General features: G+C 64.6%; 48 protein-coding genes and 1 tRNA gene. 28 read left to right on the forward strand and 21 right to left on the reverse strand.

Features of this window, described 5'->3' with window-relative positions; translation table 11 throughout:
* Nucleotides 1-114: 114 nt before the first annotated feature.
* From QMX96_RS18055 to QMX96_RS18065, 3 genes are read right to left on the reverse strand one after another with little or no spacing between them, the layout of a single operon-like run.
* The gene (locus QMX96_RS18055; protein WP_043864354.1) at nucleotides 115-735 is read right to left on the reverse strand and encodes an SOS response-associated peptidase; all 621 of its coding nucleotides are present in this window, start codon (nucleotides 733-735) and stop codon (nucleotides 115-117) included.
* A gap of 9 nt (nucleotides 736-744) precedes the next feature.
* On the reverse strand, nucleotides 745-1,005 hold the full coding sequence (locus tag QMX96_RS18060; protein ID WP_043864353.1) for a DUF2007 domain-containing protein: 261 nt from the start codon (nucleotides 1,003-1,005) through the stop codon (nucleotides 745-747).
* The gene (locus tag QMX96_RS18065; protein ID WP_054916232.1) at nucleotides 1,005-1,187 is read right to left on the reverse strand and encodes a CPXCG motif-containing cysteine-rich protein; all 183 of its coding nucleotides are present in this window, start codon (nucleotides 1,185-1,187) and stop codon (nucleotides 1,005-1,007) included. Before QMX96_RS18065 ends, QMX96_RS18060 begins: the two co-directional genes overlap by 1 nt.
* Before the next feature lie 123 nt (nucleotides 1,188-1,310).
* Here QMX96_RS18065 and QMX96_RS18070 point away from each other — a divergent pair, with 123 nt between their 5' ends.
* Nucleotides 1,311-2,474 carry a 1-acyl-sn-glycerol-3-phosphate acyltransferase gene (locus QMX96_RS18070; protein WP_043864351.1) on the forward strand — a complete coding sequence of 388 codons (1,164 nt, stop codon included), beginning with the start codon at nucleotides 1,311-1,313 and terminating at the stop codon, nucleotides 2,472-2,474.
* Between the two features lie 107 nt (nucleotides 2,475-2,581).
* Here the strand turns inward: QMX96_RS18070 and QMX96_RS18075 are convergent, their stop codons facing one another.
* A complete protein-coding gene (locus QMX96_RS18075; protein ID WP_054916233.1) occupies nucleotides 2,582-2,842 on the reverse strand; it encodes a hypothetical protein in 261 nt (86 codons plus the stop codon).
* A 163-nt stretch (nucleotides 2,843-3,005) separates the two neighbouring features.
* Between QMX96_RS18075 and QMX96_RS18080 the strand changes: the two genes are divergently transcribed.
* Nucleotides 3,006-3,212: a hypothetical protein gene (locus QMX96_RS18080; protein WP_043864349.1), complete on the forward strand. Its 207-nt coding sequence runs from the start codon at nucleotides 3,006-3,008 to the stop codon at nucleotides 3,210-3,212.
* Between the two features lie 72 nt (nucleotides 3,213-3,284).
* On the opposite strand, the gene QMX96_RS18085 is transcribed toward QMX96_RS18080, so the two are convergent.
* Nucleotides 3,285-3,869 carry a YajG family lipoprotein gene (locus QMX96_RS18085; RefSeq protein ID WP_043864348.1) on the reverse strand — a complete coding sequence of 195 codons (585 nt, stop codon included), beginning with the start codon at nucleotides 3,867-3,869 and terminating at the stop codon, nucleotides 3,285-3,287.
* A 791-nt stretch (nucleotides 3,870-4,660) separates the two neighbouring features.
* Between QMX96_RS18085 and mqo the strand changes: the two genes are divergently transcribed.
* Nucleotides 4,661-6,166, forward strand: a complete 1,506-nt coding sequence (gene mqo, locus QMX96_RS18090; RefSeq protein ID WP_043864347.1) for a malate dehydrogenase (quinone) — start codon at nucleotides 4,661-4,663, stop codon at nucleotides 6,164-6,166.
* Nucleotides 6,167-6,220: 54 nt separating this feature from the next.
* On the opposite strand, the gene QMX96_RS18095 is transcribed toward mqo, so the two are convergent.
* The 3 genes from QMX96_RS18095 to QMX96_RS18105 form a co-directional block, all read right to left on the reverse strand.
* Nucleotides 6,221-6,508, reverse strand: coding sequence for a PA4642 family protein (locus QMX96_RS18095; protein ID WP_282362165.1), 288 nt, complete (start codon nucleotides 6,506-6,508; stop codon nucleotides 6,221-6,223).
* A 71-nt stretch (nucleotides 6,509-6,579) separates the two neighbouring features.
* Nucleotides 6,580-7,047 (reverse strand): hypothetical protein, encoded by a 468-nt coding sequence (locus tag QMX96_RS18100; RefSeq protein WP_054916235.1) that lies wholly within the window; start codon nucleotides 7,045-7,047, stop codon nucleotides 6,580-6,582.
* A gap of 153 nt (nucleotides 7,048-7,200) precedes the next feature.
* A complete protein-coding gene (locus QMX96_RS18105) occupies nucleotides 7,201-7,758 on the reverse strand; it encodes a hypoxanthine-guanine phosphoribosyltransferase (RefSeq protein ID WP_043864344.1) in 558 nt (185 codons plus the stop codon).
* Between the two features lie 165 nt (nucleotides 7,759-7,923).
* On the opposite strand from QMX96_RS18105, the gene upp reads away from it, so the two are divergent.
* Nucleotides 7,924-8,562 carry a uracil phosphoribosyltransferase gene (gene upp, locus QMX96_RS18110; protein WP_054916236.1) on the forward strand — a complete coding sequence of 213 codons (639 nt, stop codon included), beginning with the start codon at nucleotides 7,924-7,926 and terminating at the stop codon, nucleotides 8,560-8,562.
* Nucleotides 8,563-8,564: 2 nt separating this feature from the next.
* Nucleotides 8,565-9,839, forward strand: a complete 1,275-nt coding sequence (locus QMX96_RS18115; protein WP_043864342.1) for a uracil-xanthine permease family protein — start codon at nucleotides 8,565-8,567, stop codon at nucleotides 9,837-9,839.
* 87 nt (nucleotides 9,840-9,926) lie between these two features.
* Here the strand turns inward: QMX96_RS18115 and hemH are convergent, their stop codons facing one another.
* Both hemH and QMX96_RS18125 read right to left on the reverse strand, forming a co-directional pair.
* Nucleotides 9,927-10,943 carry a ferrochelatase gene (hemH, locus tag QMX96_RS18120; RefSeq protein WP_043864341.1) on the reverse strand — a complete coding sequence of 339 codons (1,017 nt, stop codon included), beginning with the start codon at nucleotides 10,941-10,943 and terminating at the stop codon, nucleotides 9,927-9,929.
* 12 nt (nucleotides 10,944-10,955) lie between these two features.
* Nucleotides 10,956-11,858 (reverse strand): TIGR01777 family oxidoreductase, encoded by a 903-nt coding sequence (locus QMX96_RS18125; RefSeq protein WP_116052806.1) that lies wholly within the window; start codon nucleotides 11,856-11,858, stop codon nucleotides 10,956-10,958.
* A gap of 185 nt (nucleotides 11,859-12,043) precedes the next feature.
* On the opposite strand from QMX96_RS18125, the gene QMX96_RS18130 reads away from it, so the two are divergent.
* From QMX96_RS18130 to QMX96_RS18150, 5 genes are all read left to right on the forward strand, one after another.
* Nucleotides 12,044-13,030: an NAD(P)/FAD-dependent oxidoreductase gene (locus tag QMX96_RS18130; RefSeq protein ID WP_043864339.1), complete on the forward strand. Its 987-nt coding sequence runs from the start codon at nucleotides 12,044-12,046 to the stop codon at nucleotides 13,028-13,030.
* Between the two features lie 112 nt (nucleotides 13,031-13,142).
* Nucleotides 13,143-14,099 carry a DUF523 and DUF1722 domain-containing protein gene (locus QMX96_RS18135; RefSeq protein ID WP_282362166.1) on the forward strand — a complete coding sequence of 319 codons (957 nt, stop codon included), beginning with the start codon at nucleotides 13,143-13,145 and terminating at the stop codon, nucleotides 14,097-14,099.
* On the forward strand, nucleotides 14,089-14,979 hold the full coding sequence (locus QMX96_RS18140) for a MerR family transcriptional regulator (RefSeq protein ID WP_282362167.1): 891 nt from the start codon (nucleotides 14,089-14,091) through the stop codon (nucleotides 14,977-14,979). Before QMX96_RS18135 ends, QMX96_RS18140 begins: the two co-directional genes overlap by 11 nt.
* A gap of 28 nt (nucleotides 14,980-15,007) precedes the next feature.
* Nucleotides 15,008-16,435, forward strand: a complete 1,428-nt coding sequence (gene phrB / locus QMX96_RS18145) for a deoxyribodipyrimidine photo-lyase (protein ID WP_282362168.1) — start codon at nucleotides 15,008-15,010, stop codon at nucleotides 16,433-16,435.
* Nucleotides 16,436-16,445: 10 nt separating this feature from the next.
* Nucleotides 16,446-17,147: an SDR family NAD(P)-dependent oxidoreductase gene (locus QMX96_RS18150; protein WP_282362170.1), complete on the forward strand. Its 702-nt coding sequence runs from the start codon at nucleotides 16,446-16,448 to the stop codon at nucleotides 17,145-17,147.
* Between the two features lie 57 nt (nucleotides 17,148-17,204).
* Here the strand turns inward: QMX96_RS18150 and QMX96_RS18155 are convergent, their stop codons facing one another.
* The 6 genes from QMX96_RS18155 to hemA form a co-directional block, all read right to left on the reverse strand.
* A complete protein-coding gene (locus QMX96_RS18155; RefSeq protein WP_043864335.1) occupies nucleotides 17,205-17,723 on the reverse strand; it encodes an acyloxyacyl hydrolase in 519 nt (172 codons plus the stop codon).
* A 114-nt stretch (nucleotides 17,724-17,837) separates the two neighbouring features.
* Entirely contained in the window at nucleotides 17,838-18,629 is a 792-nt protein-coding gene (gene murI / locus QMX96_RS18160) for a glutamate racemase (RefSeq protein WP_043864474.1), read from the reverse strand.
* A complete protein-coding gene (locus tag QMX96_RS18165; RefSeq protein WP_078481516.1) occupies nucleotides 18,622-19,377 on the reverse strand; it encodes a molybdopterin-synthase adenylyltransferase MoeB in 756 nt (251 codons plus the stop codon). The genes murI and QMX96_RS18165 overlap by 8 nt, the downstream gene beginning before the upstream one ends.
* The gene (prmC, locus tag QMX96_RS18170; RefSeq protein ID WP_275730432.1) at nucleotides 19,371-20,201 is read right to left on the reverse strand and encodes a peptide chain release factor N(5)-glutamine methyltransferase; all 831 of its coding nucleotides are present in this window, start codon (nucleotides 20,199-20,201) and stop codon (nucleotides 19,371-19,373) included. Before prmC ends, QMX96_RS18165 begins: the two co-directional genes overlap by 7 nt.
* Nucleotides 20,202-21,284, reverse strand: a complete 1,083-nt coding sequence (gene prfA, locus QMX96_RS18175; RefSeq protein WP_054916244.1) for a peptide chain release factor 1 — start codon at nucleotides 21,282-21,284, stop codon at nucleotides 20,202-20,204.
* A complete protein-coding gene (gene hemA, locus QMX96_RS18180; protein ID WP_043864331.1) occupies nucleotides 21,281-22,558 on the reverse strand; it encodes a glutamyl-tRNA reductase in 1,278 nt (425 codons plus the stop codon). The genes prfA and hemA overlap by 4 nt, the downstream gene beginning before the upstream one ends.
* A 177-nt stretch (nucleotides 22,559-22,735) precedes the next feature.
* On the opposite strand from hemA, the gene QMX96_RS18185 reads away from it, so the two are divergent.
* From QMX96_RS18185 to QMX96_RS18225, 9 genes are all read left to right on the forward strand, one after another.
* Complete coding sequence (locus QMX96_RS18185) at nucleotides 22,736-24,466, forward strand: tetratricopeptide repeat protein (protein ID WP_054916245.1); 1,731 nt, start codon at nucleotides 22,736-22,738, stop codon at nucleotides 24,464-24,466.
* A gap of 4 nt (nucleotides 24,467-24,470) precedes the next feature.
* Entirely contained in the window at nucleotides 24,471-25,088 is a 618-nt protein-coding gene (gene lolB / locus QMX96_RS18190; RefSeq protein ID WP_043864329.1) for a lipoprotein insertase outer membrane protein LolB, read from the forward strand.
* Nucleotides 25,088-25,936, forward strand: a complete 849-nt coding sequence (ispE, locus tag QMX96_RS18195) for a 4-(cytidine 5'-diphospho)-2-C-methyl-D-erythritol kinase (protein WP_282362187.1) — start codon at nucleotides 25,088-25,090, stop codon at nucleotides 25,934-25,936. The genes lolB and ispE overlap by 1 nt, the downstream gene beginning before the upstream one ends.
* Before the next feature lie 34 nt (nucleotides 25,937-25,970).
* Nucleotides 25,971-26,045, forward strand: a tRNA-Gln gene (locus QMX96_RS18200).
* A 47-nt stretch (nucleotides 26,046-26,092) separates the two neighbouring features.
* On the forward strand, nucleotides 26,093-27,034 hold the full coding sequence (locus QMX96_RS18205; RefSeq protein ID WP_010225730.1) for a ribose-phosphate pyrophosphokinase: 942 nt from the start codon (nucleotides 26,093-26,095) through the stop codon (nucleotides 27,032-27,034).
* Between the two features lie 138 nt (nucleotides 27,035-27,172).
* Nucleotides 27,173-27,769 carry a 50S ribosomal protein L25/general stress protein Ctc gene (locus QMX96_RS18210; RefSeq protein WP_043864327.1) on the forward strand — a complete coding sequence of 199 codons (597 nt, stop codon included), beginning with the start codon at nucleotides 27,173-27,175 and terminating at the stop codon, nucleotides 27,767-27,769.
* Nucleotides 27,770-27,844: 75 nt separating this feature from the next.
* Nucleotides 27,845-28,429: an aminoacyl-tRNA hydrolase gene (gene pth, locus QMX96_RS18215; protein WP_043864326.1), complete on the forward strand. Its 585-nt coding sequence runs from the start codon at nucleotides 27,845-27,847 to the stop codon at nucleotides 28,427-28,429.
* A 21-nt stretch (nucleotides 28,430-28,450) separates the two neighbouring features.
* A complete protein-coding gene (gene ychF / locus QMX96_RS18220) occupies nucleotides 28,451-29,551 on the forward strand; it encodes a redox-regulated ATPase YchF (protein WP_054916246.1) in 1,101 nt (366 codons plus the stop codon).
* Nucleotides 29,552-29,730: 179 nt separating this feature from the next.
* A complete protein-coding gene (locus QMX96_RS18225; protein ID WP_116052796.1) occupies nucleotides 29,731-31,935 on the forward strand; it encodes an OsmC domain/YcaO domain-containing protein in 2,205 nt (734 codons plus the stop codon).
* A gap of 99 nt (nucleotides 31,936-32,034) precedes the next feature.
* Here the strand turns inward: QMX96_RS18225 and metE are convergent, their stop codons facing one another.
* Nucleotides 32,035-34,323: a 5-methyltetrahydropteroyltriglutamate--homocysteine S-methyltransferase gene (gene metE, locus QMX96_RS18230; RefSeq protein WP_282362177.1), complete on the reverse strand. Its 2,289-nt coding sequence runs from the start codon at nucleotides 34,321-34,323 to the stop codon at nucleotides 32,035-32,037.
* Between the two features lie 208 nt (nucleotides 34,324-34,531).
* Here metE and QMX96_RS18235 point away from each other — a divergent pair, with 208 nt between their 5' ends.
* The 5 genes from QMX96_RS18235 (at nucleotide 34,532) to QMX96_RS18255 (ending at nucleotide 41,144) form a co-directional block, all read left to right on the forward strand.
* Nucleotides 34,532-35,908: a cystathionine beta-synthase gene (locus QMX96_RS18235; protein ID WP_043864322.1), complete on the forward strand. Its 1,377-nt coding sequence runs from the start codon at nucleotides 34,532-34,534 to the stop codon at nucleotides 35,906-35,908.
* Nucleotides 35,905-37,071: a PLP-dependent aspartate aminotransferase family protein gene (locus QMX96_RS18240; protein WP_104572250.1), complete on the forward strand. Its 1,167-nt coding sequence runs from the start codon at nucleotides 35,905-35,907 to the stop codon at nucleotides 37,069-37,071. Before QMX96_RS18235 ends, QMX96_RS18240 begins: the two co-directional genes overlap by 4 nt.
* A gap of 101 nt (nucleotides 37,072-37,172) precedes the next feature.
* Entirely contained in the window at nucleotides 37,173-37,703 is a 531-nt protein-coding gene (locus QMX96_RS18245) for a sigma-70 family RNA polymerase sigma factor (protein WP_282362178.1), read from the forward strand.
* Entirely contained in the window at nucleotides 37,700-38,668 is a 969-nt protein-coding gene (locus tag QMX96_RS18250; RefSeq protein ID WP_282362179.1) for a FecR domain-containing protein, read from the forward strand. Before QMX96_RS18245 ends, QMX96_RS18250 begins: the two co-directional genes overlap by 4 nt.
* A gap of 85 nt (nucleotides 38,669-38,753) precedes the next feature.
* Nucleotides 38,754-41,144, forward strand: coding sequence for a TonB-dependent receptor (locus QMX96_RS18255; protein WP_282362180.1), 2,391 nt, complete (start codon nucleotides 38,754-38,756; stop codon nucleotides 41,142-41,144).
* 7 nt (nucleotides 41,145-41,151) lie between these two features.
* Here QMX96_RS18255 and QMX96_RS18260 read toward each other — a convergent pair whose 3' ends face one another.
* Complete coding sequence (locus QMX96_RS18260) at nucleotides 41,152-42,507, reverse strand: amidase (RefSeq protein WP_282362181.1); 1,356 nt, start codon at nucleotides 42,505-42,507, stop codon at nucleotides 41,152-41,154.
* Between the two features lie 13 nt (nucleotides 42,508-42,520).
* Nucleotides 42,521-43,852, reverse strand: a complete 1,332-nt coding sequence (locus QMX96_RS18265) for an MFS transporter (RefSeq protein ID WP_043864317.1) — start codon at nucleotides 43,850-43,852, stop codon at nucleotides 42,521-42,523.
* A gap of 247 nt (nucleotides 43,853-44,099) precedes the next feature.
* Here QMX96_RS18265 and QMX96_RS18270 point away from each other — a divergent pair, with 247 nt between their 5' ends.
* From QMX96_RS18270 to QMX96_RS18285, 4 genes are all read left to right on the forward strand, one after another.
* Nucleotides 44,100-45,098, forward strand: a complete 999-nt coding sequence (locus tag QMX96_RS18270) for a LacI family DNA-binding transcriptional regulator (RefSeq protein WP_229589130.1) — start codon at nucleotides 44,100-44,102, stop codon at nucleotides 45,096-45,098.
* Between the two features lie 110 nt (nucleotides 45,099-45,208).
* Nucleotides 45,209-45,724: a sigma-70 family RNA polymerase sigma factor gene (locus tag QMX96_RS18275; protein ID WP_043864315.1), complete on the forward strand. Its 516-nt coding sequence runs from the start codon at nucleotides 45,209-45,211 to the stop codon at nucleotides 45,722-45,724.
* Nucleotides 45,711-46,667, forward strand: coding sequence for a FecR domain-containing protein (locus tag QMX96_RS18280; RefSeq protein WP_282362183.1), 957 nt, complete (start codon nucleotides 45,711-45,713; stop codon nucleotides 46,665-46,667). The genes QMX96_RS18275 and QMX96_RS18280 overlap by 14 nt, the downstream gene beginning before the upstream one ends.
* 91 nt (nucleotides 46,668-46,758) lie before the next feature.
* A complete protein-coding gene (locus tag QMX96_RS18285) occupies nucleotides 46,759-49,215 on the forward strand; it encodes a TonB-dependent receptor (protein WP_282362184.1) in 2,457 nt (818 codons plus the stop codon).
* 9 nt (nucleotides 49,216-49,224) lie between these two features.
* On the opposite strand, the gene QMX96_RS18290 is transcribed toward QMX96_RS18285, so the two are convergent.
* Together QMX96_RS18290 and QMX96_RS18295 are read right to left on the reverse strand one after the other, a co-directional pair.
* Complete coding sequence (locus QMX96_RS18290) at nucleotides 49,225-50,382, reverse strand: MFS transporter (protein WP_282362185.1); 1,158 nt, start codon at nucleotides 50,380-50,382, stop codon at nucleotides 49,225-49,227.
* A gap of 300 nt (nucleotides 50,383-50,682) precedes the next feature.
* On the reverse strand, nucleotides 50,683-51,903 hold the full coding sequence (locus QMX96_RS18295) for an MFS transporter (protein WP_254997987.1): 1,221 nt from the start codon (nucleotides 51,901-51,903) through the stop codon (nucleotides 50,683-50,685).
* Nucleotides 51,904-52,103: the final 200 nt, after the last annotated feature.

Genomic DNA, 52,103 nt, shown 5'->3' on the forward strand with positions numbered 1-52,103 from the left:
GGCGGTTGATCATTCAGTTTCGCGTGTGAGCGCGAAGCTTCGCCGGCAAGGCCGGCTCCTACAGGGGCATGCAGTGCCTGTAGGAGCCAGCCTTGCCGGCGAAGGGCTCACCACTTACGCCGGGGTCAGGCACTCCGGCGCATTCAACTTCGGATCATTCACCAGGTTCGCCAGCACCCGCTCGCGCAAGGCGGCCTGCGGGCCAGCGAGCAATTCCTGCAACTTCACCAGCGGCGTCTGCGGGTCCAGCCACGCGGCCTGCCCTGCCGCATCCAGAATCAGCGGCCGGCGCTGGTTGACTGCGGCCTGGGTCACCACCGCCGTGCTCAGCCACACCTGGTCCTGCACCGGGTAGGCCTCCCACACGCCGGCAAAGAACAGCGAAGACCCCTCGCCCGGCGTCAGCCAGTAAGGCCGCTTGCGCGCGGTGCCGCGCCACTCGTAGAAGCCGTTGGCCGGCAGCAGGCAACGACGCAGGCGAAACGCTTCGCGAAACATCGGTTGCTCGGCCAGGGTCTCGGCGCGCGCCTGGGCCGGGGTGCGCGACAGGTCGGTCAGCCACGCCGGGGTCAGCCCCCAGCGCGCCCGCGCCAGCTCCAGCTGGCCTTCGCGCTGACGCTGGATCAGCACCGAGGCGCCGGGCGAGATGTTCCATTGCGCCTGCTGGTCAGGCGGGAACCCGGGCAGCGCGGCAAACGCCGAAGACCAGCGAAACAGGGCGTAACGTCCACACATGAGCAAAACCTAGCAAATCAGTATTCCCGGAAGGCTCTCCGGCTCGTCGCCAGGAAGCGGCTGGGCGCCATTGTACGCGGCGATCAGCTGGCGTGCGTATTCGGCCTGCGCATCGGGCACCGCCAGGCCCAGCAGCCCCTGCATCGGCAGCTCGCCCACGGCGCCCATCAGGTCGCGCCCACTCAGGTGCGCCTGGATCCCTTCGCTGCGCAGCATGCCGATCAGAAGCTCGGCCTCCAGCAGACTTTCCGGCTCGTAGATACGCTGCATCACTCGTCCTCGCGCTTGACGTCCAGCATCCACTCCTCGCCATGCACCTGCAGCACGAACACGATCGGCCGGCAACAGACCTGGCAGTCCTCGATATAGCTCTGGTCGCCACCGGACAGGTCAACGGTAGTTTCCACTTGCTCACCGCAGTAAGGACAATCATAGAAAGCAGATTCCACCATCGCAGTCTCCCAGGTGACTTGTGCGTATAATTGCCGGTCTATTTACAGGCCTTGCCGGTGTCTGAGCCGTTTTTCAGTCCGCAGCCCTACTATTACCCTAGCCGTTTCCAACAAGAGAGCATGATGGGCGAATTCGATGCCATCCGACCGTACAACGACGCCGAGGTGCCCGCCGTGCTGGCGCGCCTGCTCAGCGACCCGGCATTTCTGGATATCCTCACCCACTTTCGCTTCCCGCGCATGGCCGGGGCTTTCGGATGGCTGCTCAAGCCGCTGATCGCCCGGCGCCTGCGCAAGGAATTTGCCGGGGTCAGTTGCGTATCGACCCTGCAGGACAAGGTCGAATACTACGTCGACCACACCATCGACCGCGCCACCGACGGGGTGACCTACACCGGTGTCGAGCAGTTCAAGTCCGGCAGTGCCTACCTGTTCCTGGCCAACCACCGCGACATCGTGATGGACCCGGCCTTCGTCAACTATGCGGTGTACCACGCCGGCCTGCCGACCCCGCGCATCGCGATCGGCGACAACCTGCTGCAAAAGCCGTTCGTCAGCGACATGATGCGCCTGAACAAGAGCTTCATCGTGCACCGCTCGATCACCGGGCGGCGCGAAAAGCTGGCGGCCTATCAGCTGCTGTCGGCATACATCAACCACTCGATCCGCAACGACTGCGCCTCGATCTGGATCGCCCAGGCCGAGGGCCGCGCCAAGGATGGTGACGACCGCACCGATTCGGCGATCCTCAAGATGTTCCACATGAGCCGCAAGGACGAACCGTTCGGCGCAGTGATCCAGTCGCTGAACCTGAGCCCGGTGTCGATCAGCTATGAGTACGACCCGTGCGACCAGGCCAAGGCCCGCGAGCTGTACATCCGCGCCACCACCGGCACCTACAGCAAGGCGCCTGGCGAGGATGACGTGAGCATCGCCCAGGGCATCACCGGCTACAAAGGTCGCGTGCACATCAACTTCGCCCCGCCGGTGAGCGAGTACTTCGAAGACACCAAGCAACTGGCGGCGGAAATCGATCGGCAGATACTGGGTGGCTACCGGTTGTTCCCGGTGCATTACCTGGCGTATGCACAGTGGGCCGATGCCGACCCGCAGTTGCAGGTGCCCAGGGCCGCCGAGGTGTTCCCGGCCGATGAGCTGGCCCGAGCCCAGGCCGAGTGGCAGCGGCGCCTGGATGCCTGCCCGGTGGAACACCAGCCGTACCTGGTGCTGCAGTATGCGATGCCGGTGCGCAACCAGTACCGCGTCAAGGCGGGGTTGGCGCTCTAGAGCGCGTCGCCCGTATCGCGGGTCAAGCCCGCTCCCACAGGGATATCACTGGCTTTGAGTACAGTGCAGAACATGTGGGAGCGGGCTTGACCCGCGATGGCTTCACCTCAGATCCAGGTACTGAACCACGACAGCAGCAGCGCCATCGCCAGGCACGAAAACCCCAGGATGTAGTAGAACCGGTTCACCCGCAGGTTCATCCCCTCCACCATCACCTCATCACGCGCCAGCCCCGCCAGCGCCTGCGCGCCACGGCGCCGCGCCGCTTGCAACAGCAACCCGCCAGGGCAGGTAATCAACAAGGCCAGCACATTGATCAGCTTGGCCGGGTGGGCCGCCAGCAGCCCCCACATCACTTGCAACGACATCGCACAACCTCGATAAAAAACCAGACCTCGACACGCCGCGCATTCTACCCAAGCGCCAGCGGCTCTCTCGTACTTTGCGACCGATGACAATTAAATCCGGCCGTCACACGTTCGTCATCCCGACAAGCCACTCTATTGCCCTTCAACACTCAGGGAGCTTGTCATGCTGCACGCCGAAAACCAGGACCGCCTCTATCTGATCGCCCCCAGCGATGAACAACAGGCCTTGATCGACGGCCTGGCGTTCAACGTCCAGGACCGCCAGTGGCTGGTGTACTGCGCACTTGGCGGGCATGCCCACCATGACCTGCCGGAGGTCGACCAGGGCACCGGCATCAGCCTGCTGGACTTCTACGTCGAAGCCGCCTGAGCAGGTCACGCCCACTAAAAAGCCCGATGCCTGCAACGAGGCATCGGGCTTTTTCATTTGCCGTCAGCGGGTTTACTCGCCCAGTACCTGACCGACCGTCGGGTCCTTGAACAGGCGGGTCAGGGCGTCGCTGAGCACGTCACCCACCAGCTTGGTGTTGGTTTCCTGGTTGGGCGCCATGCCGAAGCGCTGGTCCAGCGAGGCGCCGTAGCGACCGCTGTAGCGGCGGTTGGCATTGGACACGTCGGCACGGAAGGTGGCGCCGATGGTGGCCTCGGTCACGTACAGGCCTTCCTTGGGCGACTGGTACTTCAGCTCGGCCAGGGTCACGGTCAGCTGCGGGGCGTTGTAGGCGTTCGCCGTGGGCGTGAAGCCCAGCAGACGCACCGCTGCCTCGGCCTGGGCCTGCAGCTTGGGCACGATGTCATTGCCGTTCACGGTGATGGCGCTGGTTTCCGGGTACAGCCCGCCGCGGGTACCCAGGGTTTGCGAAGGACGACCATCGACCACCTTGACCACCACCGGCTGGCCACGACCCACGGGCGCGAGCTGGGCAGTGAGTTTGGGTTGCGGGCTGAGTTGTTGCGGGCTGTGGGCACAACCGACCAGGGTCAGGCTGGTGACAGCGATCAAACCGAACAACAAACGTTGCAACATGCTCATCTCTCCAGGAATAGCAGCAAAGGTCGCCAGTATAACCACCCGGGATCACCCCAGCCATCGGGGCCAGCCACTGTCACAATCGTTTCATCATCGACCGCGTAGACTGCCCACCTGCGCCGGTGAACGCTCTGTTCAGCCGCCTGCCCCCTGCAGGCCAGCCCGCCACGGCGTGGCCGGCGAAGCAAAGCGCAACAAAAGTCGTTAATAAAGATCGTTTCTGCCCGCGACCTCGTTATAATCTCCCCCCGATTATAAGGACGTCTCCTGATCGGGCCTCGCAGCACCGCCAATGCCATTGCATCGGCATCCCCGAATCGCCCACAGAGAGCCGCCCACACAGGTCTTGCCAAGCTGGTGTGCCCGCGTTCCTTCGGCGCTCTGCTCTGCCTGAACCTGCCGGGTTTGCCATCGTGCACACCCTTTTTGAGGTTCACGACTCCAAAAGAGCGTGAAAAAACGGTTTTCACAACTTCACGAGAGTGTGGCGAGCAATGAACAGTCTGGCATGTGTAAAAGCAGCAACTGCGTCCCTGAAAGCCCCAAACAGCTGGCAACAGCACTCATCTGCGATGGGTGACTAAGGCCGGTCCATAGCGCACGATGGACACCTTGACCATAAGTCGAATTGCCGCACGGGCGGTAAAATGCGTTCATAGGCAACGCAAAGCCCGGTTGGTGGTGTCCGCGGAAGTTGAAAAACCTGCGAAGTAGCGGACATGGAAATCCCGGCCAAGCCTGGGAGCCATGCTGTCAATTTGGTGCTGAAGATTTTTGGAGACGCGTTAATGGCGCAGAACGAAGCAGTCGATGTAGTACTGGTAGGGGCCGGCATCATGAGTGCCACCCTGGCCGTACTGCTCAAGGAACTCGACCCGGCGATGAAGCTGGAAGTCGTCGAGTTGATGGATTCGGGTGCCGCGGAAAGTTCCAACCCGTGGAACAACGCCGGGACCGGCCATGCCGGGCTGTGTGAGCTGAACTACACGCCGCAGGCCGCCGACGGCAGCATCGACATCAAGAAAGCGGTGCACATCAATACCCAGTTCGAGGTATCCCGGCAGTTCTGGGCCTACCTGAGCAAAAAGGGCGCCTTCAAGAACCCGCGTGCCTTCATCAACCCGATCCCGCACCTGAGCTACGTCGAAGGTGACAAGGGCGTCGCGTTCCTGAAAAAGCGGTTTGAATCGCTCAAGCCTCACCACGCCTTCGCCGAGATGGAATACACCGAAGACAAGGCGCTGATGAACGAGTGGATGCCGCTGATGATGCCGGGCCGCCCCGCCGACCAGCACATCGCCGCCACCCGCGTGATGAAAGGCACCGACGTCAACTTCGGCGCCCTGACCAACAAGCTGCTCAAGCACCTGGCCGACACCCCCGAGTCGCAGGTCAAGTACAGCAAGAAGGTCACCGGCCTGCGCCGTAACGGCAGCGGCTGGACCGTCACCATCAAGGACGTCAACAGCGGCAGCAGCCGCGACGTCGATGCCCGCTTCGTGTTCCTCGGCGCCGGTGGCGCGGCCCTGCCGCTGCTGCAGCTGTCGGGCATCGAGGAGAGCAAGGGCTTCGGCGGTTTCCCGGTCAGCGGCCAGTGGCTGCGCTGCGACAACCCCGAGGTGGTCAAGCGCCACCAGGCCAAGGTCTACAGCCAGGCCGCCGTGGGTTCGCCGCCGATGTCGGTACCGCACCTGGATACCCGCGTCGTCGACGGCAAGACCTCGCTGCTGTTCGGCCCGTACGCCGGCTTCACCACCAAGTTCCTCAAGCACGGCTCGTTCCTCGACCTGCCGCTGTCGGTGCGCCTGGGCAATATCGGGCCGATGCTGGCCGTGGCCCGCGACAACTTCGACCTGACCAAGTACCTGGTCAGCGAGGTGATGCAGTCGATGGAACAGCGCCTGGAATCGCTGCGTCGCTTCTACCCTGAAGCCAAGGCCGAAGACTGGCGCCTGGAAGTGGCCGGGCAACGGGTGCAGATCATCAAGAAAGACCCGAAAAAAGGCGGCATCCTGCAGTTCGGTACCGAACTGGTGGCGGCCAAGGACGGCTCGCTGGCCGCCCTGCTGGGCGCCTCGCCGGGTGCTTCGGTCACCGTGTCGATCATGCTGGAACTGATCGAACGCTGCTTCCCCGAGCAGGCCAAGGGCGCCTGGGCGGCCAAGCTCAACGAGATCTTCCCGGCACGGGAGAAGGTCCTGGCGACCGACGCTGCGCTGTACCACAAGATCAGCGCACAGAACGACGAGGCCCTGGGCCTGGTCGAGAACCAGCCGACGCAAAGCTACGCGTAAGCGTGATGCATGAAAAAACGCCCCTCGGGGCGTTTTTTCATGGCTGCGATGTACTCACTTGCGGGCGCTGTCGATGATCTCGATGTACTCGGGCGCATTGCGCTGGTCGCCGACCACCTGGGCGAAAGTGTTGCCGTGCTCGTCCTTGCCGTCCACATCGTATCCGGCCTCGACGAAGAAGCCGACGAAACGTTCGAAGTCATCGATGCGCAGGCCGCGATAGGCCTTGATCAGTTTGTGGTGCGAGGGCGAGCTGGCATCGGCCGGTTCGAACTGGAGAAACGACTTGATGTAGTCGTCGCTGATCTCATCACCAATCACTTGCTTCTTGTCTTTACGCATTGCCGACTCCAACTGAACCATCACGGACATTTTTCACGGGCCGGCAGTTTACCCCCCGGCAGCGCTGTGGCTCAACGCGCGCGTAGGGTGCCGGTGTGCACATCGGCCCAGATATGACCGTTGGCATAGCTGAGGAACTGCACGTACAGGGTGTCGTTGCGCAGCAGGTCGAGAATCACCCGGTACTGGCTGGCGGGATAGTTGAGGGTCAGGGTGCGGCTCTTGGCGTCGAACGCCGGTTTGCGCAGGCTCTTGCCTTCGCCGTCGAAGCTGATCAGCACCTCGCTGATGGTGGCGCCCTTGTTCAGGGGCTTGCCCTTGAGGCGCATCAGCACCGGTGCCGTGACCGGTATCGGTTGCTGGTTGGACTGACGCTGGTTGCCGACCACCACCGAATACTGGGTCACCTGCAGCAGTTGCTGGGCTTCGGGGGTTTCCTGGCGCAGGGTAAGGTCGTCGGGCGGCAGGAACTGGCTGTGCAGCGGCGCGGCGGCCAGGGGCAGGCTGGTCAGCAGCAGGAGGGCGAGGATGGCGCGCATGGCAGGCTCCTTGGGGGCGGCCTGGCACTCTAGCATGAGAAATGTACGAGGCTGATGGCCTCTTGTGGGAGCGGGCCTGACCTGCGCTGCAGGCACCGCAAATAGCTGATACCGCATCGACCCTTTCGCGGGCCAAGTCAGCTCCCACCCGGTTTACATGCCCTTCACGGCATAGATACCCGCCGCATTGCGCCAGTAGCCCTTGTAGTCCATGCCGTAGCCGAACACATAGCGGTCAACGCAGCTCAAACCGCAGTAGTCGGCCTTCAGGTCAGGGCTGGCCTTGCGGTCGTGGTCCTTGTCCACCAGCACCGCGCTGTACACTGCCTTGGCACCGGCATGCTTGCAGAAGTCGATGATGGCGCTGAGGGTGTGCCCTTCGTCGAGGATGTCGTCGATGATCAGCACTTCGCGATCGATGAACGACACTTCGGGCTTGGCCTTCCAGAACAGGTCACCGCCGCTGGTCTGGTTGCGGTAGCGCGTGGCATGCAGGTAGGACGCCTCCAGCGGGAACTGCAAATGGGTCAGCAGCTTGCCGGAGAAGATCAGGCCACCGTTCATCACGCAGAACACCACCGGGTTGCGGTCGGCCAGGTCGGCGGTGATCTGCGCGCCCACACGGGCAATCGCCGCTTCGACTTCGGCTTCGCTGTGCAGGCAGTCTGCTTCACGCATGACTTGACGGATATGCTCGAGATCAGCGGACATGACGCTCTCCAGGGGGCTGCGGTTGAGAAAAGCGGGCAAAGGTACGCACCCTCACGCATCAGATCAAGCATTTATGGACTAACGTGCACAATGCCTATAGGACACCTGCGGCCGAATAGATTACTCTAGCGCGGTTTTTTTGCCCGCCCCCCGGAGCCTTTCCCTATGCCAACCCGTGAGATCCGCCATCCGCTGATCCGTCACAAGCTCGGCCTGATGCGCCGCGCCGATATCAGCACGAAGAATTTTCGCGAACTCGCCCAGGAAGTCGGCGCGCTCCTGACGTACGAGGCAACCAAGGATCTGCCGCTGGAAAGCTACGACATTCAAGGCTGGTGCGGCACCGTACAGGTCGAGAAGATCGCCGGCAAGAAGATCACCGTGGTGCCGATCCTGCGCGCCGGTATCGGCATGCTCGACGGCGTGCTCAGCCTGATCCCGGGCGCCAAGGTCAGCGCCGTGGGCGTTGCCCGCAACGAGGAAACCCTCGAAGCGCACACCTACCTGGAAAAACTGGTACCCGAGATCGACGAGCGCCTGGCCATGATCATCGACCCGATGCTGGCCACCGGCAGCTCCATGATCGCCACCATCGACCTGCTGAAGAAGGCCGGCTGCAAGGACATCCGCGCCATGGTGCTGGTGGCAGCGCCCGAAGGCATCGCGGCGGTCGAGGGTGCACACCCCGACGTGCACATCTACACCGCCTCGATCGATGAACGCCTGAACGAACACGGCTACATCATTCCCGGCCTGGGCGATGCAGGCGACAAGATCTTCGGCACCAAGCAGAAGGACACCTGAACATGCAGGACGAGTTCAACGACCCGCTCTGGCGCCAGGTCGTCTCCGGCGCGCAGATGCTCTTCGTGGCATTCGGCGCGCTGGTGCTGATGCCGCTGATTACCGGCCTCGACCCCAACGTTGCGCTGTTCACTGCGGGCCTGGGGACTCTGCTGTTCCAGGTGGTCACTGGCCGTCAGGTGCCGGTGTTCCTCGCCTCCAGTTTTGCCTTCATCACCCCCATCATTCTCGCCAAGGGCCAGTTCGGCCTGGCCGAGACCATGGGCGGGGTAATGGCGGCCGGGTTCGTCTACACCTTCCTGGGCCTGGCCGTGAAGATCAAGGGCACCGGCTTCATCGACCGCCTGCTGCCGCCGGTGGTGATCGGCCCGGTGATCATCTCGATCGGCCTGGCGATGGCGCCGATTGCCGCCAACATGGCCATGGGCAAGGCCGGTGACGGCGCCGAACTGCTGCCCTACAGCACCGCAATGATGATCTCGATGCCGGCGCTGCTCACCACCCTCATCGTGGCGGTGTTCGGCAAGGGCATCTTCCGCCTGGTGCCGATCATTGCCGGGGTGCTGGTGGGCTTTGGCCTGTCGTTCTACTTCGGTGTGGTCGACACCGCCAAGATCGCCGCCGCCCCCTGGCTGGCCCTGCCGCACTTCACCGCGCCGGCCTTCAACTGGCAGGCGATCCTGTTCATCGTACCGGTGGCCCTGGCCCCGGCGATCGAGCATATCGGCGGCGTGATTGCAGTGGGCAGCGTGACCGGTCGCGACTACCTGAAAAAGCCCGGCCTGCACCGTACCCTGCTGGGTGACGGCATCGCCACCACCACCGCCGGCCTGTTCGGCGGCCCGCCCAACACCACCTACGCCGAAGTGACCGGCGCGGTGATGCTGACCAAGAACTACAACCCCAAGATCATGACCTGGGCGGCCGTGTTCGCCATCAGCCTGGCCTTCGTCGGCAAGTTCGGCGCGTTGCTGCAGAGCATTCCGGTGCCGGTGATGGGCGGCATCCTGTGCCTGCTGTTCGGCTCGATTGCGGCAGTGGGCATGAACACCATGATCCGCCACAAGATCGACCTGAGCGAAGCGCGCAACCTGGTGATCGTCTCGGTGACCCTGGTGTTCGGGATTGGCGGTGTGCTGGTCGGCACCGGTACCGGCCCGGACGACTGGGGCCTGAAGGGTATCGCTTTGTGCGCCGTGGTGGCCATTGCGCTCAACCTGCTGCTGCCGGGCAATGACGGCTGGAAGAACAAGGTGCTGGATGACCATTTGCCTTGATCTGAAACGCTTCGCCGGCAAGGCCGGCTCCTACAGGGGTTCGCGCAAACCTGTAGGAGCCGGCCTTGCCGGCGAACGCTGCACTACCTAACCCGCCTGCTCACACAACTGCGTAAGCGCCTCCACCCACTGCGGGTGATCATTCAGGCACGGCACCAGCACCAGCTCTTGCCCGCCCGCCTCGACAAACTGCTCGCGCCCGCGATCGCCGATTTCTTCCAGCGTCTCGATGCAGTCGGCCACGAACGCCGGGCACATCACCAGCAGCTTCTTGACGCCTGCCTTGCCCAGCTCGTCCAGGCGCGCCTCGGTGTAGGGTTCGATCCACTTGGCCCGGCCCAGCCGCGACTGGAACGACACCGACCATTGGCCCTCGGCCAGGCCCATCTTCTGCGCGAACAACTGTGCCGAACGCAGGCACTGCGCGCGATAACACACCGCCAGCACCTCGGGCGAAGCGTTGCGGCAGCAGTCGGCATTCTGGAAACAATGCGAACCGGTAGGGTCGAGTTTCTTCAGGTGCCGCTCGGGCAAACCGTGAAAGCTCAGCAGCAGGTGATCGAAGCCCTGCTCCAGGTACGGCCTGGCACTGGCCACCAGCGCGTCGATGTACAGCGGCTGGTCATAGAACGGACGCAGCACCGGCATCTGCAATGCCAGCTTGTGCTCGGCCACCACGGCCTTGGCCTGCTCGATCACGGTGGTCACGGTGCTGTCGGCAAACTGCGGGTACAACGGCGCCAGGGTCACCTTGGTGACGCCCTGGCCGGCCAGACGCTGCAACACCGTGGACAGCGACGGCTCGCCATAGCGCATGGCGATTTCCACAGGCCCGTGGGCCCAGTGCGCGCCCATGGCCTGCTGCAGGCGCCGGGTCAGCACCACCAGCGGCGAGCCTTCCTCCCACCAGATGGAGGCATAGGCGTGGGCCGACTGCTCCGGACGCTTGATCAGGATCAGCGAGACCAGCAGGCGTCGCACCGGCCACGGCAGGTCGATCACATACGGGTCCATCAGAAACTGGTTGAGGTAACGACGCACGTCGGCGACGGAAGTGGAAGCCGGTGAACCCAGGTTGACCAGCAGCAGAGCATGATCGGTCATGCAACATCCTTTTCAGAGGCGCGCGGACAAGTCATCCAGCGCCGATTGCACATCGTTGTAACGGAACGTGAAGCCTGCCGCCAGCAAGCGCACCGGGCGCGCCCGCTGGCCACCCAGCAGCAATACCGACAGTTCGCCGAGCCCGGCGCGCAGCACCAGCGCCGGCAACGGCATGAACGCCGGGCGGTGCAGCGCGCGCCCCAGGCGTCGGGCAAATTCGCGGTTGCGCACCGGCTCCGGCGCACAGGCATTATAAGGACCGCTGGCATCCTCGCGCTGCAACAGAAAATCAATCAGGGCGATTTGGTCGTCCAGATGGACCCACGGCATCCACTGGCGACCACTGCCAATCGGCCCGCCCAGCCCGAGCTTGAACGGCAGGCGCAGGCGCGACAAAAAGCCGCCCTCGGCCGCCAGCACCAGCCCGGTACGCACCAGCACCACCCGCATGCCCAGGGCCTCGGCGCGCAGCGCGGTTTCTTCCCAGGCAATGCACAGCTGGCTGGCAAAGTCCTCCTTGACCGGCTGCGACAGCTCGGTCAGCTCGCGCTCACCACCATCGCCATACCACCCTACCGCCGACCCCGAGATCAGCACCGCAGGGCGCTGCTGCCGGCCTTGCAGCCAGGCAATCAACTGCTCGGTGAGGGTGATGCGGCTAGCCCATAGCAGCGCGCGTCGGTGCGACGTCCAGGGGCGATCGGCAATCGGCGCACCGGCCAGGTTGACCACGGCGTCCACCGGCTCGTCGCCCAGTTCGTCGAGCCGGGCAATGCCGCGCACCCCTGCCCCGCACACCTGAGCGACCTGCGCCGGACGCCGGCTCCACACCGTCAGGCGATAACCCCTGTCCAGCCAGAAGCGGCAAAGGTGTCTGCCGATCAGGCCCGTACCACCGGTCAGCAATATATGCATGGCTGTGTCCTCACATGGCGCGCGCTGGTCTATTTTTGAGTTCAAGGCACTTTTTTGACCGAACGCTCTCGGATAAACATAGGCCAACCTGCAACGTCGAGCGGAATCATCTTATACAAGCTGGAGATATTGTACAGGCTTGTCGGGCAGCGTAGGCTGTTTCCAAAAGGTTCGAAGAGGCCATCATGACTGTTCCTATCGCAATCATCGGTGCCGGCATCGCCGGCCTGTCCGCCGCCCAGGCCCTGCAGAAGGCCGGGCACACCGTGCACCTGTTCGACAAGGGCCACGGCAGTGGCGGACGCATGGCCAGCAAACGCAGCGAAGCCGGCGCCCTGGACCTGGGCGCGCAGTACTTCACGGCCCGCGACCGACGTTTCGTCGAACAGGTCCAGGCCTGGCAGGCCAAGGGCTGGGCGGCCGAATGGAAGCCGCAACTGTACAACTACCGCGAAGGTCAGCTGACCCCCTCGCCGGACGAGCAGATCCGCTGGGTGGGTGTACCGCGCATGAGCGCCATCACCCGCGGCCTGCTCAAGGATGTCACCGTCAACTTCAATTGCCGCATTGCCGAGGTGTTCCGCGGCAAACAGTACTGGCACCTGCAGGACACCGAGGGCGGCAGCCACGGGCCGTTCAGTCGCGTCATCATTGCGGTGCCGGCGCCCCAGGCCACGCAGTTGCTCAGCGCCACCACCAAGCTGGCCGGCATGGCCGCCAGCGTGCAGATGGAGCCCACCTGGGCCATTGCGCTGGGCTTCGATACGCCCCTGGACACCCCCATGCAGGGCTGCTTCGTGCAGGGCTGCGACCTCGACTGGCTGGCGCGCAACCGCAGCAAGCCCGGGCGTGACGAAAAACTCGACACCTGGGTTCTGCACGCCACGGCCAGCTGGAGCAAGCAACACATCGACCTGTCGCGCGAGGCCGTGATCGAGCACCTGCTGGGCAACTTCGCCGAACTGGTGGGCTGCGCCGTGCCGGCCCCCACCTTCACCCTGGCCCATCGCTGGTTGTATGCCCGCCCGAGCAGCAGCCATGAATGGGGCGCCCTGGCCGATGCCGACCTGGGCCTGTACGCCTGCGGCGACTGGTGCATGTCGGGGCGCGTCGAGGGCGCATGGCTCAGCGGCCAGGAAGCGGCGCGGCGCCTGCTCGAACACCTGGAATGACCCCTGCACCGGCTGAAGCTGTACAGAACATTTGACTTGTACAACGCGTTATCTATGATGAGCGAAGCTGTACATAATTTTGTTTCTGTACAAATTTCAGTCGAGAGCGACCATGGCGGCCACCAGACCAAAGATTGCCATCAGTGCATGCCTGACCGGCGAAGAGGTCCGCTACAACGGCGGGCACAAGGCCTCGCGCCTGTGCAATGAAGTGCTGGCCGAGCACTTCGACTTCATCGGCATCTGCCCCGAGGTTGCCATCGGCCTGGGCACACCTCGCCAGGCCATCCGTCTGACCGGTGACCCGGCCAACCCCAAGGCCGTGGGCAGCCGCGATGCCAGCCTGGACGTCAGCCAGGCACTGGATGCCTACGGCGCAGAAATGGCCGGGCAACTGACCGACATCTGCGGCTACATCTTCATGCAGAAATCGCCATCCTGCGGCCTGGAACGGGTCAAGGTGTACCAGGCCAACGGCTACCCGGCCACCGAAGGCGGTCGCGGCCTGTATGCCGCACGGTTCTGCGCCCAGCGCCCCGACCTGCCGGTCGAAGAGGATGGCCGGCTGTGCGATCCGGTACTGCGGGAAAACTTCATCACCCGCGTGTATGCCTACGCCGACTGGCAGCAATTGCTGGCAGGCGGGCTCAGTCGTCATGCCCTCATCGCCTTCCACTCGCGCTACAAGTACCAGTTGATGGCGCACAACCCCCAGCAGTACAAGGTGCTGGGCAAGTTGCTGGGCAGCATGCAGCGCCAGGACGACCCCACCCAGATCGGCCCACGGTATTTCAGCCAGCTGATGAGCGCCCTGAGCCGCTGCGCCAGTCGCGGCACCCACGGCAACGTGCTGATGCACCTGAGCGGCTACCTGCGCCGGTTTCTCGACCCCCGCGACAAACAGGAAATCCGCGCCCTGATCGAGCAGTACCAGGCCGGCATCGTCCCGCTGGTGGTGCCGCTGACCCTGCTCAAGCACCACCTGCGCCGCCACCCCGATCCCTACCTCATGCAGCAGGTCTATCTGCAACCGCACCCGGAAAACCTGAGCCTGCGCAATGCCATCTGAAGACGACCTGCTGCCCATTCGTGAAGTCACCCGCCTGACCGGGGTCAACCCCGTGACCCTGCGCGCGTGGGAGCGTCGCTACGGGCTGATCGTGCCGCAGCGCACCGGCAAGGGTCACCGGCTCTACAGCGCCGCACACGTGCAGCGCATCCAGCAGATTCTGCAATGGCTCAACCGCGGAATCGCGGTGGGCCAGGTCAAGCCGCTGCTCGACACCTCCCCAGCAGTGCAACCCGCACCCGGCAACGACGACTGGCACACCCTGCGCCTGCAACTGGTCGACTGCATCGCGCAACTGGCCGAACGCCGACTCGACCAGCTGTTCAACCAGGCCATGGCCCTCTACCCCGCCGCCACCCTGTGCGAGCAACTGTTGCTGCCGTTGCTGCAAGAACTCGACACCCGCTGGCACGGGCACTTTGCCGCCCGCATGGAGCAGGTGTTCTTCCATACCTGGCTGCGCAGCAAACTTGGCGTGCGGGTGTATCACAACAACCGTCAGCTGAACGCCGCGCCCGCCCTGCTGGTCAACGCCTCGGCCCTTCCATTCGACCCGCAGCTGTGGCTGTGCGCCTGGCTGCTCAGTGATGCCGGCTGCGCGGTCGAGGTATTCGACTGGACGCTGCCACCTCGAGAGCTGGCGTTTGCCGTGCAGCAGCTCAAACCCTGTGCGTTGGTGATGTGCCTGAACGCGGCGCTCGATCCGCGTGAACTGCAGCGCAGCCTCAATGCGATCGATCTGCCGACCCTGCTGCTGGGCAGCATGGCCGCGCTCTACAAGGAGCATGCCGAGGCGGCGGGCCTGCAGGCAGGCAACGTGCATCTGCCGTCCTCTGTGGTGGCGCTGCCCGCCCTGTTGCTGGGCCTGCTGGCCACCTGACGTCTCCCCCACATTCACAGGATTTCGTATGCAACTGATCTGGCTGCGCAACGACTTGCGCGTTCACGACAACACTGCGCTGGCCGCTGCCTGCTCGCGCGGGCCCACCCTGGCGGTGTGGCTGGTAAGCCCCGGGCAGTGGCTCGCCCACGACGACGCCCCGTGCAAGGTGGACTTCTGGCTGCGCAACCTGCACAGCCTGCGCCAGTCACTGGACGCCCTGAACATTCCCCTGCTGATTGTGCATGCCGACCAGTGGGCCGATGCGCCTCGGGTGCTGCTCGCGCTGTGCAGGCAACATGCGGTCAGTGCCGTGCACCTGAACGAGGAATACGGGGTACACGAACAACGTCGCGATCAGGCCGTGCAGCAGGCATTGCGCCAGGCCGACATCCAGGTGCACAGCTACCTGGACCAGTTGCTGTTCAAGCCCGGCAGCATCCTGACCCGCAGCGGCGGTTACTTCCAGGTGTTCAGCCAGTTTCGCAAGGTGTGCTACGAACGGCTTCACCTGGGGCTTCCCTCACGGGTAGCGGCGCCGGCAGCCCAGGCCCGGCTGGCCATTGCCAGCGACACCGTCCCCACCCAGGTGGCCGGCTTCGAGACGCCGCCCGACGCGTTGCGCACGCTGTGGCCGGCAGGCGAGGATGAAGCCGCACGCCGCCTGGCGCGCTTTGTCGACGAGGCCATCGAGGATTATCCGGTACAGCGCGACCTTCCTGCCGTACCTGGCACCAGCCAGCTGTCGGCCTACCTCGCCGCCGGGGTGATCTCCCCCCGCCAGTGCCTGCATGCCGCCCTGGCCTGCAACTTCGGCGAATTCGACAGCGGGAATGCCGGCGCCATCACCTGGATCAACGAACTGCTGTGGCGCGAGTTCTACAAGCACATTCTGGTGGGCTACCCGCAGGTTTCCCGCCACCGTGCCTTCAGGTCACATACCGAAGCCCTGCCCTGGCGCAACGCGCCACAGGACCTGCTGGCCTGGCAACAGGGCTGCACCGGCATCCCTATCGTGGATGCGGCCATGCGCCAGTTGCTCGCCACAGGCTGGATGCACAATCGCCTGCGCATGGTCACGGCCATGTTTCTGACCAAGAACCTGCTGATCGACTGGCGTGAAGGCGAACGCTTCTTCATGCGCCACCTGATCGACGGCGACCTGGCCGCCAACAACGGCGGCTGGCAGTGGAGCGCCTCGACCGGTACCGACGCCGTGCCCTACTTTCGGATCTTCAATCCGGTGAGCCAGTCGCAACGCTTCGACCCTGCAGGGCGATTTCTGAAGCACTGGCTGCCTGAACGCGGCAAACTGGACCACAAGGCCGTCCATTTACCCAATGTCCAGAACGATTTGTTTGCAATAGATGTCTATCCTCATGCAATTGTAGACTTAAGTTCTAGTCGCCAACGCGCACTGGATGCGTTCAAACACTTACCTAAACGCAACGATTGAGGAAAGGATCTTGAGCAGTGATCGACCTCGGCGCATCTGGATTACCGGTGCCAGCAACGGACTTGGGCATGCCTTGGCAGAGGCGCTGCTTGAACAGGGCTGCAAGGTGGCGCTCAATGTTCGCAATCGCGACGATGCACACCCCCTTGAGACCGACTATCCCGGTAGGGTCCTTGTACTTGCCGGCGACCTGCACCAGTTGCCGCAGGCCAGGCGCGCCTGCGCCACCCTGACCGAACAATGGCAGGCCATCGACGGCCTGATCGTCAACGCCGGCACCTGCGACTACCTGCCGTTGCCGATTACCCAGACACTGCTGCAGGACGTGGTGCGAAGCAACCTGGCCGCCGCCTCGCACTGCCTCGATGGCGCGCTCCCCCTTCTGGACAAGGGGCGCGCCCCGCAGGTGGTGGGGATTCTCAGTGCGTACTCTGCCCTGCAGCTGGGCGAGCCCGGCCAGCCGCGGCGCCCTGCCAACAGCATCGCGTCACTGTTCGAAGACGCCCGCCCCCTGCTGGTCGCACACGGCATCGACCTGACCATCGTGGCCCCTCAGACACCTGCACAGGCCATGAACACAGCCACTGCCATCCCGGATGAGTGGGACGCCAGTTCGGCTGCCAGCGCCATCCTGCAACGCCTGGGCGAACGTCCGCAGCAGTTGACCCTGCAGGCGCTGGCGGTCAATGAGCTGTGGCCGCTGCCAAAATGAAAAAAGGCCCTGACGCAAGTCAGGGCCTTTTTCGAGGTGCAGGGTACCGGCCGACCGTCAGAGCGGCATGCGGTAGTGCAGCGAATAGCTTTCCACGCCATCGTTGGGGCTTTGCAGGCCCGCGTTCGAATAGTGGATGGCGCGCACGCCTACCTCGTGTCCGCCCGCGAAGCGCAAGCCGAACCCGATGCGGTCTTCGAACTGGAACGACGAGCCGAGCTTGTTGGTTTCAAGCTTGGTGCTGGAGAAGGCCGCTACACCGATACCCGCCTCGATGTAGGGTTTGACCGACTCACCGGCGAACTCGTAGACGAACACGGGCGCGAACGAGAGGCTGTGGTTGCTGGAAGTCTTGTCGCCGTCCCAGTAGGTGTAGGCACCGTCCCAGTAGCCGGTCACGCGGCCGACGCTGGTCTGCCACCAGCTGGCGTCCCAGTTGGACTGCAGCCCAAGGCGATAGACCATGGTCGAGTCACCGGTCTGCCCTACGGAAAACGAGGCGTCAGCGGCGTTTGCGGTGAAAGAGTGCCCCAGGGTAACGGCTGCAATCGCAGCCAAGCAAAGCAGTTTCTTCATGAGAAACGTCCCTTTTCCTAAATGCTGTTGTGGTTTTGTGTCTCATCAGACGATTGAATAGAAATCGGCAGTAGTACGATAGTTCAGGAAAAAAATGCATTTTTCACAGTTTTTTTACAAGTCGAAGCTTCGCACACTGTCAGATTTATTCCACAACATCGGCAGAATCTTTACCAAATGTGCCGGACTGCCGCTGGTCCAGAACTGCGCAGGCTGCGCCGGGCCGTGGGCCAGCAGGTCCCGTTCACCCAGCAAACGCTGGAGTTGCCGGGCCACGGCAGCGCCGGTATCGATGATGGCCACGGCCGGCGGCACCATGTGCGCCAGCAGCGGTTTCAGGAAGGGGTAATGGGTGCAGCCCAGGATCAGGGTGTCGCAGCCGGCGGCCAGCAGCGGCTCGACATAGCCCTGCAGCAACTGGCGCAGTGCGGGGCTGTCCAGGTCGCCCGCCTCGATCAGTTCCACCAGCCCCGGACACGGCTGGGTAACTACACGAACGTCGCTGGCAAAGCGATCCAGCAACGCGGCGAACTTGGCGCTCTGCAGGGTGCCGGTGGTTGCCAGCACCCCTACCACGCCACTGCGGGTGGCCGCTGCCGCCGGCTTTACCGCCGGCTCCATGCCCACCAGCGGCCAGTGCGGGTAGCGCTCGCGCAGATCGGCCACCGCCGCCACGGTGGCGGTGTTGCAGGCCAGCACCATGGCCTTGGCGCCCTGTTGCTGAAAGAACTCCGCTACCAGGCGGCAGCGCTGGCGGATGAACTCGGGCGACTTCTCGCCATAGGGAATATGCCCGCAGTCCGCCACATACAGCAGCGACTCGTCGGGCAGCAGGCGGCTGATTTCCGCCAGCACCGACAGCCCGCCCACGCCCGAATCGAACACCCCGACAGGCGCTTCACGCATGGCCGGCGCCACACACGCTGCAGGCCGGGTCGCGCTTGACCCGCAGCTCGCGAAACCGCGTTCCCAGGGCATCGACAAGCAGCAGGCGACCCACCAGCGGCTCGCCAAACCCGGCCAGCAGCTTCAAGGCCTCCAGCGCCTGCAGGCTGCCCACCAGGCCTACCAGCGGGCCGAGCACACCGGCTTCGCTGCAGGTCAGCTCGGCTTCGCTGCCATGCCCGTACAGGCAGTGGTAGCAGGGGCTGAGCGGGTTGCGCGGATCGAACACCGACAGCTGGCCTTCCAGGCGAATGGCCGCACCGCTGACCAGCGGCTTGCCGGCCGCGACGCAGGCAGCGTTCACCGCCTCGCGGGTGGCAAAGTTGTCACAGCAGTCCAGTACCAGGTCGACCGCCCCCACCGCCTGGGCCAGGGAGTCTTCATCCAGGGCCTGGCGATGGGCAACCAGGGCGACCTGCGGGTTGATCGCCTGCAGCCGGGCCATGGCCGAATCGACCTTGCTCAGGCCCACGGCGGCCGTGTCGTGCATCACCTGGCGTTGCAGGTTGGTCAGGTCGACCGTGTCGAAGTCGGCCAGGTGCAGCTCGCCGACACCGGCCGCCGCCAGGTACAGCGCCACCGGCGAACCCAGGCCGCCCAGGCCGACGATCAGTGCCCGGCTGCCCTTGAGGCGCAACTGCCCGTCGATATCCACCTGGGCCAACAGGATCTGCCGGCTGTAGCGCAACAGCTCCTCGTCGTTCAGCATGCCAGGCGCCCGAGGCTGATGCGCTCGTGGCCGCCAAGGTCGGTGCGGCTCTGGATCTGCTCGAACCCGTGTCGCGCCAGCAGTTCGCGCACCGCTGCAGCCTGGTCATAGCCATGTTCCAGCAGCAGCCAGCCGCCGGGCAGCAGGTGCTGCGGGGCCTGTGTGATGATCTGGCGCAGGTCGTCGAGCCCGTCGCTGCCGGCCACCAGCGCACTGCTGGGCTCGAAGCGCACGTCGCCAGCCGCCAGGTGCGGGTCCTGCTCGGCGATGTAGGGCGGATTGCTGACGATCAGCGCAAAGCGCTGCCCTGGCAGGGCGTCGAACCAGTGGCTGGCAAGCACCTTGGCGTTGTCCAGCTGCAAACGCTGGCGGTTGCGCTCGGCCAGGGCCACGGCTTCTGGCACCCGGTCGACGGCCGTCACCTGCCAGCCGCCGCGCTCGCTGGCCAGGGCCAGGGCGATGGCGCCGCTGCCGGTGCCCAGGTCGAGCACCTGCAATGGCGTTGCCGGTAGCAGCTCAAGGGCGACCTCCACCAGCAGCTCGGTGTCCGGCCGCGGGATCAGCGTGTGCGGGGCCACTTCCAGGTCAAGCTTCCAGAAGCCCTGCTGGCCGAGGATATAGGCCACCGGCTCGCCTTGGCTGCGCCGCTGCAGGTAGGTGGCGAAGGTCGCGGCCGCTTCGCTGCTGACGATGCGCTCGGGCCAGGTGTGCAGGTAGCTGCGCGATTTGCCGATGGCCGCAGCCAGCAGCAGCTCGATATCCAGGCGCGCGGTGGGCGAGTCGGGTAGCTGCGCCCCGCGCAGCAGGCTGGCAATGATGGTCATTTACTCACCCAGTGCGGCCAGTTGATCGGCCTGGTATTCGGACAGCAGCGGCTCGATGATCGCATCGACGCCGCCCGCCAGTACTTCATCCAGCGAGTACAGGGTCAGGTTGATGCGGTGATCGGTCACCCGGCCCTGTGGATAGTTGTAGGTACGGATACGCTCGGAGCGGTCACCCGAGCCCACCAGCAGCTTGCGCTCGCTGGCGATCGCGTTCTGCGCGGCACTGGTCTGCATGTCGTTGAGCCTGGCCGACAGCCAGGACATCGCACGGGCGCGGTTCTTGTGCTGCGAGCGCTCTTCCTGGCATTCGACCACGATGCCGGTGGGCAAGTGGGTGATGCGGATGGCCGAGTCGGTCTTGTTCACGTGCTGGCCGCCCGCGCCGGAGGAGCGGTAGGTGTCCACCCGCAGGTCGGCCGGGTTGATCTCGATGGCCACCTGCTCGTCGGGCTCGGGCAGCACCGCCACGGTGCACGCGGAGGTGTGGATGCGGCCCTGGGACTCGGTTTCCGGCACCCGCTGCACGCGGTGTGCGCCAGACTCGAACTTGAGCTTGCCGTACACGCTGTCGCCCTCGACGCGGGCGATGATTTCCTTGTAGCCGCCGTGCTCGCCCTCGTTCTCGGAGAGGATTTCCAGGCGCCAGCCGCGACGCTCGGCATAACGCGAGTACATGCGAAACAGATCGCCGGAGAAGATCGCCGCCTCGTCGCCACCTGTGCCGGCACGGATCTCGAGGAACACGTTGCGCCCGTCGTTGGGGTCCTTGGGCAGCAGCATACGTTGCAGTTGCCCTTCGATAGCGGCCAGTTGCTCCTTGGCCTCGCGTACTTCCTCGACCGCCATTTCGCGCAGGTCCGGGTCGCTGTCCTTGAGCAAGGCCTGGGCGCCCTCCAGGTCAGCCTGCACCTTGCGCCACTGCGCGTAGGTCTGTGCCACGGGCTCGACCTCGGCATATTCGCGCGAGTAGGCACGGAAGCGCGTCTGGTCCGAAATCACTTCGGCATCACCCAGCAGGGCGGTCAATTCCTCGAAACGGTCCTGGAGCGTGTCCAGTTTATTCAGCAGCGACGCTTTCATTGCGGGGTTTTATCCGTGGAGCCCTCGTTGAGGGCAAAGAGTTCCTGGGCCATGGCCAGCGCATCGAGGCGGCCTTCGGCAGACAGCTTTTTCAGTTGCACGCTCGGCGCGTGCAGCAACTTGTTGGTCAGGCCGCGGGCCAGCTGCGCCAGCACCTCTTCGGCGTTGCTGCCGTTGGCCAGCAGGCGCTGGGCCTTTTGCAGCTCTTCGTCGCGCAGGCGCTCGCTCTGCTGGCGGTAGGCCTTGAGCACATCCACCGCAGCCAGCTCGCGCAGGCGCAGCATGAAGTCCTCGGCGCCCACGGTGACCAGCTCTTCGGCGGCCTGGGCGGCGCCCTGGCGGCTCTTGAGGTTTTCGGCCACCACATCATGCAGGTCGTCGACGGTGTACAGGTACACGTCGTCCAGCTCGCCCACCTGCGCCTCGATGTCGCGGGGCACGGCGATGTCGACCATGAAGATCGGCTTGTGACGGCGCTGCTTGAGCGCACTCTCGACCGCGCCCTTGCCCAGGATCGGCAACTGGCTGGCAGTGGAACTGATCACGATATCGCTGTTGACCAGCTCCTGCGGGATGTCCGACAGCAGCACCGCATGGGCACCGAACTGCTCGGCCAGGGTGCTGGCGCGCTCCAGCGTGCGGTTGGCCACCACGATGCGGCGCACGCCCTGCTCGTGCAGGTGTCGCGCCACCAGCGTGATGGTTTCGCCGGCACCGATCAGCAGGGCCTGGCTGCGGCCCAGGTCGCTGAAGATCTGCTTGGCCAGGCTCACGGCGGCAAATGCCACCGACACCGGGTTTTCACCGATGGCGGTATCGGTACGCACCTGCTTGGCGGCGCTGAAGGTCGCCTGGAACAGGCGCCCCAGCAGCGGGCCGATGGTGCCGGCCTCGCGCGCCACGGCATAGGCCGATTTCATCTGGCCGAGGATCTGCGGCTCGCCCAGCACCAGCGAGTCGAGCCCGGAGGCCACCCGCATCATGTGCCGCACGGCGCCATCATCTTCATGGATATAGGCGCAGGCGCGCAGTTCATCCAGGCTCAGCTTGTGATAATCGGCCAGCCAGCGCAGTACGCTGTCCGCCGCCAGGTGATCCTGTTCGATGTACAGTTCGCTGCGATTGCAGGTCGAAAGGATCGCAGCTTCGCGGCTAGCGGTCAGTCGACACAGCTGCTGCAAGGCTTCGACCAGCTGCTCGGGCGTAAACGCCACGCGCTCGCGTACGTCTACCGAGGCAGTCTTATGGTTGATACCGAGGGCAAGAAAGGCCATTCAAGGTCGCTGATTGTGACGAGAAGCCGATAATTGTCCTACTTCGCCGGATAGAGAACAACCACCGCTCGTTATTGTCTCTTATAGTCTGTATCCAAAAGCCCCATCGACGATGGGTTTGCCATGATCCTTGTGTCATGATGATCCGACCGCAGGTAAGCCGCCCAAATCCTCCCTATGAATAGATCTTCCGCGTTATTCCTCGCCTTTGCCTTGCTCCAGGGTTGCCAGACGCTGACCCCGGGCGCCCGGGACGCCACGGCGCCTGCCGACGATGCGGCCACGGTCGCCGAGGCCAAGAAGCCCACGGTGTACGGCTCGTTCACCCAGGACACGGTGTACAGCCTGTTGACCGCCGAGCTCGCCGGGCAGCGCAACCGCTTCGATATCGCCCTGGACAACTACGTCACCCAGGCGATCAAGACCCAGGACGCGGGCATTTCCGAGCGGGCATTTCGCATTGCCGAGTACCTGGGCGCCGATCAGGCCGCCCTCGATACCGCACTGATATGGGCCAGGAACGACCCCGAGAACCTCGACGCACAACGCGCCGCCGCCATCCAGCTGGCGCGCAGTGGACGCTATGACGATTCGATGGTGTTCATGGAGAAGGTGCTGCAGGGTCAGGGCGACACGCATTTCGACTTTCTCGCGCTGTCGGCGGCCGAAACCGACCAGGACACCCGCGACGGCCTGCAGAAAAGTTTCGACCGCCTGCTGGTAAAGTACCCCGACAACAGCCAGCTGGTGTTCGGCAAGGCCCTGCTGCTGCAGCAGGACGGCAAGTCCGAGGCCGCCCTGGCGCTGCTCGAAGCCCACCCGCCGGCCGACGGTGAAATTGCCCCGATCCTGTTGCGTGCGCGCCTGCTGCAATCGCTCGACCGTGGCCCCGAAGCCCTGCCGCTGCTGCGCAAGGCCATCGCCCGCAACCCCGACGACAAGCGCCTGCGCCTGACCTACGCACGCACCCTGGTGGAGCAGGACCGCATCGACGACGCCAAGGTCGAGTTCGCCAACCTGCTGCAGCAATACCCCGAAGACGACGAACTGCGCTATTCGCTGGCGCTCGTGAGCATCGAGGCCAAGGCGCTCGACGAAGCCACCAGCTACCTGCAGGAACTGATCGAGCGCGACAGCCACGTGGATGCGGCGCACCTGAACCTGGGGCGCATCTTCGAAGAGCGCAACGATTCCGAAGCGGCCCTGACCGAGTACGCCCTGGTCGGCCCTGGCAACGACTACCTGCCCGCGCAACTGCGCCAGGCCGACATCCTGATTGCCAACGGGCGCACCGACGAGGCCAGCCGGCGCCTTGCCGAAGCCCGCGAGGCGCAGCCGGACTACGCGATCCAGCTGTACCTGATCGAGGCCGAAACCCTTGGCAACAATGACAAGGACGCCCAGGCCATGCAGGTGTTGCAGGCAGCGATCCGGCAGTACCCGGACGACCTGAGCCTGCTGTACAGCCGTGCCATGCTCGCCGAGAAGCGCGACGACCTGGCCCAGATGGAAAGGGACCTGCGCAGCATCCTGCAACGCGAACCGGAAAACGCCATGGCGCTCAATGCGCTGGGCTACACCCTGGCCGACCGTACCACCCGCTATGCCGAAGCCAAGGGCCTGATCGAGAAAGCCCTGCAGATCAACCCCGAAGACCCGGCCGTGCTCGACAGCCTGGGCTGGGTCAACTACCGCATGGGCAACCTGGACGAGGCCGAGCGCCTGCTGCGCCAGGCCCTGGAGCGCTTCCCCGACCACGAGGTCGCGGCGCACCTGGGCGAAGTGCTGTGGGCCAACGGCAAGCGTCGTGAAGCCCGCCAGGTTTGGGCCAAGGCCTTCGAAGGCCAGCCCGACAGCCCTATTCTGCGCAAGACCGTCTTGCGCCTGACCGGATCCGAGACTCTATAAGCTTATGTTACTGCGCCATTTCATCACCTTCAGCCTGATCGCCGTGCTTGCCGGCTGTTCCAGCTTCGGCTCCCGCGAGGCCGTGCAGGGCCAGGGCAACGCGCAACTGTGGCGTGAACACAAACAGCAGTTGAGTACCCTCGACGGCTGGCAGATCAACGGCAAGGTGGGCATCCGCGCACCGAAAGACTCCGGCAGTGGCACCCTCTTCTGGCTGCAACGCCAGGACTACTACGACATTCGCCTGTCCGGCCCGCTGGGTCGCGGCGCCGCACGGCTTACCGGCCGTCCGGGCCAGGTGGTGCTGGAAGTGGCCAACCAGGGCCGTTTCGAGGCACAAAGCCCGGAAAGCCTGCTGGCCGAGCAACTGGGCTGGGAACTGCCGGTATCGCACCTGGTGTGGTGGGTACGCGGCCTGCCCGCCCCCGACAGCAAGAGCCAGCTGACCCTGGACGGCGACAGCCGCCTGGCCAGCCTCAAGCAGGACGGCTGGAGCGTCGAGTACCTGAGCTACACCGAACAGAACGGCTACTGGCTGCCCGAGCGCCTCAAGCTGCACGGTCAGGACCTCGACGTGACCGTGGTGGTCAAGGAATGGCAACCGCGCCAGCTGGGGCATTGATGATGAGCCGATTGACCCTGCCGGCCCCGGCCAAGCTCAACCTGATGCTGCACATTCTCGGCCGCCGCGACGACGGCTACCACGAGCTGCAGACGCTGTTCCAGTTTCTGGACCATGCCGACGAACTGAGTTTCGACCTGCGCGACGACGGCCAGGTCATCCTGCACAGCGACATCAAGGATGTGCCCCACGAGAGCAACCTGATCGTGCGCGCGGCGCGCAAGCTGCAGCAACTGACCGGCTGCCCCCTGGGCGTGGACATCTACCTGAAGAAGGTACTGCCCATGGGCGGCGGCATCGGCGGTGGCAGTTCGGATGCCGCCACCACCCTGCTCGGTCTCAACCACCTCTGGCAGCTTGGCTGCAGCGAAGACCAGCTGGCCGAGCTGGGCCTGACACTGGGCGCCGACGTGCCGGTTTTCGTGCGCGGGCACGCGGCGTTTGCCGAAGGCGTGGGCGAGAAGCTCACCCCCGTCGACCCCGAGGAACCCTGGTACGTCGTGCTGGTACCGCAAGTATTTGTAAGTACAGCAGAAATTTTTTCGCATCCGTTGTTGACACGTAATTCACCGCCCATTAAGATGCGCCCCGTTCCCAAGGGAAACAGTCGTAATGACTGCCAACCGGTAGTAGAGCAGAGTTACCCGGAAGTACGTAACTCACTGAATTTACTAGGTAAATTCACGGATGCTAGGCTAACCGGAACTGGAAGTTGTGTGTTTGGGGCCTTCCCAAGCAAAGCTGAAGCTGATAAAGTTTTGGCCCTTCTTACAGAGACCCAAACAGGGTTTGTGGCTAAAGGAAGCAACATCTCAATGTTGCATCGCACGCTGCAAGGTCTGCTCTAGGAATCGAGTATCAGGTACTCGCAGCAACAGATACAGGGGCGTCGCCAAGCGGTAAGGCAGCAGGTTTTGATCCTGCCATGCGTTGGTTCGAATCCAGCCGCCCCTGCCATTTTCCTATACTCATCCAGGTATACCCTCAGCCTTCAGGTACTGCGCGTGTCCAAGATGATGGTCTTTACGGGGAACGCTAACCCCGATCTGGCTCGGCGTGTCGTACGTCAGCTGCATATCCCTCTCGGTGACGTCTCTGTCGGTAAGTTCTCCGACGGCGAAATCAGCACTGAGATCAATGAAAATGTTCGTGGTAAAGACGTTTTCATTATTCAGCCGACTTGCGCGCCAACCAACGATAACCTGATGGAACTGGTAGTGATGGCCGATGCCTTCCGCCGCTCCTCAGCGTCTCGAATCACTGCCGTGATTCCTTACTTCGGATATGCCCGCCAGGATCGCCGTCCGCGTTCGGCGCGTGTAGCTATCAGCGCCAAAGTGGTTGCCGACATGCTCACCGTCGTCGGGATCGACCGTGTTCTCACCGTCGACCTGCACGCTGACCAGATCCAGGGTTTCTTCGATATTCCGGTAGATAACATCTACGGCTCCCCCGTTCTGGTGGATGACATCGAAGACCAGCGTTTCGAGAACCTCATGATCGTGTCCCCGGACATCGGCGGCGTCGTGCGTGCACGTGCTGTTGCCAAGTCCCTGGGCGTCGATCTGGGTATCATCGACAAACGCCGCGAGAAGGCCAATCACTCCGAAGTGATGCACATCATCGGCGACGTCGAAGGACGTACGTGTATTCTCGTCGACGACATGGTCGACACCGCCGGCACCCTGTGCCACGCGGCCAAGGCCCTGAAAGAACACGGCGCGGCAAAGGTTTACGCCTACTGCACGCACCCTGTCCTGTCGGGTCGCGCGATCGAGAATATCGAAAACTCCGTGCTGGATGCACTGGTGGTGACCAACACCATCCCGCTGTCCGCTGCAGCACAAGCCTGTGACCGTATCCGTCAACTGGATATCGCACCGGTCGTGGCCGAAGCGGTTCGCCGCATCAGCAACGAAGAATCGATCAGCGCGATGTTCCGCTGAGGGCCTGGCCCTCGCGAGATCACGTTGACGTAAAGCGCCCCGCCCCAGCACTGGTTGTTGGGGCGGGGCTTTTTTGCCCTCCCCGGTTTGGCGCTGGTCGCAAACGCCGCCGGGGTCTGGCTATTTTGGAGAAACAACATGACTGATTTCACTCTGAACGCCCAAGCGCGTACCGACCTGGGGAAAGGTGCGAGCCGCCGCCTGCGTCGTCTCGCCGCCCAAATCCCTGCAGTTGTCTACGGTGGTGACAAAGAAGCGCAATCCCTGACCATCGTGGCCAAGGAAATCGCCAAGCTGTTCGAAAACGAAGCTGCCTTCAGCCACGTGATCGAACTGAACGTTGACGGCACCAAGCAGAACGTCATCGTCAAGGCCCTGCAGCGTCACCCAGCCAAGCAGTTCATCATGCACGCCGACTTCGTGCGCGTTGTTGCTGGCCAGAAACTGACCGCTATCGTTCCTGTGCACTTCGTCAACGAAGAAGCACCGGTCAAGAAAGGCGGCGAAATCTCCCACGTAGTGTCGGAGATCGAAGTTTCCTGCGAAGCCAAAGACCTGCCTGAGTTCATCGAAGTCGACCTGGCCAAGGCCGAAATCGGCACCATCATCCACCTGTCGGACCTCAAAGCTCCGAAAGGCGTAGAGTTCGTCGCTCTGGCCCACGGTGATGACAAGGCTGTTGCAAACGTTCACGCTCCGCGTGTTGCGCCTGAAGCAGAAGGCGCTGCCGAGTAATCCACTCGACACGCCGGCGTTGACCGGGTTGCAGCCCCGCGCTGCAACCCACAACTCCAAGGAAGAGCCCCTGACGTGACCGCCATCCAACTGATCGTCGGCCTGGGAAACCCCGGCCCCGAATACGAACAGACCCGGCATAACGCAGGGGCTCTTTTCGTGGAACGCATTGCCAGCGCCCAGCGCGTCAACCTGACCGCTGACCGCAAGTATTTCGGCCTGACGGCTAAATTCAGCCATCAGGGCCAGGACGTTCGTCTGCTGATCCCCACCACCTACATGAACCGCAGCGGCCAGGCCGTTGCTGCACTGGCGAACTTCTTCCGCATCCCGCCAGATGCCATCCTGGTGGCCCACGACGAACTCGACCTGCCCCCCGGCGTCGCCAAGCTCAAGAAAGGCGGCGGCCATGGCGGGCACAACGGCCTGCGCGACATCATCGCGCAGCTGGGCAACAACAAAGACTTTCACCGTCTGCGGCTTGGCATCGGCCACCCGGGTGACAGCACCAAGGTGTCCGGTTTTGTCCTTGGCAAGGCGCCCCGCGCCGAGCAGGAAAAACTCGATGCCAGTATCGATTTTGCCCTCGGCGTGCTGCCGGACATCCTCGCCGGCGATTGGACGCGTGCGATGAGAGAGCTGCACAGCCAAAAGGCCTGACTCCACGAAGAGGGATTCACCATGGGTTTCAATTGCGGCATCGTCGGCCTGCCCAACGTCGGCAAGTCCACCCTGTTCAACGCCTTGACCAAATCCGGCATCGCGGCAGAAAACTTCCCCTTCTGCACCATCGAGCCGAACAGCGGCATCGTGCCGATGCCCGACCCACGTCTGGATGCCCTGGCTGCGATCGTCAAGCCCAACCGCGTGCTGCCGACCACCATGGAGTTCGTCGACATCGCCGGCCTGGTGGCAGGTGCGTCCAAGGGTGAAGGCCTGGGCAACAAGTTCCTGGCCAACATCCGTGAAACCGATGCCATCGCCCACGTGGTCCGCTGCTTCGAAGACGAGAACGTGATTCACGTCTCCAACAGCGTCGACCCCAAGCGCGACATCGAGATCATCGACCTGGAACTGATCTTCGCCGACCTGGACAGCTGCGAGAAGCAACTGCAGAAGGTCGCGCGCAACGCCAAGGGCGGCGACAAGGATGCCCTGGCACAAAAGGCCATCCTCGAGAAGTTGATTGCGCACTTCACTGAAGGCAAGCCGGCGCGCAGCCTGATGAAGACCATGGCCGACGACGAGAAGGCGCTGGTACGCGGTTTCCACCTGCTGACCAGCAAGCCGGTGATGTACATCGCCAACGTTGCCGAAGACGGCTTCGAAGACAACCCGCACCTGGACGTGGTCAAGGCCATTGCCGAGGAAGAGGGCGCGATCGTGGTACCGGTCTGCAACAAGATCGAAGCCGAGATCGCCGAGCTGGAAGACGGTGAAGAGAAAGACATGTTCCTCGAAGCCCTGGGCCTCGAAGAGCCAGGCCTGAACCGCGTGATCCGTGCCGGTTACTCGCTGCTCAACCTGCAGACCTACTTCACGGCCGGCGTGCAGGAAGTGCGGGCCTGGACCGTTCGCGTGGGCGCCACCGCGCCTCAGGCGGCCGGCGTGATCCACACCGACTTCGAAAAGGGCTTCATCCGTGCCGAAGTGGTCGCCTACGACGACTTCATCCAGTACAACGGTGAAAGCGGCGCGAAGGAAGCCGGCAAATGGCGTCTGGAAGGCAAGGACTACATCGTCAAGGATGGCGACGTGATGCACTTCCGCTTCAACGTCTAAGCCCCGAGCCGGGTCGCCACGACGCCCGACGCACACCAAACCCCTTGAGCGTTTGCGCCTCAGGGGGTTTTGTTTTTACCGGTGTCGGTCACGCCTTCGGGTGACATGCCAAGACTTCCGGGCAAAAAGCCGGATAATGGCGGCCAATTCGTTTCGCACTTTCAGCACGGTATTCCCGCATGGAAATCAAGGTCAATTTTCTCGACAACCTTCGACTTGAAGCCAAGTTCGATGACTTCACGGTGGTGGCCGACCAACCCATCCGCTACAAGGGCGATGGTTCGGCACCCGGCCCGTTCGACTATTTCCTGGCCTCCTCGGCCCTGTGCGCGGCCTACTTCGTCAAGCTGTACTGCGAAACGCGCAACATCCCCACCGACAACATTCGCCTGTCGCAGAACAACATCGTCGACCCGGAAAACCGCTACAACCAGATCTTCAAGATCCAGGTCGAGCTGCCGGCCGACATCTCGGCCAAGGACCGCCAGGGCATCCTGCGTTCCATCGACCGCTGCACCGTGAAGAAGGTGGTGCAGACCGGTCCCGAGTTCGTGATCGAGGAAGTCGACAACCTCGATGCCGACGCCCAGGCCCTGCTGATGCTGGACGCCCAGGCGCAGACGCGCACCGTGATCGCCGGCAAGGACCTGCCGCTGGAACAGACCATCGCCAACATGTCGGGCATCCTCGCCAGGCTTGGGATGAAGATCGAGATCGCCTCGTGGCGCAACATCGTGCCCAACGTCTGGTCGCTGCACATCCGCGATGCGCATTCGCCCATGTGCTTCACCAACGGCAAGGGTGCGACCAAGGAAGGCGCACTGGCCTCGGCACTGGGTGAGTTCATCGAACGCCTTAACTGCAACTTCTTCTACAACGACCAGTTCTGGGGCGAAGACATCGCCAACGCCGACTTCGTGCACTACCCCGACGAGCGCTGGTTCAAGCCGGGCCGCAAGGACGCGCTGCCGGCCGAGATCCTCGACGCCCACTGCCGCGACATCTACAACCCCGACGGCGAACTGCGTGGGTCGCACCTGTACGACACCAACTCAGGCAACACCGAGCGTGGCATCTGCGCCCTGCCCTTCGTGCGCCAGTCCGATGGCGAGGTGGTGTACTTCCCGTCCAACCTGATCGAAAACCTGTACCTGAGCAACGGCATGAGCGCCGGCAACACGCTGGCCGAGGCGCAGGTGCAGTGCCTGTCGGAGATCTTCGAGCGCGCGGTCAAGCGCGAGATCCTCGAAGGCGAGCTGGCCCTGCCCGACGTGCCGCAGGACGTCATCGCCAAGTACCCCGGCATCCTCGCCGGCATCCAGGGCCTGGAGGCCCAGGGCTTCCCGGTGCTGGTCAAGGATGCGTCGCTGGGCGGTGAGTTCCCGGTAATGTGCGTGACCCTGATGAACCCGCGCACCGGCGGCGTGTTCGCCTCGTTCGGCGCGCACCCAAGCCTTGAAGTGGCGCTGGAACGCAGCCTCACCGAGCTGCTGCAAGGGCGCAGCTTCGAGGGTCTGAATGACCTGCCGCAGCCGACCTTCGAAAGCCAGGCGGTGACCGAGCCCAACAACTTCGTCGAGCACTTCATCGACTCCAGCGGCGTGGTGTCGTGGCGCTTCTTCAGTGCCAGGGCCGACTTCGAGTTCGTCGAGTGGGACTTCTCCGGCCAGGGTGAAAACTCCAACGCCGAAGAAGCTGCCACCCTATTCGGCATCCTCGAAGGCATGGGCAAGGAAGTGTACATGGCGGTGTACGAGCACCTGGGTGCCACCGCCTGCCGCATCCTGGTACCGGGCTACTCGGAGATCTACCCGGTCGACGACCTGGTGTGGGACAACACCAACAAGGCGCTGCTGTTCCGTGCCGACATCCTCAACCTGCACCGCCTGGACGATGACGCCCTGCAAGCGCTGGTCGAGCGCCTCGAAGACAGCGAACTGGACGACTACACCGACATCACCACGCTGATCGGCATCGAGTTTGACGACAACACGGTGTGGGGTCAGTTGACCATCCTGGAGCTCAAGCTGCTGATTCACCTGGCGCTGGAGCGTTTCGAGGAGGCCAAGGAGCTGGTGGAGACCTTCCTGCAGTACAACGACAACACCGTCGAGCGCGGGTTGTTCTACCAGGCGTTGAACGTGGTGCTGGAGGTGGTGCTGGACGACGAGATGGCGCTTGAAGACTACGCCGTCAACTTCCGGCGCATGTTCGGGGACGAGCGCATGGATGCCGTACTGGGCTCGGTGGATGGCAGCGTGCGTTTCTACGGCCTGACCCCCACCAGCATGAAGCTCGAAGGTCTGGACCGTCACCTGCGCCTGATCGACAGCTACAAGAAGCTGCATGCGGCACGTGCCCGTGCGGTAGCGGGCACACGCTGATACAACGCCGATCCTGCAGGCCATGGCCTGCAGGATCGGCGTTGCCAGGCTTGTTCGTTCGCCAACAGGTCGTGGTGGCGGCCAACAAGCCTCGAACGATCATCCCAGCTCGTTGCGCAACAAGCGGGCAGCACTCACCATGTTCGCCAGCGCCGCCTCGGTTTCCGGCCAGCCGCGGGTCTTCAGGCCGCAGTCCGGGTTGACCCACAGGCGCTCGGCCGGAATGCGCCGGGCAGCCTTGCGCAGCAGCTCGGCCATTTCCGAAGCCTCCGGCACCCGGGGTGAGTGGATGTCGTAAACCCCCGGGCCGATCTCGTTCGGGTAGTGGAAGGCTTCGAATGCCTCCAGCAGTTCCATGTCCGAACGCGAGGTTTCGAGGGTGATCACGTCGGCATCCATGGCGGCAATCGATTCGATCACATCGTTGAACTCGCTGTAGCACATGTGGGTGTGGATCTGGGTTTCGTCGCGCACGCCCGAGGCGCACAGGCGAAACACTTCGGTAGCCCAGTCCAGGTACTGCTGCCACTGCGCCCGGCGCAGCGGCAGGCCCTCACGAAACGCCGCCTCGTCGATCTGCACGATCTTGATGCCGGCCGCCTCCAGGTCCACCACTTCATCGCGGATGGCCAGCGCCAGTTGCCGCGCCTGCACCTCGCGCGACACATCTTCACGCGGGAACGACCACATCAGCAGGGTCACCGGCCCTGTCAGCATGCCCTTCATCACCTTGTCGGTCAGGCCCTGTGCGTAGCGGATCCACTCCACCGTCATGGCATGCGGTCGACTCAGGTCGCCGAAGATCACCGCCGGTTTCACACAGCGCGAACCGTAGCTCTGCACCCAGCCGAAGCGGGTGAACACGTACCCATCGAGCTGCTCGGCAAAGTACTCGACCATGTCGTTGCGCTCGGCTTCACCGTGCACCAGCACGTCCAGACCCAGGCGCTCCTGCACCTGCACGGCGTGGCGAATCTCGCTGTGCATCGCCTCCACGTATTGGCCCTCGCTCAGCTTGCCCTGCCTGAACGACTGGCGTGCCAGGCGAATGGAACCGGTCTGCGGGAACGAACCGATAGTGGTGGTCGGCAACAGCGGCAGGTTCAGGCGGGCACGCTGGCGGGCAATTCGCGTGGCAAAGGGCGAGTGGCGCTGGCTGTCCTTCTCGCTGATGGCTGCCACACGGGCCTGCACCGCCGGCTTGTGGATGCGCGTGGAGGCAGCGCGGCTGGCCTGCACCGCACGGCTGCGGGCCAGGGCCTGCACCACCGGGGCCGCCTCGGGCTGGTCGAGGGCATGGGCCAGGATCGCGACTTCCTCGCACTTCTGCACGGCAAAGGCCAGCCAGCTCTTGAGCTCGGCATCGAGCGTGTCTTCACGGCCCAGGTCTACCGGGCTGTGCAGCAGCGAGCACGACGGCGCCACCCACAGGCGCTCGCCCAGGCGTTCATGGGCGTGCTGCAGCACGGCCAGGGCCTTGTCCAGGTCGCAGCGCCACACGTTGCGGCCGTTGACCACACCCAGCGACAGCACCTTGTAGGCCGGCAGGCGGTCGAGAATGGTCGGGTACTGCTCGGGGGCGCGCACCAGGTCGATGTGCAATCCGTCGACCGGCAGGTTGGCCGCCAGCCCCAGGTTCTCCTCCAGGCCACCGAAGTAGGTGGCAACCAGCTTTTTCAGCGGGTCGCGCTGGATCAGGTTGTAGGCACGCTCGAAGGCGTTCTTCCACGCCTGCGGCAGGTCCAGCGCCAGGATCGGCTCGTCGATCTGCACCCACTCCACACCCTGTGCCGCCAGACGCTGGAAAATCTCGCCGTACAGCGGCAGCAGGCGCTCGAGCAGCTCGAGCTTGTCGAAGTCGCCGCCCTTGGTCTTGCCCAGCCACAGGTAGGTCAGCGGGCCGATCACCACCGGCTTGACGTCGTGGCCCAGGGCCCTGGCCTCGGCCACTTCCTCGAACAATTGTTCCCAGCCCAGGCTGAACTGCTGGTCGGCGCTGAATTCAGGCACCAGGTAGTGGTAGTTGGTGTCGAACCACTTGGTCATCTCCTGGGCATGCGCACCGCCACAACAGCTGTCGCTGACGCCACGCGCCATGCCGAACAGGGTCTGCAGGGTGGCCTTGCCGTGCTGCGGGCGAAAGCGCTCGGGCACCACGCCGAACATCAGCGAATGGGTCAGTACCTGGTCGTACCAGGCAAAATCGCCCACCGGCAGCAACTGGATGCCGGCCTGGCGCTGCAGGGCCCAGTGGGCCTTGCGCAGTTCGCTGCCCACAGCACGCAGGCCCGCCTCGTCGAGCTCGCCTTTCCAGAACGCTTCCTGCGCCTTTTTCAGTTCGCGGTCGCGACCGATACGGGGGAATCCGAGTGAGTGGGCCAATGCCATGACAATGCTCTCCTTAGGGGGTGATGGCAGCCATTGTCGTCAGGGCCGCAGAATGAGACAAACTCATTTAATTTCACATCAAATCAAGTTCTGCTCATGTAAAGACATCGACAGCGCTGCGCCTGGAGGCGCAACCGGCTGGCCGGACAGGGTTGCGAGGCCCCTGATCTGCGCCTAAGGTCAAACGACCCCGAAGCGAGATGACGTCATGCCCAACGCCTCGAACCCCGCCGTACTTGCCCTGATCGGCAACACCCCGATGGTGCAGGTGAGCCGCTTCGATACCGGCCCCTGCACACTGTTCCTCAAACTCGAATCACAGAACCCCGGCGGCTCGATCAAGGACCGCATCGGCCTGGCCATGATCGATGCCGCCGAGCGCGACGGGCGCCTGCGCCCCGGCGGCACCATCGTCGAGGCCACCGCCGGCAACACCGGCCTGGGCCTGGCGCTGGTCGGGCGGGCCAAGGGCTACCGGGTGGTGCTGGTGGTGCCCGACAAGATGTCCACCGAGAAGGTGCTGCACCTCAAGGCCATGGGCGCCGAGGTGCACATCACCCGCTCCGACGTCGGCAAGGGCCACCCCGACTATTACCAGGACGTGGCCGCACGGCTGGCGGCGGACATCCCCGATGCGTTCTTCGCCGACCAGTTCAACAACCCCGCCAACCCGCTGGCCCACGAGACCAGCACCGCCCCGGAAATCTGGGCGCAGACCCAGCACGATGTGGACGCCATCGTGGTCGGCGTGGGCTCGGCCGGCACCCTTACCGGGCTGACCCGTTTCTTCAAGCGCGTGCAGCCGGGCCTGGCCATGGTGCTGGCCGACCCGGTGGGCTCGGTGATGGCCGAGTACAGCCGCAGCGGCACCCTGATCACGCCTGGGGCGTGGGCAGTGGAAGGCATCGGTGAGGACTTCGTGCCCTCGATCGCCGACCTCTCCAGCGTGCGCCAGGCCTACTCGATCAGCGACGAAGAAAGCTTCGAGCATGCGCGTCAGCTGCTGCGCGCCGAAGGCATTCCGGGCGGCTCCTCCACCGGCACCCTGCTGGCCGCCGCGCTGCGCTACTGCCGCGAGCAGACCGAACCCAAGCGCGTGGTCAGCTTTGTGTGCGACACCGGCACGCGCTACCTGTCCAAGGTCTACAACGACCAGTGGATGACCGACCAGGGCCTGCTGCAGCGCACCCGCTACGGCGACCTGCGCGACCTCATCGCGCGGCGCTTCGAGGATGGCCGGGTGATCAGCGTGCGCCCCGACGACACCCTGCTCACTGCCTTCCAGCGCATGCGCCTGGCCGACGTGTCGCAATTGCCGGTGCTGGTCGATGGCCAGCGCCTGGTGGGCGTGATCGATGAATCCGACATCCTGCTGGGCATGCATGAAGACCCGTCGCACTTCTCCCTGAGCGTGGCCAGCGCCATGACCGACCAGCTGGAAACCCTGCCGCCGTCTGCCAGCCTGGCGGCGCTGCAGGCCGAACTGGACCGTGGCCTGGTGGCGATCATTGCCGACGCCTCGGGCTTTCACGGCCTGATCACCCGTGTCGATATGCTTAACCACTTGCGCAGAGCACTCCCATGACCCAGCACGACAAGACCGCCTTCGCCACCCGCGTGATCCATGCAGGGCAATCGCCCGACCCATCCACCGGCGCGCTGATGCCGCCGATCTATGCCAACTCCACCTACATCCAGCAGAGCCCCGGCGTGCACAAGGGCCTGGACTACGGGCGCTCGCACAACCCCACGCGCTGGGCACTGGAGCGCTGCGTGGCCGATCTGGAGGGCGGCACCCAGGCGTTCGCCTTCGCCTCCGGGCTGGCGGCGATCTCGGCGGTGCTCGAACTGCTGGATGCCGGCTCCCACATCGTTTCGGGCAATGACCTGTACGGCGGCACCTTCCGCCTGTTCGAACGGGTGCGTCGGCGCAGCGCCGGGCACCGCTTCAGCTTCGTCGACCTGTCCGACCTTGCCGCGTTCGAGGCAGCGTTGCAGGACGACACGCGCATGGTGTGCATCGAAACCCCGAGCAACCCGCTGCTGCGCCTGAGCGACCTGGCGGCCATCGCACGCCTCTGCCGCGCACGCGGCATCCTCTGCGTGGCCGACAACACCTTTGCCAGCCCATGGATCCAGCGCCCGCTGGAACTGGGTTTCGACATCGTGGTGCACTCGAGCACCAAGTACCTCAACGGGCATTCGGACGTGATCGGCGGCATTGCCGTGGTGGGTGACAACGCCGAGCTGGCCGAGCGCCTGGGCTTCATACAGAACGCGGTGGGCGCCATCGCCGGCCCGTTCGATGCCTTCCTCACCTTGCGCGGGGTCAAGACCCTTGCCCTGCGCATGGAGCGCCACTGCAGCAATGCCCTGGCGCTGGCGCAGTGGCTCGAACAGCAACCGCAGGTGGCGCGTGTGTACTATCCCGGCTTGCCTTCGCACCCGCAGCACGCCCTGGCGCGCCAGCAGATGCACGGTTTTGGCGGGATGATCTCGCTCGACCTGGCTACCGACCTGGCCGGTGCCCGACGCTTCCTGGAACAGGTACAGATCTTTGCCCTGGCCGAAAGCCTGGGCGGTGTGGAAAGCCTGATCGAGCACCCGGCGATCATGACCCATGCCACCATCCCCGAGCAGACGCGCGCGCAACTGGGCATTGGCGACGCCCTGGTGCGCCTGTCGGTAGGCGTGGAAGACTTCGATGACCTGCGCGCAGACCTGGCCCAGGCACTCGCACGTATCTGACCCCCATCAGCGCAAGCCAGCCCCTTGCTTGCGCTGATTGCTCAATGCCCGCCGGCTGAATATACTTGATAACTATTCTCATTCGGTACGGGCGCCACACGATGACCTCCCCTCCTTGCGGCTACCGTACCAACGTGGCCAGCCTCTACAGCGACAATCACGGCTGGATCCAGCAGTGGCTGGCGCGGCGTCTGGGCAACGTGCACGATGCCGCAGAGCTGGCCCACGACGTATTCCTGCGCCTGCTCGCGCAACCGCGCGAGTTCAGTAGCGACGGGCATGCGCGGGCCTACCTGAGTACGGTGTCCAAACACCTGTATGTGGATTTCCAGCGCCGCAAGCAGGTCGAGCGTGCATGGCAGCAGACGCTGGCCAACCAGCCGCGACGCATCGCCCCCTCCGAAGAGCACCAGGCGTTGATCCTGGAGACCCTGGGCCAATTGCAGGCCATGCTCGAACGCTTGCCGGCACCTGTGGCCGAAGCCTTTTGCCTGGCGCAATTGCAGGGCCTGAACTATCGCCAGATCGCCACGCAGCTGGGTGTAAGCGAACGCACGGTCACCAAGTACATGGCCCAGGCCATGCTCCAGTGCCTGCTGCTGGAAGTGGAGCTGGACGGGGCCTTGCTGTGAGCGCGGCCCTGGACTCTGCCACCCTGGAGCAGGCCGCCGACTGGTTCGCACGCCTGCGCGCCGCGCCAGCCGATGCGGCCTTGCGGGGCCAGTGGCAACAGTGGCTGGAACAACAGGAACAGCATCGTATCGCCTGGACCTACGTGGAGCGCATCAGCCAGCGCTTCGACAGCCTGCAACCGCAAGCCGGGGCGGCGCATCAGACGCTCGCCAGCCTGCGGCGTACGCAACGCTCCCGCCGCCAGGTGCTAAGCAGCCTGTGCGTGCTCAGCGGTGGGGCAACGCTGGGCTGGCTGGGCTGGCAACGCCACTGGGTGGACGACCTGCAAGCGCTCACTGCCGGCACCACCACCGCAGTGGGCGAGGTACGTCGCCAGGTGCTGGCCGACGGTACCCTCCTGTGGCTCAACAGCGCCACCGCCCTGGATGTACAACTGGACGGGCAGCGCCGGCTGCTGACCCTGTACAGCGGTGAAGTGCTGATCGAGACCGCCGCTGAGGCGCGGCCCTTCCAGGTGCAGACCCGGGCCGGCAGCCTGGTGCCCCTGGGTACGCGCTTCAGTGTGCGCCAGCAGGGCGCCCGCACCCTGCTCAACGTGTACGACGGCGCGGTACGCGCCACCTGTGCCGCCAGCGCAATACAGCGGGTGGCCAATGCGGGGCAGGGCCTGGGCTTCGATGCCAGCACCATGGCCGCCACCACGCCGGCCTGCGCCCAACGCCAGGCCTGGAGCCAAGGCCTGCTGGTGGCGCAGGACATGCAACTGGGGGATTTCATTGCAGAGCTGGCCGACCATCGACGCGGGCACCTGGCGGTGAACCCGCTGATCGCATCGTTAAGGGTCATGGGCACCTACCCGCTCAACGATACCGACCAGGTGCTTGCCATGCTCGAAAGCGCCTTGCCGGTGCGAGTGTCGCGACGCTTCGACTGGTGGGTGACCCTGGAGCCTGCCGAAAAATAAAAAGCGTCAGGTGCTTCCGGTTTTTGCGGCTCATTCGAATTAGAGGAGAACACCCTTTCACCCCTGCGCGCCCGAAGGATTCTGCATGCCACTCGCCTCTGCCCCTGCCCTGTTGAAACGCCCCCTGGCCCTGCTCATTGCACTCGCCAGCGGCGCCGCCACCGCCGCGCCACTGGACATCCCCGCCGGCCCCCTGGCCAGCCAGTTGAACCAGCTGGCAAGCCAGGCCGGTATCTACCTGGCCAGCGACGCCGCCCTGACCGCCGGCAAACAGAGCCGGCCCGTGACCGGCGCAAGTACCCCTGAGCAGGCCCTTCACGGCATGCTTGCCGGCACGGGCCTGAGCGTGGTGCGCACTGGCGAAAACCGCTACCAGCTGATCACCGCCCCCACCGGCAACGCCGTGGAACTGGGCGCCACCAGCATCAACGGCGCAGGCCTGGGCGAGACCACCGAGAACACCGGCGCCTACACCACCGGCCAGACCCGCACCGCCACCAAGCTCGGCCTGTCATTGCGCCAAACCCCGCAGTCGGTCACCGTGATCCCGCGCCAGGTACTGGACGACCACAAGCTTGCCTCGCTCGACGATGTGGTCAAGTTCACCCCCGGCCTGTCGAGCAACCACCGCGACAGCGACCGCTATACCTTCTACTCGCGCGGTTTCCAGATCCAGAACATACAGTACGACGGCATCCCGACCCAGGTGGCCAACGAGTCGCAGCAATTCACCAGCACCCTGTCGGACATGGCGATCTACGACCGTGTCGAAGTGGTGCGCGGTGCCACCGGCCTGCTCAGCGGTGCGGGCTCGCCCTCGGCCACCCTGAACCTGGTGCGCAAGCGGCCCACGGCCGACTTCCAGGGCTACGTCTCGGGAGAAGCCGGGGCCTGGGACCGCTACCGGGGCGAATTCGACGTCGCCGGCCCGCTGACCGACTCGGGTACGGTGCGCGGCCGCCTGGTCAGCGCCTATGAAACCGCCAACTCGTTCGTCGACTGGTACAAGACCGACAAGCGCGTGATCTACGGCGCACTGGATTTCGACCTGAGCGAAAGCACCCTGCTGCGTGTGAGCCTGGACTACCAGAACAACAACTCCGACGGGGTCAGCTTCGGGCACATTCCGCTGTTCAACAACAATGGCAGCGCGACGAACTTTTCCCGCTCGTTCAACCCCGGAGCCCGCTGGAGCTACCTGGACAACACCCAGTACAACTTCACCAGCGTGCTGGAGCAGAAACTCGCCAACGACTGGAGCCTCAAGGCGTCCTACAGCCACCAGTACGCCTACCGCCGCGGCGTGACCGGTTCGGCCAGTGCCGGGGCGCCCGACCCGCAGACCGGCGCCGGCGTGTCGATGTACATCAACCGCCTGGACAGCTACCAGACCCAGGACAACGCCGACCTGTACGCCAGCGGCCCGTTCGAGCTGGGTGGGCGCGAGCATGAACTGGTGGTGGGTGCCAACATCGCCTACACCCACCTCAACTACCCGACCTATCAACGTGCCAACCCGGCGGTCGACGATATCAACCAGTGGGATGGCAACCCGGGCGGCAAGCCGCACCTGTCCAAGACCGAAGAAAGCCTGACCCGCCTGAGCCAGTCGGGCACCTACACGGCCCTGCGCCTCAAACCCTATGACCCGCTGTCGATCATCCTCGGCACCCGGGTCAGTTGGTGGGATCAGAAAGACGACAGCAGCGACGAACCGACCGGCGCCAGCACCAGCCGCGACCGCACAAAAAAATCCGGCGTGGTCACCCCGTATGCCGGTGTGGTGCTGGACCTGAACGACACCTTCTCGGTGTACGCCAGCTACACCAACATCTTCCAGCCGCAGACCTACTACAAGACTGCCAGCAACACCTCGCTGGAGCCGCTGCAAGGCGACAACTACGAACTGGGCATCAAGGGCGAGTTCTACGACGGTGCGCTGAATGCGAGCCTGGCACTGTTCGAAGTGCAGCAGAAGAACACCCCGCAGTACGTTGGCGAGTCGCCCCAAGGGCGCGAAATCTACCGGGCCATTGCCGGTACCACCACGCGCGGCATCGAAACCGAAGTGTCCGGCGAAGTGTTGCCGGGCTGGAACATCATCGGCGGCTATACCTACCGTGAATCCCACGACAAGGACGGCAATCGGGTCGAAACCAACCAGCCGATGAACCTGTTCAAGCTCGGCACCACCTACCGCCTGCCGGGGCAGCTGAACCGCCTGACCGTGGGCGGCAACCTGGTCTGGCAGAGCGACATCTACGCGGTCAACGGCACCTACGGCACCAAGGCACACCAGGGTGACTACGGGGTGGTCGGGTTGCTGGCCAACTATGCGGTGGATGAACACCTCACGGTCGGCCTGAACCTCAACAACCTGTTCGACACCCATTACTACGACGGCCTGGGCACCTTCAACTCAGGCTCCTACGGCGAACCGCGCAATGCCATGGTGAATGCCAAGTGGACGTTCTGAGGCTGCATCAAGTGCGAACGTAGCGCTGCGCCAGCAACTGCAGCAGCTGATCGTCTGCACCCGCCGCACCGATCACCTGCAGCCCCACCGGCATGCCCCGCACCTGCCCTGCCGGCAGGCTGATGGCTGGCAGGCCGGTGAGGTTCCAGGCACTGGTGTAACTGAGCACTGCAGCACGCACGTCGATACATTGCTCACCCACCTGTACCTCGCGTGCATCCACCGGCGTCGCGGTGATCGGCACGCTGGCCGAGACCAGGAAGTCATAACGATCGAACAGCCGCGCCATCGCCGCCTTGAGCCGAACCTGGCCGGCCTGGGCGCGAATGTACTGCCAGCCCCTGACCTCCCGTGACAGCTCAAGGCGTTCGCGCACCTCCTGCTCGAACAGCTGCGGCGCCGTCTGCATGCGCTCGGCATGCACGTCGTAGGCCTCGGCGCGCTGCAGGGTGAGCAAGGTGTCCTTGAGCTGCGCCACCAACGGCTCCAGCTCGCCGGTCTGCTCCAGTGCATCGCCAAACAGCTGCTGCGCAGCCTGGTACACCTGCCCCTGAACGTCGGCGTCCAATGGCCCGAAAGTGCCCGGCTCGATCCAGCCTACACGCAGCGGGCGACGCAGCGTGGCCGGCGTGCAGGTACGCGCGGCGATCACTTCGAACACTACTCGGGCATCGTCCACATGGTTGGCAATCGGGCCCACGTGGTCGAGGCTCGACGACAGCGGGAACACCCCGTCCAGCGGCACGGCAGCGAACGACGGCTTGAAGCCGACCGCGCCGCACAACGCCGCCGGAATGCGGATCGAGCCGCCGGTATCGGTACCCAGCGCCAGCGGCACCATGCCGCTGGCCACCGCCGCTGCACTGCCGGCGCTCGAACCGCCGGTGATGCAGCGCGCATCCCACGGGTTGCGCGCCGCGCCCTGCAGCGAGCGGTCGCCGGTGGGGCCATAGGCAAACTCGTGGGTCAGGGTCTTGCCCACGATTACCGCGCCGCCCTCGCGCAGGCGCTGCACGCACAGGGCGTCCTGCGTGGGGCGAAAGCCTTCGAAGTGCGCCGAACCATAGGTGGTCACGTGATCGAAGGTGTCGATGTTGTCCTTGATCGCTACCGGTATGCCGTGCAGCGGGCCCAGGTCCAGGCCCTGGGCAAACAGTTCGTCGGCCTTGCGCGCCTGCGCCAGCGACACCTCGGCATCCACGGCGACAAAGGCATTCAGTGCCGGGTTCAGGCGCTCGATGCTTTCGAGCGCGGCCTGGGTCAGCTCGACACTCGTCAGGCTTCCGGCGCGCAGACGCTGCGCCAGGTCGCTGACCGACAGGCCAAAAAAGTATCCAGTGTGGGTTGGCTTGGCCAGGTTCATACAGGCAACTCCATCAAACCGTTGCAGGTGTAGGGGAAGGGACAACCTGCCGGCTGCCGGGGCGCACCATCAGCATCGCGCTCATGCCCAGGGCCGTGGCCACGGCGGCGGCCACGAACATCGACGAGTAGCCATAGCGCACGGTCAGGTAGCCGGTGAGCATCGGCGCGATGAACGAGGCGGTGTTGGCGATGAAGTGGGTCATGCCGCTGTAGGCACCGACGCGGTTGGATGGCGCGGTGTCGATGACCACGGCCCAGTAGACCGAGTTGGGCAGCGCGTTGAGGGCGTTGGCCAGGGTCATCAGGGCGATCACGCCCCACACGGTCTGGGCCTGCGACACCAGCATGAAGCACAGCGTGGTCAGCAGCAGGCAGGTTGCGGCCAGCCAGCTGCGCGCCACCTTCAGGTTGCCGGTGCGACGCAGCAGCAGGTCGGAGATCTTGCCGCCCAGCAGCACGGTGAAGCAGGCGCCGGTCCACGGGATCATGCCCATGTACCACAGCGACGACAGGTTGTAGTGGAACTCGTCCTGCAGGTACTTGGGGGTCCAGGTCAGCAGCAGGAAGGTGACGTACACGAACGAGAAGTAGCCCACCGCATTGAGCAGCAGGTCCTTGTTCTTGAAGAAGTGCCAGATCGGCGCGACGCTGGTGGTCGGGGTGCTGGCGTTGGCGGCAGCGGCACGCTCCTGGCGCAGGAACTCGCGCTCGGCCTCGGACACCCGCGGGTTTTCATCCGGGGTGTTGGTGAAGCGGGTCATGAAGAAGATCAGCAGCGCCAGGCTGACCACGCCCAGTACCACGAACATGCTGCGCCAGTCGCCGGTCAGGGTCTGCAGGCCGACCGCCACCGGGGCGGTGAGCAAGGCGCCCAGCGGTGTGCTGAGCAGGCCCACCGAGACCACGAAGCCGCGCTCCTTGGGCGTGGCCCAGTTGGCCACGCTCTTGTTGATCACCGAGTACGCCGGGCCTTCGGCAAAGCCGAACAGCACGCGGATGGTGGCAAAGCCGGCCATGGCCGAACCGCCCATGAAGGCCAGGCCCATGTCGCCGGCAAAGGCGGTGGCGATCTCGAAGATCGACCAGGTGCCGCCGGCGATCAGCCATACGCGCTTGGCGCCGAAACGGTCGGCCAGGATGCCGCCGATCAACGCACCGACGATGTAGCCGTAGCCGAAATAGCCCAGCACGTTGCCCCAGTCGGCCTTGTCGAAACCGTACTCGGGGAGAATGCTGGCCGAGGCATACGAAATGGCACCACGATCGATGTAGTTGAGCAGCGCCATCAGCATGATGAGGAAGAAAATCTGGTAGCGAAAGCGCGGAACGGGTGGGTTGTTCATAGGGATCTGACTCTTCAAGTGATGGCAGAAGTCAAAAATGCGGCCGCGTCCGGCGTATTTTTATTGTGTTGCCCAAACGTTTGGGTTGAGCGAATGTATTCACACAAAAACATTTAGTCAATCGTTTGGGTAAAGGTTGTTTGCCGAGACAAGCCGTCGATTGGGTTAGAATCGCGCCCCGAAATCAGCCACGGTTGGAAGCCCCTCGAACATGCCCACTCCATCACGCCCTGCCACCTTGAAGTCCATGGCAACCGCCCTCGGGGTGCACGTTTCCACCGTGTCGCGGGTGCTCAATGGCGACCCTGCCGGGGTCGAGCGCGCGGCATCGGCCGAGGTGGTGGCGCGTATTCGCGCGTTGGCGAAAGAGCTGGATTATCGGCCGAACACGCAGGCATCCAACCTGAAGTTGCGCAAAAGCCAGGAGATCTGCGTGCTCATGCCGCGCCTTACCGACCTGGTGATGGCGACCATCTACGACAGCATCGACGCCGCCGCCGAACAGGCTGGCTACCTGACCTTCGTGTCCAATACCGACGATCAGCAACCCCGCCAGCTGGCGCGGGCCGAGCATGCCCTGCGCCGCTCGGTGGCGGGGTTGATCGTGGGCGACTCGCACGTGGGCGAGCAGCAGCCACTGCTGGAGCTGCTGGGGCGCAAGCACATCCCCTACGTGCTGGTCAGCCGGCAGATTGCCGGGCACCTCACGGCGGGCAGCGATGACGAGTTGGGCGGCTGGCTGGCGGCCGAGCACCTGTACCGCCTGGGCTGTCGCGACGTGGCGATCCTGGCGGGCGAGCGGCACGCCTCCACCGGTGCCGACCGCACCCGCGGCTTTACCCGGTACTACCGCGAACAGGGCATTACCCTGCGCCCGGAATGGACGCTCAATGGCCCGTTCGACAGCCTCACCGGGCACAAGCAGGGCGAGTACCTGCTGGGGTTGAACCCGCGCCCCCAGGCGTTTTTCGCAGTGAACGACTTTCTGGCCATCGGCCTGATGGGCGCCGCGCGGGACAAGGGCCTGGAGCCGGGCAAGGACATCGCCGTGGTGGGCTTCAACGACACACCATTGGCCAACGAACTGATCGTGCCGCTGACCAGCGTGCGCCTGCCGCTGGCCGAGATGGGTCGGCATGCAGTGGAGTTGCTGCTCAAGCGCATCAAGGGTGAAGCGGTGGAGTCGATCATTCTGGCGCCGCAGTTGCAGGTGCGGGCGAGCTCGGGATTGCGGGTGGCTGGCTGAAGAACGGCTGGCGAAGAGGCCCGCACGCCCACCAATTGCATCGCGCCCTGCTCCCCGCATAGAATGCGAACGATTCACAATCACTTCTTGCGCGCAGGCCCCGACCGACGATGCCCACCAGCGACACGCTCCCTCCGTCCGAGGTCGACCTGCTCTACCGTACCCACCACTCATGGCTCAACACCTGGCTGCAGCGCCGCGTTGGCTGTCACGCCCACGCCGCCGACCTGGCCCAGGATACCTTCGTGCGCCTGCTCAAGGCTCGCCACGCGCACCCGCTCAAGCAGCCGCGTGCCTACCTGAGCAGCATCGCCCGCGGCCTGATGATCGACCAGTTCCGCCGCCGCGCGCTGGAACAGGCCTACCTCGAAAGCCTGGCCCACCTGCCCGCCGCGCACGCGCCCAGCGAAGAACAGCGCTGGATGATCCTCGACACACTGCAACGTCTCGACCGCCTGCTGATGCAGCTCAAGCCACGGGTGCGCCAGGTGTTTCTGCACGCGCAACTGGACGACATGAGCTGCCCGAAAATCGCCGAACAGCTGGGTGTGTCCCGCGCCACGGTGGAGCGCGACCTGGCCAAGGCCATGGGCGTCTGCTATCGGTTGCGCCATGCCCGGGGCTGAGCCAGCACCGGGCCAGGCCCACGTTGAGCAGGCCATCGAATGGCTGGTGCAACTGCACTACAACACGCCCACCGTACAGGCCGAACAGGCCTTTGGTCGCTGGCTCGACCAGCACCCGCACAACGCCCTGGCCTGGGCCCAGGTCCAGGCCATGAGCGAAGAGTTCAGCAGCCTGCCCCGCGAGCTCAGTCGGCGCACCCTGGAGGGCACGCAGCGACGCAGCATCAGCCGGCGCGACAGCCTCAAGCTGCTGGGCCTGCTCGGCGCCGCCGGCACCCTGGGCTGGGTCGGTCGCGAGCCGCTCGGGCTGCCCACCCTGCTGGCCGACAAGCACACCGCCACCGGTGAGCGGCGCACCTTCCACAACAACGACGGCAGCGTGATCCAGCTCAACACCGCCAGCGCCATCGACCTGCGCTTCGCGGCCGACCTGCGTGCGCTGAGCCTGATCCAGGGCGAGGTGTCCATCGATACCGGCAACGACCCACGCCCCCTGCGCGTGACCACCCGTGACGGTGTACTGCAAACGCAAGGCTCGCAATTGCTGGTACGCGAACGTACCGACGGCACCCTGCTGGCGGTGCGCCAGGGCAGTGTGACGCTGTACCCCGGCAACGGCACCGCGCCGCGCATCGCCCGCCCCGGCGAGCAACTGCTGTTCAGCGCCAGCGGCCAGGTCGGCCCGGCCGTGACTCACGCCGACCCGTGGGGCTGGCGCGAAGGCGTGCTCAGCGTGCAGCGGATGCCCCTGGGCGAGTTCATCGCCGAGCTGTCGCGCTACCGCCCCGGCGTGCTGCGCTGCGCCGAGGCGGTGGCCGGGTTGAAGGTGTTCGGCACCTATCAGCTGGCCGACACCGACCAGATCCTGGCGCTGGTGGCCGAGGCACTGCCGATTCGCATCGACTACCGCACCCGCTACTGGGTCAGTGTCAGCCCGGCTTGAATCTGTTTGAAAAATAAATGAGGTGGTTTCTCATTCAGCTTCGGCCTGTAGGGATAAAGGCGAAACGTCTGTCTCTTCTCAGGAGCCCCGAATGATCCACCCCAGTGTTGCCCGCCCCGATCCCCTTCAGCGCGCCGTGCGTGGCGCCTTGCTCGGCCTGGCCCTGAGCGCCGCCGCTGCGCCGTTGCTGGGCGCTGCCGCACCTGCGGCCACCCAGCAGGTGCAACGCTGGAACATTCCCGCAGGGCCCCTGGACGCAGCACTTGAGCAGATGGCCCGCCAGGGTGGGCTGAACCTGTCGTATGACGCCGCCAGCCTGCAGGGCAAGACCACCGCCGGCGTGTCCGGCAGCCACGACAACGCCCAGGCCCTGGCGCTGCTGTTGCAGGGCAGCGGCGTGCAGGTGCAGCAGAAGTCGGCCAACAGCTTCCTGCTGCTGCCGGCGGTGGACATCGGCGACGCCCTGGAGCTGGGCGCCACCAGCATCTCCAGCGACCGCCTGGGCGAAACCACCGAGCACAGCGGCTCGTACACCACCGGTGCGGTGACCATCGGCAAGATGCCCCAGACCCTGCGCCACACGCCGCAATCGGTGTCGGTGCTGACCCGCCAGCGCCTGGACGACCAGAACATCACCAACCTCACCACCCTGATGGAGCAGACCCCGGGTGTGGTGGTCGACTACGTCGACAGCGAGCGCGTCACCTACTACTCGCGCGGCTACCAGATCGACGCCATCCAGTATGACGGCGCCACCGTGGTGCAAGGCAGTGGCGGCGGCTCGTTCATCCAGAGTGACTCGGCGATCATCGACCGCGCCGAGATCCTGCGCGGCGCCACCGGCATGCTGCGCGGCGCGGGCAACCCCTCGGGCACCGTCAACCTGGTGCGCAAGCGCCCTACCCGGGACTTCCAGGCCTCGGCCAGCGTCACCGCCGGCTCCTGGGATGCTCAGCGCTACGTGGCCGACCTGTCAGGCGCGCTGACCGACAACGGCGCGATCCGCGGCCGCATGATCGCCGTGCACGATGACAAGGACTCGTTCCAGGACAGCCGCATGGAGCGCAAGAACGTGTTCTACGGCGTGCTGGCCGCCGACCTGGGCGAACGCACCACACTCACCGGTGGCATCGAATACACCGAGCTGGAGGCCACCGGCTCGTGGGGCGGCCTGCCAGCCAACTTCGATGGCTCGCCGCTGAAGCTCTCGCGCAGCACCTACCTGGGCGCCGACTGGAACCGCTGGAACCGCAGCAACCTGCAGACCTTCGCCGAACTCGAGCATGTGTTCGACAACGACTGGACGCTCAAGGTATCGGGCACCCGCACGCAGTTTCGCCTCGACGACCACGGCTTCAAGCAGACCTACTTCACCCGCGCCAGCACCACCAACCCCTACCTGATGAACTACCAGGTGACCGAGGGCGACGGCGGCGAAAGCGAGCAGACCAACCTCAGCGCCACCCTCAACGGCCCCTTCCAGCTGCTGGGCCGCGAGCACGAACTGATGGTGGGCGTGGAGCGCATCCGCAACGACTCCACTGCCTCGGCCACCAACTTCACGGCCTCCGGGGTGTTCGACATTCGCGAATGGGACCCCAAGACCAGCCTGCCCGAGCCGTCGATCAACATCAGCGCAAAGCCGGTGATGACCCGCACCACCCAGCAGGCGGCGCACGCCACCTGGCGCATCTCGCTGGCCGACCCGCTGACCGCGGTGATCGGCGCGCGCATCAACTGGTACGACTATGAGCAGGAAAACAACCTCAAGACCTCAGGCAAGTACAGCGTCGACCGCGAGATCGTGCCATATGCGGCGCTGATCTACGACCTGAACAACAACCTGAGCCTGTACGGCAGCTACACCGAGATCTTCAACCCGCAAAGCGCCACCGATGCGTCCAACGCGGTGCTCGACCCGGTCACTGGCGAAGCCTACGAGCTGGGCATAAAGGGCGAGTTCTACGATGGCAGGCTCAACACCTCGCTGGCGGTGTTCCGCATCTACCAGGTGGGCAACGCCCTGGATGACCTGGGCAGCCCCGACCCGTGCCTGCCCAACTACACCAGCGGCCACTGCAAGGTGGCCGCCGGCAAGAACCGCAGCGAAGGGTTCGAACTGGAAGTGACCGGCGAAGTGCTGCCCGGCTGGCAGGTGTCGGGCGGCTACACCTACACCACCACCGAGTACCTCAAGGACACCCTCAGCAACACCGGCAACGTGCTGCGCCCCACCGACCCCAAGCGCCAGTTGAAGCTGTTCACCAGCTATCGCCTGCCGGGGGCATACGACGCCTGGACCGTGGGTGGCGGGGTCAGTGCGCAAAGCGACATCTACTCGCGCAACGGCAATGCCGTGGCCTCGCAAAGCGGCTATGCGGTGTACAGCGCGCTGCTGGACTACCGCTTCAACCAGCACTATTCGCTGCAGCTCAACGCCAACAACCTGTTCGACAAGCACTACTACAAGAAGGTAGGCGCCACGGCCACGGGGTACTACTACGGCGACCCGCGCAACGTCTCGCTGACCCTGCGCGCAAGCTTCTGAGGCCGGCCGCTACTGCGCGGTGCGGGCCGCATAGGCCTTGCGCCGCGAGCTGCGGGCAAAGCACACGAACAGCGCGGCCATCGCCGCCAGTGCCATCGGCAGGCCATGGGGGGCGACGTCCATGGCCGCGCCACTGACCAGCGGCCCCACCAGGCTGCCCACACCCCACAACAGGCCGACGCTGGCATTGGCCGTGACCAGGTCCTGGCCCTTGAACTGCTGGCCGATCAGCACCAGCGCCAGGGTATACACCCCGCCCGCCACCGCCCCCAGCAGCACCAGCGCCGGCCACAGCAGCCACTGCACCTGGATCAGCCACGGCAGCGCCAGGCCGATCAGCATCGCCACCACGCCGCACACCAGGTGCACCGTGGTGCGCTCGCAGCGGTCGGCCAGCCAGCCCAGCGGCAACTGGAACAGCATGTCGCCGGTCAGGATCACCGTGACCATCAGCGCCGCCACGCCCACCGCATAGGCGTGGTTGGTGGCGTACACCGGCAGCAGCGAGAGAATCACCGCATCGAAGAACGAGAAGAACAGCACGCCCATGCACAGGGCCGGTGCCACACGAAAGAAGCCGCCCAGCGTAAAGCTCTTCTCGCCGTCGTCACCGTGCTCCACATAGTCGTTGGGCACTGTCCACACGATGCTCGCCAGGGCCAGGGCATAGCAGCCGCTGACCACGATGATCACCCAAGGGCTATGGGTGCCGAACAGCGCAAGCATGGTCGGGCCGAGCATCTGGCAACCGGTGAAGGCGGTGGCGTACAGCGCCATGACCTTGCCGCGGTTGTGCTCTTCGCTCAGTTCGTTGACCCAGGATTCGCCCAGGATGATCGCGATCCCCATGCCCACGCCCATGCCCAGGCGCAGCAGGCCGAGCAGCCAGGTGGAGTCGAACGCCCACTCGATCAGCCCCACGCTCAGGGCGCACAGGCCGAAGCTGAGCAGGTAGATGGTGCGCCGGGTGAGGTGGCGGCAGCAGGCGTCCACCAGGAGCGCCGAGAGCATCATGCCGGCAGCGGGCGCGGCCGACAGGATGCCGATGTGCAGGGTGCTGGCCCCGGCATCGAGCAGGCGCAGGGAAACCAGTGGCAGGGTGGCGCCCAGGCTCAACCCTACGATCGAAACGGCGAACAGAAGGCCCGCCAGCAAACGCGTGTTCATCTACAACTCCGAAACCCGCCGACGCGCACATGCGCGCAGGCATCAACATGACTGTGTTCTGAAAGCGACGTTCAGTTCAGGCGCGCGGAGGAGAAAAGGTGAAGGCGAACAGGACGCTGCGCCGACGCTTGAGCACCGTATCGCACGGCCAGTCGCACAGCAGGGCCTGGACTACCGGCGGCTTTGCTGCGCAAGGACGGGAGAAACGTTTCATGGGTCGACTACAGGAAAAGGAAGGCCGGCACTCTAGGTGAAACCCCGGCCAGGCGTCAATCGCATCGACGCCTGGCCGGCGCGCTGTCAGCGCTTGCGCGTGGACGGCAGCAGAATCGCCAGCAGCCCGAACAGCGGCAGGTACGAACACAACGTGTACACGTACTCGATGCCGTGAATGTCTGCCAGGTAGCCCAGCAGCGCCGCGCCGATACCGCCAAAGCCGAACATCAGGCCGAAGAAGATCCCCGCGATCATGCCCACGTTGCCCGGCACCAGCTCCTGCGCGTACACCACGATGGCCGAGAACGCCGAAGCCAGGATGAAGCCGATGATCACGCTGAGCACGCTGGTCCAGAACAGGTCGGCATACGGCAGCGCCAGGGTGAACGGCGCCACGCCCAGAATCGAGAACCAGATCACCGCCTTGCGCCCGATGCGATCGCCGATCGGCCCGCCGAAGAAGGTCCCGGCAGCCACCGCCCCCAGGAACAGGAACAGGTACAGCTGCGAACTGGCCACCGACAGGTCGAACTTCTCGATCAGGTAGAAGGTGAAGTAGCTGGTCAGGCTGGCCATGTAGAAGTACTTGGAGAACACCAGCAGGCCCAGCACCACCAGCGCGCCGATCACCCGGTTGCGGCTCAGGCCGTGGGTGGCGGCCTGGCCGGCCTTGGCCTTGAACAGCGCCAGGTGGCCGCGGTACCAGCGGCTCAGGCCGTAGGTGACGATCACTGCAAACAGCGCGAACAGGCCGAACCACACCACGTTGCCCTGGCCGAACGGGATGATGATGGCGGCAGCCAGCAGCGGCCCGAACGCCGAGCCGGCATTGCCGCCGACCTGGAAGGTCGACTGCGCCAGGCCGAAGCGCCCGCCCGAGGCCAGGCGCGCGATGCGCGAGGTTTCCGGGTGGAAGGTCGAGGAGCCGATGCCCACCAGTGCCGCAGCCAGCAGAATCATCGGGAAGCTGCCGACATACGCCAGCATCACGATGCCCACCAGGGTGCACAGGGTGCCCAGGGGCAGCAGGTTGGGCATCGGCTTGCGGTCGGTATAGAAACCGACGGCCGGTTGCAGCAGCGAGGCGGTGATCTGGAAGGTCAGGGTAATCAGCCCCACCTGGGTGAAGCTCAGCCCGTAGTTGGCCTTGAGCAGCGGGTAGATCGACGGCAGCACCGCCTGGATGAGGTCGTTGATCAGGTGCGCCAGCGCACAGGCAGCGATGATACGCATCACCAGCGGGCTGCTCTGGCTGGGCGCGGCGGTGCTGGCGTGCGTACTTGACGGGGCGGTGCTCAAGGCCATGGGAAAACGTCCATCGGGTGGTCGGGATCCAATTATCCAGAATTCGTTAGCAAGCGCACTATTCTTTTCAGTGAGTGGGCTACTTGTTAATAATTCTCAGTAACGCTAGCATCGCGAGCACTTGTGGGAGCGGGCTTGACCCGCGATTGCATCGCCGCGGAGCCAGGCACATGCGCGGTGACTGCATCGCGGGTCAAGCC

The organism is Pseudomonas sp. PS01300 (genome assembly GCF_029960155.1).
Taxonomy (GTDB): domain Bacteria; phylum Pseudomonadota; class Gammaproteobacteria; order Pseudomonadales; family Pseudomonadaceae; genus Aquipseudomonas; species Aquipseudomonas palmensis.

Bases quoted from the DNA above. Each gene is read 5' to 3' on its own strand.
- ispE (WP_282362187.1), top strand. From the start codon at position 25,088: ATGATGAGCCGATTGACCCTGCCGGCCCCGGCCAAGCTCAACCTGATG.
- QMX96_RS18280 (WP_282362183.1), top strand. From the start codon at position 45,711: ATGCCCGGGGCTGAGCCAGCACCGGGCCAGGCCCACGTTGAGCAGGCC.
- QMX96_RS18210 (WP_043864327.1), top strand. From the start codon at position 27,173: ATGACTGATTTCACTCTGAACGCCCAAGCGCGTACCGACCTGGGGAAA.
- QMX96_RS18075 (WP_054916233.1), bottom strand. From the start codon at position 2,842: ATGTCGTTGCAAGTGATGTGGGGGCTGCTGGCGGCCCACCCGGCCAAG.
- QMX96_RS18245 (WP_282362178.1), top strand. From the start codon at position 37,173: ATGACCTCCCCTCCTTGCGGCTACCGTACCAACGTGGCCAGCCTCTAC.
- QMX96_RS18225 (WP_116052796.1), top strand. From the start codon at position 29,731: ATGGAAATCAAGGTCAATTTTCTCGACAACCTTCGACTTGAAGCCAAG.
- QMX96_RS18240 (WP_104572250.1), top strand. From the start codon at position 35,905: ATGACCCAGCACGACAAGACCGCCTTCGCCACCCGCGTGATCCATGCA.
- QMX96_RS18085 (WP_043864348.1), bottom strand. From the start codon at position 3,869: ATGTTGCAACGTTTGTTGTTCGGTTTGATCGCTGTCACCAGCCTGACC.
- QMX96_RS18135 (WP_282362166.1), top strand. From the start codon at position 13,143: ATGGCGGCCACCAGACCAAAGATTGCCATCAGTGCATGCCTGACCGGC.
- QMX96_RS18290 (WP_282362185.1), bottom strand. From the start codon at position 50,382: ATGAACACGCGTTTGCTGGCGGGCCTTCTGTTCGCCGTTTCGATCGTA.
- QMX96_RS18295 (WP_254997987.1), bottom strand. From the start codon at position 51,903: ATGGCCTTGAGCACCGCCCCGTCAAGTACGCACGCCAGCACCGCCGCG.
- QMX96_RS18185 (WP_054916245.1), top strand. From the start codon at position 22,736: ATGAATAGATCTTCCGCGTTATTCCTCGCCTTTGCCTTGCTCCAGGGT.
- QMX96_RS18060 (WP_043864353.1), bottom strand. From the start codon at position 1,005: ATGCAGCGTATCTACGAGCCGGAAAGTCTGCTGGAGGCCGAGCTTCTG.
- QMX96_RS18125 (WP_116052806.1), bottom strand. From the start codon at position 11,858: ATGCATATATTGCTGACCGGTGGTACGGGCCTGATCGGCAGACACCTT.
- lolB (WP_043864329.1), top strand. From the start codon at position 24,471: ATGTTACTGCGCCATTTCATCACCTTCAGCCTGATCGCCGTGCTTGCC.
- QMX96_RS18095 (WP_282362165.1), bottom strand. From the start codon at position 6,508: ATGCGTAAAGACAAGAAGCAAGTGATTGGTGATGAGATCAGCGACGAC.
- prfA (WP_054916244.1), bottom strand. From the start codon at position 21,284: ATGAAAGCGTCGCTGCTGAATAAACTGGACACGCTCCAGGACCGTTTC.
- QMX96_RS18165 (WP_078481516.1), bottom strand. From the start codon at position 19,377: ATGCTGAACGACGAGGAGCTGTTGCGCTACAGCCGGCAGATCCTGTTG.
- murI (WP_043864474.1), bottom strand. From the start codon at position 18,629: ATGCGTGAAGCGCCTGTCGGGGTGTTCGATTCGGGCGTGGGCGGGCTG.
- QMX96_RS18065 (WP_054916232.1), bottom strand. From the start codon at position 1,187: ATGGTGGAATCTGCTTTCTATGATTGTCCTTACTGCGGTGAGCAAGTG.
- QMX96_RS18260 (WP_282362181.1), bottom strand. From the start codon at position 42,507: ATGAACCTGGCCAAGCCAACCCACACTGGATACTTTTTTGGCCTGTCG.
- QMX96_RS18140 (WP_282362167.1), top strand. From the start codon at position 14,089: ATGCCATCTGAAGACGACCTGCTGCCCATTCGTGAAGTCACCCGCCTG.
- QMX96_RS18105 (WP_043864344.1), bottom strand. From the start codon at position 7,758: ATGTCCGCTGATCTCGAGCATATCCGTCAAGTCATGCGTGAAGCAGAC.
- hemA (WP_043864331.1), bottom strand. From the start codon at position 22,558: ATGGCCTTTCTTGCCCTCGGTATCAACCATAAGACTGCCTCGGTAGAC.
- QMX96_RS18235 (WP_043864322.1), top strand. From the start codon at position 34,532: ATGCCCAACGCCTCGAACCCCGCCGTACTTGCCCTGATCGGCAACACC.
- QMX96_RS18155 (WP_043864335.1), bottom strand. From the start codon at position 17,723: ATGAAGAAACTGCTTTGCTTGGCTGCGATTGCAGCCGTTACCCTGGGG.
- phrB (WP_282362168.1), top strand. From the start codon at position 15,008: ATGCAACTGATCTGGCTGCGCAACGACTTGCGCGTTCACGACAACACT.
- QMX96_RS18130 (WP_043864339.1), top strand. From the start codon at position 12,044: ATGACTGTTCCTATCGCAATCATCGGTGCCGGCATCGCCGGCCTGTCC.
- QMX96_RS18100 (WP_054916235.1), bottom strand. From the start codon at position 7,047: ATGCGCGCCATCCTCGCCCTCCTGCTGCTGACCAGCCTGCCCCTGGCC.
- hemH (WP_043864341.1), bottom strand. From the start codon at position 10,943: ATGACCGATCATGCTCTGCTGCTGGTCAACCTGGGTTCACCGGCTTCC.
- prmC (WP_275730432.1), bottom strand. From the start codon at position 20,201: ATGACCATCATTGCCAGCCTGCTGCGCGGGGCGCAGCTACCCGACTCG.
- QMX96_RS18070 (WP_043864351.1), top strand. From the start codon at position 1,311: ATGGGCGAATTCGATGCCATCCGACCGTACAACGACGCCGAGGTGCCC.
- upp (WP_054916236.1), top strand. From the start codon at position 7,924: ATGCCAACCCGTGAGATCCGCCATCCGCTGATCCGTCACAAGCTCGGC.
- mqo (WP_043864347.1), top strand. From the start codon at position 4,661: ATGGCGCAGAACGAAGCAGTCGATGTAGTACTGGTAGGGGCCGGCATC.
- QMX96_RS18255 (WP_282362180.1), top strand. From the start codon at position 38,754: ATGCCACTCGCCTCTGCCCCTGCCCTGTTGAAACGCCCCCTGGCCCTG.
- QMX96_RS18275 (WP_043864315.1), top strand. From the start codon at position 45,209: ATGCCCACCAGCGACACGCTCCCTCCGTCCGAGGTCGACCTGCTCTAC.
- QMX96_RS18055 (WP_043864354.1), bottom strand. From the start codon at position 735: ATGTGTGGACGTTACGCCCTGTTTCGCTGGTCTTCGGCGTTTGCCGCG.
- QMX96_RS18115 (WP_043864342.1), top strand. From the start codon at position 8,565: ATGCAGGACGAGTTCAACGACCCGCTCTGGCGCCAGGTCGTCTCCGGC.
- QMX96_RS18270 (WP_229589130.1), top strand. From the start codon at position 44,100: ATGGCAACCGCCCTCGGGGTGCACGTTTCCACCGTGTCGCGGGTGCTC.
- ychF (WP_054916246.1), top strand. From the start codon at position 28,451: ATGGGTTTCAATTGCGGCATCGTCGGCCTGCCCAACGTCGGCAAGTCC.
- QMX96_RS18285 (WP_282362184.1), top strand. From the start codon at position 46,759: ATGATCCACCCCAGTGTTGCCCGCCCCGATCCCCTTCAGCGCGCCGTG.
- QMX96_RS18080 (WP_043864349.1), top strand. From the start codon at position 3,006: ATGCTGCACGCCGAAAACCAGGACCGCCTCTATCTGATCGCCCCCAGC.
- metE (WP_282362177.1), bottom strand. From the start codon at position 34,323: ATGGCATTGGCCCACTCACTCGGATTCCCCCGTATCGGTCGCGACCGC.
- QMX96_RS18265 (WP_043864317.1), bottom strand. From the start codon at position 43,852: ATGAACAACCCACCCGTTCCGCGCTTTCGCTACCAGATTTTCTTCCTC.